Below are 47,460 nucleotides of genomic sequence, written 5' to 3'. Positions count from 1 at the left end.
GACGCCGGGCTGACCCGCGGCCCCCGGCACCGGGTCGGGCCGGCGCGCCGGCTGCGGCAGGCCGGGCAGGCTCTCGAACGCCGTCACGGGCTCATCGGCCAGCGTCGGCGTGCGCCGGCACAGCATCACCACCCGCGCGCCGGCGCCATAGTCGATGACCGTCCCCTCGTTGGGATCGAGCGAGGCGAGGCGCTGGGCGATGTCCAGCGGCACCGCCGACAACGGCATCGTCTGCTGCGAGATCACGTCGCCGGCATAGCGGTTCGCCTCGACGAAGACCTTGCCGCAGCTGTCGGCGCGGGCCAGCACCTGCGCCCCGTCCGCCGCCGAGGGCACCGCGAGCGTCACATATTCCACCGTCTGGTCGGTCGCCCCGGCGCGCAGCCGCCCGCGGGTGTCGCGCAGATAGAACAGCACCACCGCCCCTGGCACGGTCAGCGGCTGGCTGATCGAGTTCGGGCGCATCCCCTCGATGATCTGCCGCAGCCCCGGCGCGAGGTCAGCGAGCGGCGTCCACTCGAGCCGCCCGCCGCGCGGCGCGGTCGGCACCGCGGAATAGCGCCGCGCGGCGGCGGCAAAGGCGCCCTCGGTGGTGATCGTCTCGGAGAGCTGGCGCCCGCGCGCGAGCACCGCGGCCTCCTGCCCCGGGGGGGCGGGCATGACCAGCTCGGACAGCAGCACGGCGGTGGTGATCGGGGTCTCGATGTCGCGCTTCATCGCCTGCTCGACCTCGCGGTCGGTCACCTGCACCCGCGGCACGACCCGCTGGCGCACCACCTCGCGCCAGGCGACGCCGGCCTTGACGAAGTCGCGGTAGGCCTGCCGGTCCACCCCGTCGCGGGCCAGCGCCTCGGTGAACTGGCCCACGTCCATGTTGGCGCGGCCGGCAAAATCGGCGAGCCCCTGCTCGAGCCCCTGGTCGCTGACCGCGATCCCGATCTGGCGCGCGGCGTCGAGCTTGAGGCGGTCCTCGATCAGCGCCTTGAGCGCACTCTCGCGGTCCGCGCCGGGCGCGCGCAGCACCTGCATGAAGCGGATGCGCTGGTCGAGCTCGTACTGCGTGACCGCGGCGTTGTTGACATAGACGACCGGCGCGAAGGGTCCGGCCTCGGCGCCGCGCGGCAACAGCAGGGCGCTGCCGAGGCCGAGCGTGGCGGTGACCGCCGCCGCCCCCAGCGCGGTGCTGCCGAGGAAACCGGCCGTCAGGGTCGCGTGAAAGATCCGCCGCATCGTCGTCCTCATCTGCGTCATGGGCGCCACGCTACCTTACGCAGGCGCGCCGCGCCACCGTTCCCGGCAGCTCGTCCGGCCGCCGGCCGAAGCCGCCCAGCCGCACCGACAGCCCCAGATCGGTGTCCGGGCGCAGACTGTCCGATGCGGTGAAGCGGCGCGAGACGGAAAGATCGACGCTCACGCATTCGTTGCGGTAGGTCAGCCCCAGGTCGGCGCGCTGCGCCCGGTCGGCGGCAAAGTCGTAGCGGGTCTCGGCGCTGGCCCACCAGCCGGGGGCGAGCTGCCAACCGGTCGTGGCCGACAGTTCCGAGACGTCCGCCGAAAGCCCCTCGATGGTCTGCGAATCGATCCACAGATAGCCCGCCGAAAGCTGAAAGCCGGGGCGCAGCCAGCCCAGCCGCAACTCGTTGCGGTTGATGTCGAAATCGTCGTCGAAGAGCGCCCGGTTGGCGATGGCGAGCCCGCCCGCGTCGCTGTAGGTCGCGGCCAGCAGCCAGTCCGAGCGCTTGCCCGCCAGCACCCCGCCGCCGCGGGCGAAGGCCGGGTCCGGGCGGTCGCGCAGCACCCGCCCGGCCGTCACCCCGAGCGACCAGCCGGTGGGGTCGATCCGGGTCCAGCGCAGGCCGAGGTTGGCGCGCAGCCCGCCCTCGACCGAATCGCGCCCCGGCAGGCGATCAAGCATGTAGAGGTTGCCCTCGTCGAACTCGATCAGCCGCGAATCCTCGTTCGGCACCACGTCCTCGTCCTCGAGCCGCGGCGACCAGGCGATCTGGGCCACCGGCTCGAGCAGGTGGGTGGCGGCGCCCTGGCGGGCGACCAGCGGCCAGCGCAGCTCGACCGCGGCCGCGGGAATGGCGCGGGCGGCGGTGCGGTCGAAGCGGTCGTCGTCGCCGATCCGATAGACGTCCGCGTCCAGCCGCGTCTGTGCCGCCGCCACCACGCCCCCCGGCAGCAGCCAGTTGCGCTGCCAGTCGAGCCGCGCCGAGCCGCGGGCGATGTCGCGGCCAAGGATGTTGTCGTCCGAGCTGCGCCGGTGGGCATGGACCGAGAACTGCAACCCCGCCTCGCCGCCGAAGGCCGCGTAGCGCCGTTCCCACAGCGCGTCCGCGACGAGGCTGGGCGAGGTCGAGGCGCGCTCGCCCTCGCGCAGGGTCTGGTAGTGCCCGACCCGCCCGGTCACCATCCGGTCGCGGGCGATGCGGTCGAGGGTCACCCCGCTCCACAGCCGGTCGGCGTCGCTCACCCCGTAGTCGAGCAGATAGCCGCGGTCCGAGGCCGTCTGCACCTGCACCCCCAGCCGGTAGCCGCGCGGCAGCGCGAAGCGGGCGGCGCCGAACAGATAGCCGCGAGTGCCGTCCTCGATGTCGTCGCGGCTGATCGCGCCGGTCCACTCGGTCGCGCCGTTGGTGAAGGCCTGGCGGTAGCGCAGGCCCAGCGTGGTGGTGCGGCTGGCCGAAACATAGGGCGTCACGGTCAAATCGGCGCTGTCGCCGAGGGTGATGAAATAGGGCAGCATCACGCCGAACCCGAGCCCCGAGGTGGTGCGGAACCGCGGCTGCAGGAAGCCGGTCATCCGCTCGACGGTCGGATCGGGGGCGGACATCGCGGGCAGCGTGCCGACCGGCAGGCCGAAGGCGCGGAACTGCGGCCGCTCGAAGTGCAGCATCCGGGTTTCGGCGTCGTGGGTGATGCGGCGGGCGCGGATCTCCCACAAGGGCGTCGGGTCCGAGGCGCAGACCTGGCAGGACGAGGCGACCACGTGGGTCAGCGTCGTCATCCGGCCGTTGCCGGTCCGCTGCACCTCGGCGGCGGCAAGCTGCAGCTCGCGCGCCAGCACCAGCCGCGCGCCGCGCAGCAGCCCGTCGCGCAGCCCCTCGTCGAGCTGCGCCGAATCCGCGACCAGCACCGCCTCGTCCGGGGTGCCGGCGTTGCCCGGCTCGGTCAGGTGGATCGGCCCCTCGATGGTCATCGTGCCGGCGCGGCCGTCATAGATCACCCGCTCTGCCACCAGGCGCGCGCCCTCGAACCACACCACCACCCCGCCCGAGGCGGTGAGGATGCGGTCGCCCGACAGCTCGACGTGATCGGCGAGCAGGGTGGCTGCGCCGTCCGGTTCGGGCGAAATCCCCCCGGCGGGGTCGCGGGTGGGCGGGCGCGAGGGCGTCAGCACGACGCGGGGCACGTCGGTCGTGGTGGTCCCGTCGGCGCGGGTCTCGGCCGTGCCTGCGCCGGGGGCGAGCGCCGGGCGGGCGCGCTGGCCGTCGGTGAAGCCCGCCCAGGGCTTCCACCAGGGCTGCCCCGCGGCGGGCTGGGCGGCTGCGGGTTGGGCGGCCGCGGGTTGGGTGGCGGCCACCTGCGCCGCGACCGGGGCGGGCGGCAGGGCCAGCGGCAGCGCCAGCGCGACGAGGGTGGCGCTGACGGAAAGGGGCCGAGAGGGGGCGCTGCGATAGGTCATCCGTCCTCGAGCCTCAGCAGCGCGGCCAGCGCCAGAAGCGCCGCGATCAGCGGCGGGGCGAAGGCGGCGAATACCGGGGGGGCGTTGCCGGCCTCGCCCAGAACCTGCGCGAGATTGCGCAGGAAGAACAGCCCGACGCCCGCGGCAAAGGCGCCGAGCACCAGCACCCCGGCGCGGCGCCCGCGCATCGGCCGCATGGTGAAGACCGCGGCCAGCATCACCATCGCCGCCATCAGGAACGGCCGCGCCAGCTCGGTCGTGAACCAGACCCGGTGGCGCAGGGCCGAGAAGCCCGCCCGCTCGAGCCCGACGATGAAGGCCGGCAACTGCCAGACCGGCACCGAGTCGGGCGCGCCGAAGCCGTCGCGGATGCGCGCCGCGGTGAGGTCGGTGGGCAGCGTCAGCCCGGGCAGCACCTGCGCCCCGGCCTCGGGGTTGGCCGCGCCGAGCGGCCATTCCTTGACCCCCGCCAGCACCCACGCCCCCTGCGAGAGTCGCGCCGACTGGGCGGCGATGCGGCGCACCGGCCCGGTCTCGGCGTCGAAGACGAGGAAGGTCGCGTCATAAAGCGTCGTGGCGTCCGGGCTCGCGCGCCCGGCGCGGATGACGATCTGTCCCCCGCGCTCGCCCGCGCCCGCGGTCCGCGCCGGCACCCCCTGCCGAAGCCACACCGCCCCCTTGCCCAGCGACACGGTCTGGGTGGCCGCCCCCGCGACCCGGGCCGCGGCCTGATCGTAGCGCTTGGTCGTGCCCGCCACGATCGGGTTCAGCACCGCAACGAGCAGCGCGCCCAGAAGCAGCGCCGTCACCACCGGCGCGGCGACGATCCTGAGCCCCGAGCGCCCGGCGGCGCGGATCGCCACCAGCTCGGAGCTGCGCGAGAGGCCGAGAAACAGCGCGATGGCCGCCAGCAGGGTGATGAGCGGCAGGATCGCATAGACGCTCGCCACGATGTTCAGCCCGGCCAGCCCCGCAACCCGGCGCAGCCCGGCGCCGGCGGGGCTGAAGCGGCGGATCTCCTCGATCAGGTCGATGAGGAACAGGATCGCGACGAAGGCCCCGGCAACGACGAGGAACTGACGCAGGAAGCGGCGGGCGAGGTAGCGCTGCAGGATCATGGCGCGGCCCCCGGCTGGGCGAGGGGGGGCGGCGCCGGGGGCAGGGTGGGCGCCTTGATCCGGCGCGGGCGCCCCGCGCTCCACAGCGCGCCGGCGGCGACCAGCGCCCCGGCGAGCGGCGCGAGATAGAGCAGCGGCCAGTTGCCTGGCGCCTCGGCGGTGCGGCTGGCGGCCGCGGTCGCCAGCGCCTGCACGGCCAGCAGCGCGAGGACCGCCCAGAGCACCTGCCGCCAGACCCCGAAGCGCGAATACCCGCCGATGAGCAGCATCGAGAACCCGAGCATCGCCGCCACCGGCGCCATCAGCGGCTGCGCCAGCCGCTCGTGCCCCTCGGCGCGGGCGCGGGGGGCGGTGGCGCCGGTCGCCTCGAGCAGGGCGGCGTCGGGCATGAGCAGCCGCAGGGTGGAATAGGTCCGCAGGTCGCGGGCCTTGCGGGCATCGGCGGCGAAGAAGCTGCCCACGTCATAGGTCAGGTCCGCAAACCGCGTGGCCGACAGCCGCGGCGCGCCACCGTCCGCCTGCCGGAGCGTCTGGACCATGCCCCGCGACATCACCAGCCGCGGCCCGGCGTCGGTGCGGACCACCAGCGCCTCTTCGGCGGTATAGATCGAGTGCTGGGACGGATCGCTCGCATCCTCGAGGAACAGGCCGATCAGCCGCCCGTCGTCGGCGATATCGCCGATGAAGAGCGTGACCCCGTCGGCCGGATACTGGAACGCCCCGGGCTTGAGGAACCGCGCCGAGACGTTCTCGGCCACCTCGGCCTGCCGCTCGGCCAGCCGCGCCCGCGCCAGCGGCACCAGCGCGTGCGCGAGCACGGCGACCATCAGCCCGACGAGCAGCCCGAAGACCAGCACCGGCCGCGCCAGCCGCCAGGGCGAGAGCCCCGCCGCCTGCATCGCCGTCAGCTCGGATTCCGAGGCGAGCCGGTTGGTCCCGTAGGCCGTCGCCGCGAAGGCCGCGACCGGCAGCACCAGCGCAATGGCGAGCGGCAGGGTGAGGGCGGTGAACTCGAGCACCACCAGCGCCGTCTGGCCGTCCTGGATCAGCTGCTCGAAGAGCTGCACGGCCCGGTTGATCCAGTAGACCGACACCAGCACCAGCGCGAAGAACCCGAACTGCGTCAGGTATTGCGTGAGGATATAGCGGTCGATCCGGGGCATCCGGGCTCCGTGGGGGCGAGGGCTCGGTTGGGTGATACAGCCGCGCGCCGGGCCGGGAAAGCCGTTGGTGCGGGATGGGCGGATGGCGGCCGGGGGGAGGGCACCCGGCGGCTCTGGCAAACCGCCCGGCGCGGGGCTAGGCTCGCCCCCGCTCCCCAATCGAAGGCCTGTCCGTGATGACCCATCCCGTCGAAATCCGCTTCATGCCGGCCGCCGGGGCCGATCTCTCCACCCGCGGCGGACGGGTCGTCCTGCTCGTGGACGAGCGCGGCCAGCCGCCCAAGGGCCTCGCCCCGGCGCTGCGGCGCGGGATCGCCCGGGCGCTCGGGTCGAAGGCCTGGGCCGAGGTCAAGCCGGGCGCGGCGATGGACCTCGCCTTCCCGGCCGGGATGGAGGCCGAGGCGGTGCAGCTCGTGCACATGCCGCGCAAGGCCGATGCGGCGACGGCGCGCAAGGCGGGCGCCGCGATCGGCGCGCGGATGGGCAAGGGTGAGGTCACGGTGCTCGCCACGGGCCTCGCCTCCGGGCAGGACCGGATCGCCGACCTCGCGCTCGGGATCGCGCTCAGGGGCTATGATTTCTCGGTCTACAAGTCGCGTCCCGCGCGTGAGGACGACTCGGCGACCGACGCGCCGAAACCCGGCGCAAAGGCCGGGCGCAAGGGCGCGCCGGCGGCCGATGCCCCGGCCGAGATCCCGCAGTCGGTGACCCACGGCGCCGCGGACGACGCGCGCCTGGCCGACGGCGGCGCCGATGCGCCCGCGCCTGCGGCCCCCGCCGATGCGGCCCCGGCGCCCGAGCCGGACAAGGCCCGCGTCACCCTGCTCTGCGATGACCCCGAGGCCGCGGCCCGCGCCGCCGCCGATGGCGCGGCGCTGGCGGAAGGGGTGTTCTTCACCCGCGACCTCGTCAACGAACCGGCCAACGTCCTGACCACCAGCGACTTCGCCGACCGCCTGCTCGCCATGCGCGAACTCGGGCTCGAGGTCGAGGTGCTCGACGAGGACCAGCTCGCCGAACTCGGGATGCGGGCGCTGCTCGGGGTGGGGCAGGGGTCCGAAAGCCCCTCGAAGGTCGTGGTGATGCGCTGGCAGGGCGGCGGCGAGGCCGCGCCGCTGGCGCTGGTCGGCAAGGGCGTCGTCTTCGACACCGGCGGCATCTCGATCAAACCCGCTCAGGGGATGGAGGAGATGACGATGGACATGGGCGGCGCGGGCGTCGTCGCGGGGGTGATGCGCACCCTCGCGCTGCGCCGGGCCAAGGCCAATGTCGTGGGCCTCGTCGGGCTGGTCGAGAACATGCCCGATGGCCGCGCCCAGCGGCCGGGCGACATCGTGCGCTCGATGAAGGGCGACACGATCGAGGTCATCAACACCGACGCCGAGGGCCGGCTCGTGCTCGCCGACGTCCTCTGGTACGCGCAGGAGCGGTTCGCCCCCGCGGCGGTCGTGAACCTCGCCACCCTGACCGGCGCGGTCATCATCGCGCTGGGGCACGAGAACGCCGGGCTCTTCTCCAACGACGACGGGCTGGCCGCGGACCTGCTGTCCGCCGCCGGGGCCGAGGGCGAGGGGCTGTGGCGGCTGCCGCTGTCGCCGGCCTATGACGAGCTGATCAAGTCGCGGCTGGCCGACATCAAGAACACCGGCGGCCGCCCGGCGGGGTCGATCACCGCGGCCCAGTTCCTGCAGCGGTTCATCCGCAAGGGGATGCCGTGGGCGCATCTCGACATTGCCGGGGTGGCGCTGCCGCCGGGCGAGACTCCGCTGGCGCCCAAGGGCGCGACGGGGTGGGGGGTGATGACGCTCGACCGGCTGGTGCGGGACCGCTTCGAGGCGAAGTGACCGGGTGGGCAGCGCGCTCTTCTATCACCTGACCCGCTCGGCCGCCGAGCAGCTTCTGCCGGTGCTGATCGGCAAGTCGCGGGCGGCGGGCTGGCGGGTCGAGCTGCGCGGCACCGACGCGGGCCGCATGGCGCGGCTGGACGAGGCGCTGTGGCAGGGCGAGGGGTTCCTGCCGCACGGGCTCGCCGGTGGGCCCCATGACGCGCTGCAGCCGGTGCTGCTGACGGTGGCGGGCGGGGCGTCCGCGGGGGCGGCCTGCCTGATCGCGCTCGACGGGGCGGCGCTCGAGGCGGCGGAATGCGGCCCGGCCGAGCGGGTGTGCATCGTCTTCGACGGCAATGATCCGGCCGCGCTCGAGCAGGCGCGCAGCCAGTGGCGGGCGCTGACCGGGGCCGGGGTCGCGGCGGAATACTGGTCCGAGGAGGACGGCCGCTGGGCGCGCAAGCGCTGAGGCGTTGGGGGGTATTTGTGCAGGCGGGCCGGGCAGGGGACGGCGCGGCGGCGACGCCATCGGCAACTTGCTGGGGAGGGTGGACCGGGTCTGATGGTTGTGTGATATGTTATACTATCACTAAACGACAGACGCCATGCCGCCGCCCCGATCCAACCTCGGCCAGACCCCGTTCCGTGGTCGCCACCTCGCTGCCGATGCGATGCGCCATTATGATGCGCTGCCCGAGGCGCTGCGGCGCTGGCTCGCAGGGGCGGTGCTGCCGTGGTCGCCCGCCTCGTGCCTGCGCATCTGGCGCAAGGCCAAGGCGCGCGGCGAGGCGGAGCCGGTGATCCTCGCGCGGCTCGACGCCTGCGAACGCCGGATGCTCATCCAGATCCCCGCCGACCACGCCGTGAGCCGGTCCCACGGCCAAACCGGGGTCCAACCGCGCCGGCCCGCGCCGCGAGCGGCAACGCCGGCTCAGCGCTCGAGCACCAGCCTGTCGCCCTCGAACCCGACGCGAGCGAAGCGGCGCAGATAGTCCATGCCCATCAGCGAGCGGTCGATCTCGCCGCCGATGACCATCGCGGTGACGCCGTGATCCTCGATCTCGCCGATCCGCACACTCTCAAGCCGCACGGTCGCCGTGGGCACGATGCCGTTCGCCGTCTGCGCCTGCCCGGCAAAGGCCAGCCGGTCGGCGTCGATCCCCGCGCGCCCCGCGTCGCGCAGGCTCAGCGCCAGCGACGAGGCGCCGGTGTCCACGACGAAGCGCACCGGGGCGCCGTTGATCTCGGCGGTCAGGTGAAAATGCCCGTCGCTGCCGAGCGGCACCTCGATCCGCCCGCCGTCCAGCACCTCCTGCCGCGGCATCACGTCGCGGCTGATGTCGTCCCAGAGCCCGGCCGCGGCGATCAGGCCGACGAAGATCAGCCCCCAGGCGAGGATCCCGCGCGAGGTGCTGCCCGCATCGCGGCGAAATTCGACGAACAAAAAGCCGCCGACCGCGACGAGCAGCAGCGCGAGATAGGCGAAGCGGGCGAGGTCGGGGCTCATCGGGCAACTCGCGGCAGGAAGCGGGGCAAAAGGGCGCGGCGCGCCGTGCTGCCAATCTGGGGTCTGCGCCCCCGTTTTGCCAGCGTTCCGCGCCGCTTGCTGGGGCCAGACCGGTGGCGCCCGACCCCCTCCGCTCACCCAGCGTTGAGGCCCGCGGGGCGATTCAGACCTTTCGGACGCCGTCCCGTCCGCTTATATCCGCAAGAGCGGCCGCGCGCGCCGCAGCGGGCCCACGCCCGACTAAACCGGAGAGAGACGATGCACGCACCTTCCCCCATGGCGCTTCTGCTGATCGCCATCGTCGTCCTGGTCCTGTTCGGCCGGGGCAAGGTTTCCTCGCTGATGGGCGAGGTCGGCAAGGGCATCACCGCCTTCAAACGCGGGGTCCGTGACGGCGCCGACGAGGTCGAGCGCACCGTGGACACCGCCACCGACCGCTCCGCGATCCGCGCCGACCGCAGCGCCGACGATCTCGAGGCCGCCGCCGCCAAGGCCCGCGCCGAAGCCGACCGCATCCAGGCCGAGGCCGATGCCGCCCGCGCCCGCCGCGCTGCCGAGCTGCGCGACGTGACGCCGCGCGACGCCGACCGCCTGTAACTGCACGCAAACGCGGGTCGGCCGCGCCGACCGGGGCTGGGTTCGCATCATGTTGGACGTTGGCTGGACCGAACTGCTGCTGATCGGCGTCGTGGCGCTGATCGTGATCGGTCCCAAGGACCTGCCGGTGATGTTCCACTCGCTCGGGCGCATCACGGCCCGCGCCCGTGGCATGGCGCGCGAGTTCTCGTCGGCGATGGAGGACGCGGCCAAGGCCTCGGGCATCCACGAGGCGACCCGCGAGATCTCCGACCTCAAGAAGATGGCCTCGCCGCGCGGTCTGGGTCTGGACGCGCTGACCCGCGCCGCCGACAAGTTCGAAAAATGGGACCCGCTCGAGCCGGTCCGCGACGCCACCTCGGCGGTCCCTGACCCGGCCGCGCCCCCTCCTGCCGCGCCGGCTGCGACTTCGACCGCGGCGACCGCGGCGTCTGCGGCGACCTTGGCCAGCCCGGCGACGTCCGCCACGCCCGCCGCGACCCCCGCAGCCGGCTCCGTCCGCCCGGCCAGCCCCGCGCCCGGCAGCACCGTCTCGGGCCTCGGCCTCGGCCTGCCCGATCCCGCACCCGAAGCCCCACCGGCGCCGTCTGCCGTGGCGACCGCCTCGGCCGCCTCGGGCGCCCCCGAACCCGCACACCAGCCCGGCGCGCGCCGGCTTCACGCCGTGCGCCGCAGCGACCGGAGCTGACCTTTGGCCCAACGCCCCGACGAGATCGACGACAGCTCGGCCCCGCTGATCGAGCACCTGGCCGAACTGCGCACCCGCCTGATCTGGTCGGTCCTGGCCTTCGTCGTGGCGGCGATCCTGTGCTATTTCATCTGGCAGCCGGTCTTCAATTTCCTGACCCAGCCGATCTGCGGCGCGCTGGCCAAGCGCGGGCAGGAGTGCGGGCTGATCATGTTGAAGGTCCAGGAAGGCTTCTTCCTCGCCATGCAGATCGCCATGTTCGGCGGCTTCATCCTCGCCTTCCCGGTGATCGCCTACCAGCTGTGGCGGTTCATCGCACCGGGCCTCTATCGCTCCGAGAAACAGGCGTTCCTGCCGTTCCTCATCGCCTCGCCGATCATGTTCGTGCTGGGCGCGTCGTTTGCCTATTTCATCATCCTGCCCTGGGCCTTCGACTTCTTCCTCGGGTTCCAGAGCGGGCCGCTGCGCCTGCCCGACGACCCCAAGGTGCCGGTGCCGGCCGACCCCAAGATGGCCGGGATCGTGTTCCAGGGGTCGATCAGCGAATACCTGTCGCTGACGACGAAGTTCATCCTCGCCTTCGGGCTGTCGTTCCAGTTGCCCGTGGCGCTGACGCTGATGGGCAAGGCGGGGCTGGTCTCCGCGGCCGGGCTGGGCGCGATGCGGCGCTATGCGGTGGTGACGATCCTCGTCCTCGCCGCAATGGTGACGCCGCCCGACGTGGTCAGCCAGATCGTGCTCTTCACGGTGATCTACGGGCTTTACGAGGTCGCCATCCAGCTCGTGAAGCGGATCGAGACGAAGCGCGAGGCCGAGCTGCGCGCCGAAGGGTTGTGGGTCGAGGATGACGACTGATCCCGCGGCGCTCGAGCGGATCGCCGACGCGCTCGACCGCCTCGCCCCGCCGCCCGCCCCGCCGCCAAGCTTCGCCGAGGCCGACGCCTATGTCTGGCACACCGCCCCCGACCGGCTCGAGCCCGTCGCGCGGGTGAACCGGGTGCCGCTCGACCAGCTCGTGGCAATCGACCGGGCGCGGGACACGCTGCTCGCCAATACCTTGCAGTTCGCCCGCGGCCACGCCGCCAACAACGCCCTGCTTTGGGGCGCGCGGGGGATGGGGAAATCGAGCCTCGTCAAGGCAGTGCACGCCGAAGCCGTGGCGCAGGGCCTGCCGCTGGTGCTGGTCGAGATTGCCCGCGACGACCTCGATTCGGTCGGCCGGCTGCTCGGGATGCTGGGCGCGTCCGACCGCCGCTTCCTGCTCTTCGCGGACGATCTGTCGTTCTCGCACGACGACGCGCAGTACAAGTCGCTCAAGGCGGTGCTGGACGGGGGCCTCGCCGGGCGGCCGCCGAATGTGGTACTGTATGCCACCTCGAACCGCCGCCACCTGATGCCCCGCGACATGATCGACAACGAGCGCGCGAGCGCCATCCACCCCGGCGAGGCCGTCGAGGAAAAGGTGTCGCTCTCGGATCGCTTCGGGCTGTGGCTCGGGTTCCACCCCTGCGGGCAGGACGAGTTCCTGGCGATGATCGACGGCTATTGCGCCGCCTACGGGCTGGCCGTGGACCCCGAGGTGCTGCGCGCCGAGGCGATCGAGTGGCAGGCGACGCGCGGGGCCCGCTCGGGCCGGGTGGCGTGGCAGTTCTTCACCGACCTCGCCGGGCGGCACGGGCTGGCCATCTAGCCTCGGAGCTCGGGTCCGGGCCGCGGTAACCGCTTGGCAAGGTTTCCCTGCCAGTCTGACCGCGGAACCTCAGCGATTCGGGCAGGGCATGGCAGCGGCAGGGCAGAGTTTGACGGCGGGACAGCCCCCCGGCGGATCGGTGCTGCGGCGCGCCCTCGCCGCGCGCCGGGCCGTGCGGGGCAAGGGGGCGAGCGCGCCCGAGGCCGACCCGCCGCGGATCGTCGCGGGGCCGCGCCCGCCGGACCGCGCCGTGGCCGCTGCCATCGCTCGCGCCGCCGACCGCATCCACGGGCTGGCAGTGTTCTTCGACAAGGTGACGACCGGCCACGCCGAACTGGCCGAGATCCCCGAGCTGCTGCCCGAGCAGCCGCTGATCTCGGTGGTCGAGGGGCCGGGCGACCGCCTCGGCGCGGTGGCCATGGACAGCGGGCTGCTGACCTCGCTGATCGAGATGCAGGCGCTGGGACGCGTCTCGGCCCGCCCCGCCGTCCCCCGCCGCCCGACCCGCACCGACGGGGCGATCTGCGCCGATTTCGTCAGCGCCTGCCTTGCCGAGCTCGAGGCCGAACTGGCCGGCCAGCCGGGGTTCGAGGGCGTCTCGGGGTTCCGCTACGCCAGTTTCCTCGACGACCCCCGTCCCCTGGCGCTGATGCTGGAGGAAACATCGTATCGGCTCGTCTCGGTCACGCTGCGCGCCGGCGACGCGGGCGAGCGCGACGGGACGCTGCTGCTCATCCTGCCCCACGCCCCGCCGCGCGCCTCTGCACCCGCGCCCACCGCGGACGCGCCGGCGGCGAGCGCGCCGCCGGCCCCCGCCCGCGGCCCCCTGGCCGAGGCCGTACGGCAGGCCCCGATCGAGCTGACCGGCGTGCTCTGCCGCCGCCAGATCACGCTTGGCGAGCTGCACGCCCTCGGCCCCGGCGACCGCATCGCGCTGCCGCCGGGGGTGCTCGAGCAGGCAACGCTCGAGACCGCCGCGGGGCAAGTGGTCTTCCGCGGCCGCCTCGGTGCCCTCGGCGGCCACCACGCGTTGCGCCTGCGGCACGGCGACGCGCGGCCGGGTGCGGGTGGCGGTGGTGCGAGGGTCGGGGCCGGAGGTGGCGAGCCAGGCGAGGCCACCCGGGCGGGTGCCGGCCCGTCGGGCGGCCCTGCGGCTGCCTTCGGGGCGGAGCACGGGGTTGGGGCAGGGTGGTCCGCGGAAGGCGCCGGCGCGGGTGCTGCCGACGGATGGGTTGGCGGTGGCGGTGATGTTTTCAGCGCGACGCTTGGGCAACCCGCGGAACCGGGGTGGGCCGGACGAGGCGGGGGTTCTGAGGGGGCGGAGGGCGGACTTCCCGTGCTTACGGCCGAGTTGCCGATCCCGGACCTCGACGCGCCTGACCCGTTCCGTCCCGGCGCGGGCGCTTCGGACGGTTTGAGTTGGAGCGTTCAGGGAGAGACAGGCGACACGGACGCAACCGACACAACGTGGCCGAGTGCCGCGCCGCCGTCGGTCTCCATTGGGTGACAGCATTGCGAGGTGGGGCGGGGCAGTGTGCCGGTCCCGGTCCTCGTCGGGTCCGACGACGCTCGCCTCTGACCCGTGCGTTTCGCTGGTGTCCACGACTTCACGGCCCCGCGGTTGGCAGAGACGGTAAGTGCGCTGGGCAAAATAACCCTAACGACGGCACGGCGGAACTGCGCGCGGCGATCTCGGGCGGGCTCCGGTGCGGCCACTGCATCGACGTGGGGCTAAAGCCGATGACCGCGCAGAACGGCACCTGCTAGGGGTCGAGCCCGAGCGGCCGACGCTATCTCGGCAGGATGGGGTCTTAGGGCCTGCCAGACATCATTTTGAGGCGCTCCACGTGCTGCTGCAGAACGGTCTGATTGCGGCGCTTGGCGTCGCAGGCTTTGCCGGGCTGCCGGATGGAGCCAAGTTTCTGGCCGACGTCGCGGTCAAGTCGCTGCTGGCGGCAGTCCCGTCCTGCACGAAGCTGGGGATGGTGCGCGGGACATCCTGCGCCCCATCCTGACCAGTGTCATGTTTGGCGTGCTGTTTGCTCGCCCTCGAGGTTTTTGGCCCAATGCATGGAACTCAACGCTTTCGCCATGGTGCAGGCGGCCAGCTTCGGCTGTATCCGTCAGCTTTGGCATTATCGATGCCCTGCTTTCGCCCATGCTAGGGGCATAGCTACCAACGGTCTGCTCCAGAGCCCCACACCGTCACCCGGCTATCGCCCACGTCCACCGCCTATGCCGCACGCCTATCGCGGACCGTCCCGCGACCCGGCTTACCGGCCGGCCAGCTGTTTCTGGATCAACATGGGCGATCCAACGTCTGTGGAGCGCACCGATCCCGCTGAGCATCTACCGCTAGGCAAACCCAGCACCCCGACAACCCGGAGCGCGGCTCAGTCCAGCAGGGCCACCCGGCTGCCGGGCATACGCACCAGCCGACCGTCCAACTCGAGTTCGAGAAGGAGGGGGGCGAGCCGGGCCGCGGGGACGGATAGCAGGCGGATGAGGCTGTCCTCGTCGGTCGGCGATGGGCCGAGTAGGCTGATAAGTTGCTCTTTCAGCGTTGTTCCTGAGTCCTCGCCGATCTCGCGGGGACCGCAGCCGGCAGCGGAGGGGTGGGGGGGCTTGAGCGGCGGCGGGCTGCTCATCCGGTGTGACTGGGGCCCATTCGCCGTTGCGCCGGGTGCTGGCGCGTCTCTATCCACGGCGCTCGGCTCCCCATACGTGCCTCCCGATGCGTGACGGTCGCTCTTGGTCGTGTCGTCCTCTACTCTCGCACCTCGTGCGGTGGGTGGAAGCACTGCCGATGGCGGCGCCGCTCCGGCCGATTCGACGGGTCGGCCAGACAGACGGGACGAGCGGAACCGTGCCGCCGCAGCCCCGGTCTCGCGGGACCGTTCCTCCCCAGCGCCGCCATCACGGGACAGTCCGTCCCCAGCGCCGCCCTCTCGCGAACCTGCCCCCGCAGAACAACCCTCGCCTTCCCCAACCTCCACCCCCGCACCATCGCCAACCCCGCCCCCGACCGCGCCCGCCTCGAACCCCACCGCCGCCAGCACATCCGCCGCGCTGCGCACCAGCGTGGCGCCGTCGCGGATCAGGGCGTTGCAGCCGCCGGCGCGAGCGTCGAGGGGGTGGCCGGGGACGGCCATCACCTCGCGCCCCTGCTCGGCCGCGCAGCGCGCGGTGATGAGGGTACCGGAGCGGTGCGCGGCCTCGACCACCACGACGCCCGCGCAGAGGCCCGAGACGATCCGGTTGCGGGTCGGGAAATGCCGCGCCACCGGCTCAAGGCCCGGCGGCTGCTCTGAGATCAGGCAGCCGGTGGCGCGGATACGCTCGGCCAGGGCGCGGTTCTCGGCCGGGTAGATGCGGTCGATGCCGCCGGCCAGCACGGCGATGGTGCCGGCGGCGCAACTCGCCTCGTGCGCGGCGGTGTCGACGCCGCGCGCCAGACCGGCGGTGACGCCGATCCCGGCCTCGGCCAGCGCCAGCGCCAGCCCGCGCGCCATGCGCAGCCCCAGCGACGAGGCGTTGCGCGCCCCCACCACCGCGATCAGCGGGCGGGCGAGGACCGAAATCTCGCCCTGCACCCAGAGCGCGGGCGGGGCGTCGGGGATCTCGCGCAAGAGTGGGGGGTAGCGGGGGTCGGCGAGGGTGATCAGCGCGGCTCCGAGGCGGCGGCCGGCGGCCAGCTCGGCGGCGGCGACGCCCTCGGGGCAGGGGGCGTAGCCCTCGATCCCCGCGGCGGCGGCGATGTCGGGCAGCGCGGCAAGTGCTTCGGCCGCGCTGCCGTGATCGGCGATCAGCCGGTGATAGGTCGCCGGTCCGACCCGGCGCGAGCGGATGAGGCGAAGCACGGAGAGATCGTCTTCCCTCGTGGTGGGTGGGGTGTGGGGGGGAGCGAAGGAAACCGATCGCACAACCATCCCGAGCCTCGCCTCATCCTGCGAGGACTCATCGCACGGAAGGGTTAACGGATGGTTAGCGGCACAAGGCCCGGCGCGAAAAATCCGCCCGCGCGCGCCGCGTCAGGCCGCCGAGCCGCCCACGGTCAGCCCGCCGATCAGCAGCGTCGGCTGGCCCACGCCGACCGGCACCCACTGGCCCTGCTTGCCGCAGTTGCCCACCCCGGGGTCGAGCGCCAGGTCGTTGCCGATCGCGCGGACGTGCTTGAGCGCGGTCGCCCCGTCGCCGATCAGCGTGGCGCCGCGAATCGGTTCCTGCACCTCGCCGCCGCGGACGCGGTAGGCCTCGGTGCAGGAGAACACGAACTTGCCGTTGGTGATGTCGACCTGCCCGCCGCCGAAGCCCACCGCATAGATGCCGTCCGCGAGGCCCGACAGGATCGCCGCCGGGTCGTCGGTCCCCGGCTCCATCATGGTGTTGGTCATCCGCGGCATCGGCGCGTGGGCGTGGCTTTCGCGCCGGCCGTTGCCGGTGGGCGCGACCCCCATCAGCCGGGCGTTCTGCCGGTCCTGCAGGTAGCCGACGAGGATTCCATCCTCGATCAGCACGTTGCGCTGCGGGGGCGTGCCCTCGTCGTCGACGGAGATCGAGCCGCGGCGGTCGGGCAGGGTGCCGTCGTCGACCACGGTCACCCCGGGCGCGGCCACCCGCTGGCCCATGAGCCCGGCAAAGGCCGAGGCGCCCTTGCGGTTGAAATCCCCCTCGAGCCCGTGGCCCACCGCCTCGTGCAGCAGGATCCCCGGCCAGCCCGGCCCCAGCACCACGTCCATCACCCCGGCCGGGGCGGGGACCGAGCGCAGGTTGACCTCGGCAATCCGCAGCGCGTCGCGCACCAGCCCCTGCCAGTGCGCGGGCGCGAGCAGCAGGCCGAGCGCGTGCCGCCCGCCGCCGCCGGCGGTGCCGGTCTCGCGCCGGGTGTTCGATTCGAGGATCACCGAGACGTTCAGCCGCGCCATCGGCCGGATGTCGGTCACGATCCCGCCCTCGGGGCGCAGGATCGCCACCTCTTGCAGCGAGGACGCCATCGAGGCCGACACCTGCACCACCCGCGGGTCGAGGTCGCGGGCAAAGGCGTCGATCTCGCGCAAGAGCGCCACGCGGTCGGCGAAGGCGATTCCCTCGACCGGGTCGATCCCGGCGTAGAGCGCGGGGCCGGGGCCGGCGGGCGCCGGGCTCAGCACATGGCCGCCCGCGCCCACGGCGAGGCGCGCGGTCGCCGCGGCATCCTGCAGCGCGGCCAGCGAAATCTCGGTGGAATGGGCGAAGCCCGTGACCTCGCCCCGCACGGCGCGCAGGCCGAACCCCTGGCTCGCGTCGTAGCCCGCGTTGCGCAGCCGCCCATCGTCATAGACCAGCGCCTCGCCGCGCACCCGTTCGAGGAACAATTCGCCGTCGTCGGCGCCTGCCACCGCCTCGCGCAGGATGGCGAGCGCGCGGTCGGGATCGAGCAGGTCCTGGAAGGGGGCGAAGGGCGCGGTCATCGGGCGACGGAGGTAAGGGTTTTCTCGTCCCGAGTCGATAGCTAGGCTTGCCGGGTGCAAGCAGATATGGTTGTGACAGGACTGCCGATGCGCTGCGACCAGAGGCCGCAGACGCGGCGGGGGACGCGGCCGCGCGGGCGGCGAGGGACAGTGAACGGGAAACGAAGAATGGCAAACTGGGCAACGGGCCGGATCACGGCGGCGCTGACGGCCGCGGGTGCAGTCGCGGCGCAACTCGCGATGGCCGGCACGGCGGCGGCGCAGGACGTGCTGGGGGACCTGCCGGTGATCGGCAAGCCGCTGGCGGGCGGGATGAACTTCCAGCCGGCGTCGAGCCCGCTTGCGCACGACCAGCAGTGGCTGGACCACTTCGTGCTGATGATCATCACCGTGATCACGATCTTCGTCTGCGCCCTGCTCGTCTGGTGCATCGTGCGGTTCAACCGCCGCGCCAACCCGGTGCCCGCGCGCTTCACCCACAACACCCCGGTCGAGGTGCTGTGGACGCTCGTCCCGGTGCTGATCCTGCTGACCATCGGCATCTTCTCGCTGCCCGCGCTGTTCCGCTCGCAAGAGATGCCGGCCAACCCCGATCTCGTCATCAAGGCGATCGGGCACCAATGGTACTGGTCCTATGAATACCCCAATGACGCCATCGCCTTCGACGCGCTGATGCTGGCGCGTGAAGAGCTGGCCGACCACGGCTACGCCGAGGACGAATACCTGCTCGCCACCGACAACGCCGTGGTGGTGCCGGTCGGCAAGACCGTGCTGATGCAGGTGACGGCGACCGACGTGATCCACTCGTGGACGGTCCCCGCCTTCGCGGTCAAGCAGGACGCCGTGCCGGGCCGGATCGCCCAGCTGTGGTTCTCGGCCGACAAGGAAGGCATCTACTTCGGCCAGTGCTCGGAGCTCTGCGGGATCAACCACGCCTACATGCCGATCGTGGTGAAGGCCGTCAGCCAGGAGAAGTATGACGCCTGGATGGCCGAGGCCAAGACCACCATGGCCGCCGACGCCGGCGCCGCGCTGCCCCCGCAGCCGGTCCGCGTGGCGCAGGTCAACTGAGCCGGTGACCGACGTTCGGGCATACGAGGGCGCCGCGGCGCCCGCCACGGCCGCCACCGGCGCGCCCGAGGCCGAGTTCGGCGACTACGTTGCCCTGCTCAAGCCGCGGGTCATGTCGCTGGTGGTGTTCACCGCCTTCGTGGGGCTGTTCGTGGCCCCCGTCCACGTCGACCCGTTCATCGGCTTCTGCGCGGTGCTGTTCATCGCGCTGGGCGGCGGGGCGTCGGGCGCGCTCAACATGTGGTATGACGCCGACATCGACGCTGTGATGCACCGCACCCAGAAGCGGCCGATCCCGGCCGGGCGGGTCGGGCGCGACGAGGCGCTGGGTGTCGGGCTGTTCCTGTCGGGCCTCGCCGTGGTGATGCTAGGGCTCGCGGCCAACTGGTTCGCCGCGGCGTTCCTCGCCTTCACCATCTTCTTCTATGCCGTCGTCTACACGATGTGGCTCAAGCGCTCGACGCCGCAGAACATCGTCATCGGCGGTGCCGCGGGGGCGTTCCCGCCGATGATCGGCTGGGCCTGCGCGACCGGCGGCATCGGGATCGAATCGCTGCTGATGTTCGCGCTGGTGTTCTTCTGGACCCCGCCGCATTTCTGGGCGCTCGCGCTGTTCATGAAGGAAGATTATCACGCCGCGGGCGTGCCGATGCTGACCGTGACCCACGGCCGGCAGGCGACCCGGCGCCACATCTTCGGCTATACGCTGGTGCTGGCCGGGTTTGCGTTGGCGCTGGGGCTGACCTCGATCGGCGGGCCGATCTACCTCGCCACCGCGCTGGTGCTGAACGCGCTCTTCATCCGGGGCGGCTGGGTCATCCTGCGCCGCAGCGAAGCGCAGGCGACCGCGGACCACTATCGCGCCGAGAAGTCGTTCTTCCGCCTGTCGCTCATCTACCTGTTCGCGCATTTCGCGGCGCTCGCCGTGCAGGCGATCGTGGGGACATGGTGATGGCGCTGCATCCCGAACACGAGCTGCACCGCCGCCGCAGCGGCCGGAACGTCGGGCTCGCCCTCGTGCTGGTGGCGTTCGTGGCGCTGGTGTTCGGGCTGTCGATCGCCAAGATCAAGCAGGGCGACCTGATGCAGGCCTTCGACCACCGCCCGCGTGCCACCGCACTGCCGGCCGAGCCGGGGTTCACCGGCGGCGGCCCGGCCGCCAATCCCGTGGCCGCGCCGGGCACCCCGGCCGCCGCGCTGTCGAACGCCCGCGTGCCCGCCGCCCCCGCCGCAACGCCCGAGGTGAAGCCGTGACCGCGCCCGAATCCCCCCGCAAGCCCGACAACGCCCGGCTGGTCCGCCGGCTGGTGGCGGTCGTCGTGGTGATGGGCGCGCTGTCCTGGGCGGCGGTGCCGTTCTACTCCTGGTTCTGCCAGGTGACGGGCTTCGCCGGCACCACCCAGGTCGCCACCAAGGGCGCCGACCGGGTGCTCGACGACATGGTGACCGTCCGCTTCGATGCCAACGTGATGCCGAACCTCGGCTGGACCTTCCGGCCCATGCAGACCGAGATGAAGGTCCGCATCGGCGAAACCTCGATGGCCTTCTACGAGGCCGTGAACACCTCGGACGAGACCGTCACCGGCACGGCGAGCTACAACGTCAGCCCCGACGCCGCCGGCTATTTCTTCGAAAAGATCGCCTGCTTCTGCTTCACCGAGCAGACGCTGGCGCCCGGCGAGCGGATCGAGATGCCGCTGACCTTCTTCGTCAGCCCCGACATGGTCGACGACCGCGACGCGGGCCGCATCCGCGACATCACGCTCAGCTACACTTTCTTCCGCTCGGACGCGCAGAAATCGGCCAGGGCCGACGTCGCCGCGCCTCCGGCCACCGCCCAGAACTGAACCGCCCAGAACTGACCTGCCCAGAACTGACCCGCCTTCGCCTGAACCACGCCTGATCTGAACGACACCCCGGGGAGAGCCGACGACATGGCCCACGCCAAGAACCACGACTACCACATCCTGCCGCCCTCGGTCTGGCCGTTCTTCGGCGCCATCGGTGCCTTCGTCATGCTGTCGGGGGCGGTGTTCTGGATGAAGGGCATGACCCACCTGGGCCTGCCCGCCTGGACGCAGTTCGCCATCGGCCTGCTCATGGTGCTCTACACCATGTACGGCTGGTGGGCGGACGTGGCGCACGAGGGCAACACCGGCGACCACACCCCGGTGGTCCAGATCGGCCTGCGCTACGGCGTGATCCTGTTCATCATCTCGGAGGTGATGTTCTTCGCCGCCTGGTTCTGGGCGTTCTTCAAGAACGCGCTCTACCCGATGGGCGAGATGAGCCCGATCAAGGACGGCGTCTGGCCGCCCGAGGGCGTCGTGACCTTCGACCCGTGGCACCTGCCGCTGATCAACACCCTGATCCTGCTGCTCTCGGGCGTCGCCGTGACCTGGGCGCACCATGCCCTCGTGCACGAGAACGACCGCAAGACCGCGCTGCGCGGCACCGTCGTCGCGGTGATCCTGGGGATCTGCTTCACCCTGCTGCAGGCCTATGAGTACAGCCACGCGCAGTTCGGCCTCGCCGACAACGTCTATGGCGGCGTGTTCTTCATGGCGACCGGCTTCCACGGCTTCCACGTCATCATCGGGACGATCTTCCTCGCCGTCTGCGCGATCCGCTTTGCCCGCGGCGAGATGGACTCGGAAAACCACATCGGGTTCGAGGCCGCCGCCTGGTACTGGCACTTCGTTGACGTGGTCTGGCTGTTCCTGTTCGCCTCGATCTACGTCTGGGGCCGCTGAGCCCGCATCCGCAAGACCCCACGGCGCGCGGGCCCCAACCTCGCGCGCCGTTGCCTTTGCCGCCACCCGGACCCTGAGCCCATGCGCCGCTGGCTGCTGCCCCTGATCCTCGGTCTGATCGTGACCGGCGTGCTCGCCAGCCTCGGGGTCTGGCAGATGCAGCGCATGGCGTGGAAGAACGACCAGCTCGCCACCATCCAGCGGGGGATCGAGCAGACGCCGGTGCCGCTGCCGGCCGCCGTGGACCCGTCGATGAAATACCGCCCCGTCTATGTGGACGGCACCACTACGGGCGATGAAATCCTCGTGCTCTCGGGCACCCGCGACCTCGGCGGCGGCTACAACGTCGTCTCGGCGTTCCAGACCGCGGACGGGCGGCGGATCATGGTGGACCGCGGCTTCATCCCGCAGGACGACCGCCGAAAGCCCCGCCCGCCGGTGGCGCTGACGGTGGCGGGCAACCTGCACTGGCCGGACGAAAAGGGCTCGGCCACGCCCGAGCCGGACCTCAAGGCCGGGATCTGGTTCGCGCGCGAGGTGCCGCGCATGGCCGCGCATCTGGGGACCGAGCCGGTGCTGATCGTGGCCGCAGCCGTGCGCGGCGACGCGCAGGGGGTGATGCCCATGCCGCTCGACATCACCGAGATTCCGAACAACCACCTGAGCTACGCGATCCAGTGGTTTTCCTTTGCGGCGATCTGTCTCGGGATGACAATCGCGCTGGTCTGGCGTATCCGGCGCCCGATAACCCGAGGGGACTGATGCGCTATATCTCCACCCGCGGGCAGGCCCCCGCCTTGCCCTTTGCCGAGACGATGCTGACCGGGCTCGCCCGCGACGGCGGCCTCTATGTCCCCGAGACGGTGCCCCAGATGGACGCCGCCGCCATCGCCGCGCTCGAGGGGGTCAGCTACGAGGAGGCCGCCTTCCGCATCGTCCAGCCCTTCGTCGCGGAAAGCTTTTCCGAAACCGAACTGCGCGAGGCGATCCGCCGCGCCTATCAGGGCTTCGGCCACGCCGCCCGCGCGCCCTTGGTGCAACTCGCCCCCGGCCATCACCTGCTCGAGCTGTTCCACGGGCCGACGCTGGCCTTCAAGGACTTCGCCATGCAGCTGATCGGGCAGCTGTTCCAGATCGCGCTGGCGCGCGAGGGGCGGCGGATCACCATCGTCGGCGCGACGAGCGGAGACACCGGCTCGGCCGCGATCGAGGCGTTCCGCGGCCTGCCCAACGTGGACGTGTTCATCCTCTATCCGCATGGCCGCGTCAGCGCGGTGCAGCGGCGGCAGATGACCACGCCCGACGACGCCAACGTCCATGCGCTGGCCATCGACGGCACCTTCGACGACGCGCAGGCGCGGCTGAAGGACCTGTTCAACGACCACGACTTCCGCGACGGCGTGGGGCTCGCCGGCGTCAACTCGATCAACTGGGCGCGGGTGCTGGCGCAGGTCGTCTATTACTTCACCGCCGCGGTCAGCCTCGGCGCGCCGCACCGCAAGGTCAGCTTCACCGTGCCGACCGGCAACTTCGGCGACATCTACGCGGGCTCGATCGCCCGCGCGATGGGCCTGCCGGTCGAGCGGCTGGTGGTGGCCACGAACCAGAACGACATCCTGAACCGCGCGCTCACCTCGGGCGACTATCGCGTCGGCCGGGTCGAGCCGTCTATCTCGCCCTCGATGGACATCCAGGTCAGTTCCAACTTCGAGCGCGCGCTCTTCGGCGCCTATGACGGCGACGGGGCGGCGGTGGCGCAGCTCATGGCCGAGCTGTCCGGGCAGGGCGGCTTCGCCATCAGTCAGGGCGCGCGCGAGCATCTGGCCGAGATCTACGACTCGGGCCGGGTGTCCGAGCCCGAGACGCTCGCCACCATCGCCCGCGTCCGGGCCGAGACGGGCGAGATCGTCTGCCCCCACACCGCCGTAGGCATCAAGGTCGCCGACGATCACCGCGTGGACGGCACGCCCATGATCACGCTCGCCACCGCTCACCCGGCCAAGTTCCCCGACGCGGTCGAGCAGGCGATCGGCCTCAGGCCCCCGCTGCCGCCGCACATGGCGCGGCTGATGGACCTGCCCGAGCGGGTCACCCGGGTTGAAAACGACAACGCCGCACTTAAGTCGCTGATCCTTGAACGGAGAACGGCTTGAGCGACATTCGCATCACCACCCTGACCAACGGTCTTCGCATCGCCACCCGCCGGATGGAGGGGCTGCACTCGGCCTCGGTCGGCGTCTGGGTCACCGCCGGCGGGCGCGACGAGCGCGCCGAGCAGAACGGCATCGCCCATTTCCTCGAGCACATGGCCTTCAAGGGCACCGCCCGGCGGACGGCCCTGCAGATTGCCGAGGCGATCGAGGACGTGGGCGGCTACATCAACGCCTATACCTCGCGCGACACCACCGCCTATTACGCCCGCGTGCTGGCGGGCGACGTGCCGCTGGCTCTCGACGTGCTGGGCGACATCGTGCTGAACCCGGCCTTCGACGGGCGCGAGATCGAGGTCGAGCGCGGGGTGATCCTGCAAGAGATCGGCCAGAGCCTCGACACGCCCGACGACGTGATCTTCGACTGGCTGCAAGAGGCCGCCTATCCCGGGCAGGCGATGGGCCGCACCATCCTCGGCCCGGCCGAGCGGGTCTCGGGCTTCTCGCGCGACGACCTCGCGGGGTTCGTGCGCGAGCATTACGGCCCCGGCCAGATGATCGTGGCCGCCGCGGGCGCGGTCGATCACGACACGCTGGCCCGTCAGGCCGAGGAGATCTTCGGCCACCTCGCCCCCGTCACCGATCCGGGGCGCGAGCCGGCCCGCTGGCAGGGCACCGAGGCGCGGCGCGTCAAGCGGCTTGAGCAGGCGCATTTCGCGCTGGCGTTCGAGGGGCCGGGCTACCTCGCCCCCGACTTCTACGCGGCGCAGATCTGGACCTCGGCGCTGGGGGGCGGCATGTCCTCGCGCCTGTTCCAGCGCATCCGCGAGGAACGCGGGCTCTGCTACACGATCTTCGCCCAGTCCGGGTTCCACGACGACACCGGCATGGTGACCGTCTACGCCGGCACCTCGGGCGAGCAGTTGGCCGACCTCGCGCATCTGACCATCGACGAGATCCGCCGCTCGGCCGACGAGATGACCGAGGCCGAGGTCGCGCGCGCGAAAGCCCAGCTCAAGGCCGGGTTGCTGATGGGGCTCGAAAGCCCCTCGGGTCAGGCCGAGCGCATCGCCCGGGCGCTGGCGATCTGGGGCCGGGTGCCGGACGCCGAAGAGGTGGCGCAGCGCATCGACGCGGTGACCGCCGCCGAGGTCCGCGACCACGCCGCCGGGCTCATCGCCGCCGCCCGCCCGGCGCTGGCGCTCTACGGTCCCGTGCGCCGCGGCCCCTCGCGCGAGGCGCTGGCCGAGCGGCTCGCCGCCTGATGTTCCTGCGCCGCAGCCCCGCGCCGCGGCTCGAGACCGAACGGCTGGTGCTGCGCCTGCCCGCGCATGGCGATTTCCCGGCGTGGTCGCGGCTGCGGGCCGAAAGCCGCAGCTTCCTGACCCCGTGGGAGCCGGCGTGGCACGAGGGCCACCTGTCGCGCCGCGCCTTCGTCAACCGCGTCTACTGGGCCGCGCGCGCCAGCCGCGGCGGCACTGCGCTGCCGCTGTTCCTCGTCCGTCACGACGGGGTGCTCGTCGGCGCCGTGACGCTCGACAACATCCGCCGCGGCCCGGCACAGATGGGGACGCTCGGCTACTGGGTCGGCGCCCCCTTCGCGCGCCAGGGCTACATGCGCGAGGCGCTGGCGGCGGTGGTAGGCCACGCCTTCGGCACGCTGGACCTGAGCCGGATCGAGGCCGCCTGCCTGCCCGAGAACGCCGCGAGCCGCGGGCTGCTCGAGCACTCGGGCTTCAAGTACGAGGGCGTGGCGCAGTCCTATCTGCAGATCAACGGGCGCTGGCGGAATCACGTCCTCTACGCCAACCTGCGCGGCGACCGGCGCGGCCGGACCGAGGTCCGGTAGGGGCCGAGCGCGCCGCCCCGGACGCTGGCCGGGAGATTTGGGCAGGGAAGACATGACGCGAGAGCCCGCCGACGACCGCCTGGCCGCGACCCTGCCCCCCGGGGTGCTGCGCCCGGTCGAGGACCGCTATCTCGACGACCCGCGCGGGCGCTATCTCGGCCGCGGCGGGCTGGTCGCCGCCCCCCGCACGGTCGAGGAGGTCGCGGCCGTGGTGCGCGCCTGCGCCGCCGCCCGCGTGGGCATCGTGCCGCGCGGCGGCGGGACCGGGCTCGTCGGCGGCTCGGTCATGCCGGACGGGCCCGCGCCGCTGATCCTGTCGCTCGAGCGCATGGCCGCCGTCCGCGCCGTCTGGCCCGCCGAGGATGTGCTGGTGGCCGAGGCCGGCCTGACCCTCGCCGCGGTGCAGGAGGCCGCGCGCGCCGCCGGGCGGATGTTCCCGCTGGCGCTGGCGAGCCAGGGGACGGCACAGCTGGGCGGGGTGCTCGCCGCCAACGCCGGCGGCACGGCCGTCTTGCGCTGGGGCAACGCCCGCGCGCTGTGTCTGGGGATCGAGGCGGTGCTGCCGGACGGGTCGATCCTGCACGACCTCAAGCGGCTGAGGAAGGACAACACCGGCTACGCCCTGCGCGACCTGCTGATCGGGGCCGAGGGCACGCTGGGGATCATCACCGCCGCGAGCCTGCGGCTGGCACCGGTGCCCGCGGGCGTCGCGACCGCCATGCTCGCCGTGCCCGGCCCGGCCGAGGCGCTGCAGTTGCTGGCGCTGGCGCAGGGGCGGCTCAGCGGCTGCGTCACCGCGTTCGAGCTGATCGCGGGACAGGGGCTCGCCTTCTTGGCCGAGGTGCTGCCCGCCATCCGCCAGCCGCTGCCCGGCGCCCCGTGGTCGGTGCTGCTGGAACTGTCGCTGCCGCAGGGCCTCGACCCCGACGCGGCGCTCGAGGGGCTGCTCGCGGACGCGATGGAGGCCGGGCTCGTCATCGACGGCGCGCTCGCCCAGACCGGCGCGCAGGCGGCCGAGTTCTGGTCCCTGCGCGAGCATCTGCCCGAGGCCAACCGGCGGATCGGTTCGATCTCGTCGCACGACATCAGCCTGCCGCTGTCCGAGATCCCGCGGTTCCTCGACGATGCCGGCGCCATGCTGGCCGCGATGGGCGAAATGCGGATCAACGCTTTCGGCCATCTCGGCGACGGCAACCTGCATTACAACGTCTTTCCCGCCCCCGGCCGCCGGCGCGAGGACTACGACGCGCTGCGCCCCCGCATTCAGGAGGCCGTCCACGCGATGGTCGTCGCGCGCGAGGGCTCGTTCTCGGCCGAGCACGGGGTCGGCCGCCTCAAGACCGCCGATCTGGCGCGCTGGGGCGATCCGGCCCGGCTGGCGGCGATGCGGGCGATCAAGGCCGCGCTCGACCCGCTGGGGATCATGAACCCCGGCGCGGTGCTGGGTTGAACCGGGGCGCGCGGGCCGGTATCCGGGCCGCGACAGGACGACCTGTTGCCCGCACCGGGCCGCGATTGCCGGGACGACCCGCCTGACAGACGGAGCCCCTGCCGTGACCAGCCTCGAGTCCCCCGTGACCCCCGCCACCGCCACCGCGCCCGTCATGCGCACCACCCCCGACCGCATCCGCCACGCGGTGCTGTTCGAGATCGTGGGGCTGGTGTTCCTGATCGGCGGCGGCTGGCTGATCACCGGGTTCGACCTCGGCGCGCTCGGCGTGGTGGGGGTCGTCTCGTCGGTCGTGGCGACGATCTGGAACTATCTCTACAACCTCGGCTTCGACCATGCGCTCAAGCGCCTGCGCGGCAGCGTGGTCAAGACGCACCCGATCCGCGCGCTGCACGCGGTGCTGTTCGAGGCGGGGCTTCTGGTGATCCTGCTGCCCTTCGTGGCTTGGGTGCTCGGCATCAGCCTGTGGCACGCCTTCCTCTTCGACCTCGGGGTGGCGGGCTTCTACGTGGTCTACGGCTACCTGTTCAACTGGGCCTACGACCGCATCTTCCCGCTGCCCGGGATGCCCGGCCACGCCGCCGCGGGCTAGTGGCCGTCGAACTCGGTCAGGGCGTGAACCTCGACCCCCGCCGCCTCGACCACCGCGCGACCGCCGAGCTCGGGCAGGTCGATCACGAAGGCCGCGCCCACCACCTCGGCCCCGAGCCGGCGGCAGAGGTCGATCGCCGCCTGCGCCGTGCCGCCGGTCGCCAGCAGGTCGTCGACGATCAGCACCCGCTCGCCGGGCTTGAGCGCGTCGTCGTGGATCTCCATCACCGCCTCGCCGTATTCGAGCTGATAGGCCTGGCTGATCACCGTGCCGGGCAGCTTGCCCTTCTTGCGGATCGGCACGAAGCCGGTGGTGAGCTGATGCGCCACCGCGCCGCCGAGGATGAAGCCCCGCGCCTCGAGCCCCACGACCTTGTCGATCGGCACCCCCGCATAGGGCGAGAGCAGCTGGTCCACCGCCATGCGGAACCCGCGCGCGTCGGCAAAGAGCGTGGTCACGTCGCGGAACACGATCCCCTCGACCGGGAAATCGACGATGCTGCGGATGTAGTCCTTGACGGTCTTTTGCGGGCGCAGAGAGGTCATGCGGGGCGGTCCATCGAGAAGGTGTCGGTGACCACGCAATAATCGTTGTGGCCCAGCCGCGCGAGCCACCCCGTCGCCGGCCGGAAGATCCCGTCCTGAAGGCAGTCGGGGCGGATGTGGACCCCGGTCACCACCCCCAGCACGACGTGGTTGGCCTCGCCGGCCTGGCGGATGATCCGCGTCGCGCGGCACTCGATCGAGGCCGCCGCCTCGGCCACCCGCGCGCAGTCGATCGTCTCGCACGGCAGCGCCGTGACCCCGGCGAGGTCGAACTCGCTGACCCCCGCGGGCTGCGCCGAGGTCGAGGCGTTCATCGCCTGCGCCAGCGCCCCGTCGGCGATGTTGATGCAGAAGACCCGCGATTCCGCGACCTGCGCCACGGTGTCCTTGGTCCCCGGCCGGTCGGGCTTCGCCCCGGTCGAGGCGAACATCACCTGCGGCGGCACATAGGCGGTGGCGTTGAAGAAGGAATAGGGCGCGAGGTTGTCGCCTAGCCGCCCGCGGGTCGAGATCCAGCCGATCGGGCGCGGGGCGACGATGGCGTTCCACGGGTTGTGGGGCAGGCCGTGGCCGGCCTCGGGGCGGTAGAACATCGGCAGGGCCTCCTCGGTTCGGGTGGTGGGGCGGGGTCGGCGGCAGGGCGGTGGGCAACGGCAGAGGGGGCAGGGCGTTCCGCACCAGCGGCCACCCGCCCTCAGCACGGCCCTTGGGTCAGCCCGGCCGGCGGCATCCTGCCCGGCCCGCCCCCGCGCCGCAAGCCGGAGTGCGTTGAAGCCCGCAGCCCTCCCCCATGTCGCAACCCGTCCCGCGCCCCCGACTGCCGCCCAAACCGCTGCGCCCCGGATCGCGGGGCGCCGCAACCCGTCAGGTGTCGCACTCCGCCAAGCGCCGCAAACCGCCGTGCTTCAGCCCGCCATGCGCCGCGCCACGCCCCTGCGCCCAACCCCCAGAGCACGCTGGCCCTCAGCGCCTGCCAACCCGCCGGGCGTCCAGCCGACAGCGCGCCCCGGACTCCACCGCCCCAGCCCGCCGCACCCCCCCTCATCCCGCACACGCAGTTTTGCCGTTCAAAGCCGCGGCTGCGGATGTTAACCCGCGGCGGTGCGGCGCCTGCCGTCCCCTCCTCCCTGCCGAGGGCCGTTGCCGATGTATGACCTCTGCCCCGAAACCGATGCCGACGCGACCGAGGTCGAGGCGCTGCTCGACCTGTGTTTCGCGCCGGGGCGCACGGCGCTCTCCTCCTATCGCCTGCGCGACGGGGTGCCGCCGGTGCCCGAACTCTGCCTGACCCTGCGCAGCGACGACACGCTGGTGGCGGCGATCCGCTATTGGCCGGTGCGGGTCGGCGGGCGCTCGGTCCTGCTGCTCGGCCCGGTGGCGGTGCACCCGACCGCGCAGGGCGAGGGGCTGGGCGGGCTTCTGATGCGCGAGAGCCTCGCCCGCGCCCGCGCGATGGGCTGGGGCCGGGTGATGCTCGTGGGCGACGCGCCCTATTACCAGCGGTTCGGCTTTGCCAAGCTCGAGGGGGTCGAGATGCCGCCGCCCACCAATCCCGACCGGGTGCTGGGTCTGGAACTTCGCCCCGGCGCCTGGGTTGGGGTCGCGGGCGCGGTGACGCGCGAAACCCGGCCCGACGTGCTGGCCGGGCTGGCCGAGATCGAGGACACACCCGAGATGCGTTCGTCCTGTGTCGAGGTCGAGGCCCCCGAGGCCGCCCACGCCACCCCGGCGGGGGCAGCGCGCTCTGCCCGCTCAGCCTGACCGCCACCGCCAGACCCGACCGCCCGAGGAGAGAGACACAATGCCCGCAAGCTCCGTATCCCGCCGCCAGGCCGTCCTGCCGCCGATCGACGACCCCTCGGTCCACGTCCAGATCGACAAGCTGGCGCGGCGCTACGTCGATGCCGGCGGGATGGGCATGGACATCCTCGCCCGCATCGGCGGCAGCGCCCAGGGGCTGATCGAGCGGCTGCCGGGCTTCGTGCGCGGGCGGCTGGACGACATTGCGCTTGGCGCGCTGAACGGTGCCTTCGGGGCGGCCAGCCGGTCGCGCAACTACGTCCGCGACCGCGGCGACTGGTTCAACCGCCTCGCCTCGACCGTCTCCGGCGCCGCGGGCGGGGTCGCGGGGTTGCCGGGGGCGATGGTCGAGCTGCCGGTGACGGTGACGATGCTGCTGCGCGCCATCCTCGACATCGCCGAAGAGCACGGCTTCGATACCTCCAGCGAAGAGGTCCGGTCCGAGGCGCTGCGCGTCTTTGCCGCCGCGGGACCGATGTCGGACGACGACGGCACCGACCTCGGGCTGCTCGCCGCGCGGCTGTCGGTCACCGGCCAGACGGTGCAGACCCTGATCGCCCGCATCGCGCCGCGCTTTGCCGCGGTCCTGGGCCAGAAGCTCGCGGCGCAGGCGACCCCGGTGTTCGGGGCGCTCGCCGGGGCGTCGATCAACTATACCTTCACGCGGTATTATCAGGAGATCGCCCGGGTCCATTTCGGCGTGCTGCGGCTGGCGCGCGAGACCGGCCTGCCGCGCGAAGCGCTGACCGAGGCGCTGCGGCTGCGGATCGAGCAGTTGCAGGACGCCGACATCGTCCGGCACGCCCGCCGCGCCTCGGGGCGCTGACGCAGGGGGCGCTGAGGCTGGGGGCGCTGCCCCCCGCGCCGTTGGCGCGTCCCCCGGGATATTTGGGCAAGAAAGAACTCAGTCCGCCTCGGCCTCGGCTTCGAGCGACAGCGGTGCCGTCTCGGCGGCGAGGTCGTCCACCGACAGCCCCGTCTGCGGCCGTGCGAGCCGCGCCCGCGTCACCCAGTAGAGCCGCTCCTGCGCGCGGGTGATCGCCACATAGGCGAGGCGTTTCCACAAGGGCAGCCCGGCCTCGGTCCGGTTCGACCAGGCGGCGGCCGAGATGTCGGGGGCGAAGACCTGCACATCGGGCCACTGCGAGCCCTGCGCCTTGTGGATCGTCACCGCCGCCCCGTGCAGGAACGCCGCGCCCATCCGGGCGGCGAAGGGGATGAAGGGTTCCTCGACGTCCGGCGTCTCGATCTTGACGATGCTGGCCGCCGACAGCCGCGGCTCGGGCGCACCGATCACGTGCAGCCGCGAGAAGCCGGGCTTGCGGCCGGGGCCGAGATAGACCACCTGCGCGCCCTTGATGAGCCCCCGCGCCTCGAGGTCGATGCGCTTCTTGCGGTGCTTCAGCGGCAGCTCGATCCCGTCGCAGATGAAGGGCTCACCCGGCAACAGCGCGTCCCCCGGCGCCCCGTGGGCGGCGCGGAAGGCCGAGATCAGCCGCACCCGCGTGGCGTTGCGCCAGACCAGCACCGGGCTGCGCGCCATCAGGTCGCTTTCCACCCGCTCGGCCCAGATCACCCTCGGGTCGCCGGCGGCGGCCTCGCGCACCAGCCGCTCGAAGGCGGGAAAATCCACCTCGGGGTCGCCGAGCGCATGGGCGAGGTCGAGGATCGGGCTGTCGTCGGCCTGCCGGTGGATGCAGTGCAGGATCAGCTTCTGCGGCGCGGCGAGGCGGTCGAAGACCATCTCGCCCGACTGCCCGACGGGGGCGAGCTGCGCGGGGTCGCCGAACAGCACCAGCACCGGAAAGATCTCGCGCAGGTCGTCGAACTGGCGCTCGTCGAGCATCGAGGATTCGTCGATCAGCCCGATGTCGAGCGCATCCTCGCGCCGCTTCCACCCCTGGATGAAGTCCGACCCCCGCAGCCCCGCCGCCGCCAGCGCCCCGGGGATCGAGCCGTGCTGCTGGTAGAACGCCAGCGCCCGGTCGAGCGCCGGCTCGCTCAGCCCCTCGATCACCGGGCGCTCGCCGGTCCCCGCCAGCCAGTCGGCGAGGCGTTCGTACTGCGGGTCGTAGACGGGGGTATAGAGAATGCGGTGGATGGTGGTCGCGGGCACACCGCGGGTGCGCAGCACGAAGGCTGCCTTGTTGGTCGGGGCCAGCACCGCGACGGTGCGCGCGTCCTTGCGCCGGCGCCCCTCATAGTCGCCGCTGACCACCTGCACGCCGGCCGCCGCCAGCGCCCGCGTCAGTTCGGCCAGCAGCAGCGTCTTGCCCGAGCCGGCCTTGCCCAGCACCGCCATCACCCGGCCCTTGCCCTCGGCCGCGGGCCGGACCTCTTCGGCCACGAGGTCCACGCCCGCCGCGGCCAGCGTCTCGGCCAGCGCGTCCCAGGCGTCCGCCTGATCGGGTGAGAGGGTGGGCGCAACCGGCAGCGTGGCGGCCGGGGCGGGGTCCGGGTCGGGGGGCGGGGTCATGTCCCCTTCTAGCCCGCCCGGCCGCCGCGGCAACCCGGCAGCGGACCGCGGGGGGAACGGCGGGGGCAGGGGGGCGTTGGGCCACGAACCCGGAACAGGAGACCGCCATGAAGATCGCCCAAGCCCTCGCCGTGTCGCTGCTGACCCTGACGCCTGCGTTCGCGCAGGATGCCGGCACCGTGGCGAAGACCGAGATCGACCCCGAGGCCTATGTCGGCACGTGGTACGAGATCGCCCGCACCCCGGCGAAGTTCCAGGAGATGTGCACCGGCGGCGTGACCGCCACCTATGCGCTGGCGGGCGAGAAGGTGACGGTGACGAACCGCTGCGACGGCCCCGGCGGCGCGGTGGCGACGATCGAGGGCACAGCCACGGTCGTGGGCGGCAACTTCAACACCCTCGACGTGCAGTTCCCGGTCGGGGACACGAGCCAGGGGGTGAACTACACCGTCGCCGCGGCGAGCGACGTGGTGGACGGCAAGTACCAGTGGGCGGCGGTCCGCTCGCCCGAGGAGAACATCGGCTGGATCCTGGCCCGCACGCCCGAGCTGGACGCCGCGACCCGCGCCGAGGCGGTCAAGGCGCTCGAGACGGCGGGGGTGGACGTGAGCCAACTCAAGGACACCGCGCAGCCGCCGCAGAGCTACAAGGTGGCGGAGTGAGCGGGCCGGCGGGTAAACGCGTGGTTTGGCCGTAGGTGATGGGCTGGCCGAGAGGCTGACCCAGCCCTCCGCCTCGGTGAATCGCGCGGGTTCACGGGGCTAGTTTTGCCCTGCGACTACCGCAGATTGCCGTCATGAATTGTGCCCCCCCCGTCTCGGCGCGCCCGCCATCTGTCGGTCGTACTGCTCGGTCCCGTGCAGCCCGCAGGAAGCCTCTGCCACGGCGTCACCTGTGTTCGGACTACGCGCGACCCGGCCAGCCTCATTAGGGGGCAAAGGATGACCGGTTTCCAGGCCCCCGCGCCTGTGCAGCGGCGCCGCCAGGGGCAGGGGTCGCCATGGCGTGCGGCGGCGCGGAGGCCCGGCGCGCGCTCGATTCTTACGGCTGTCGCCCGGCCTGCGTCCCTTCCTCGTGGGCAGGTTGGCGCCGTGCTGGCGCCCCGCCGGAGGAATCGCCCTCATCACGCCGTGCACTCAATGCCCGGGAGGCGAACAGCGCCGCCCGTCCAGCAGTTCACGCCGCTAGTCACCACGGTCGGCTTTCCGCCGGCGAGCCCCCCTTCGGCGAGACCCCCTAAGGCGAGACCCCTTCAACTGCAGCCCCGGGCCGCGCGCGAGGCGGTGCGGCGGGAGGGTGGCTGGCGCCGCGCCACACCTCGCAGGCCCGCCCGCGAGGCTCATCGCTGCCGCCCGGCGCCCGTCCTGCGCGCAGGCACGCACCGCGCCGCGCGCGCAGCCGGCTGCGCGCGGCGGCCACTCAAACCGCTTGCCGTGCAGGGCTCTCCTGACCGGCGCGCCACCCCGGCCCGGCCCCCATGCCAAAGCAAAAGGCCGGCAAACTGCCGGCCTCTCCCAAACTCACCTAAACCAGCCGCTCAGCCCTTCGTCGGCCCAGCCTCGAGCACGTCCTCGACGGTCCTGAGCCCGGTCACCGGCGCCTGCACCAGCACCGCCATGTTGCCGGGCTTGTGCTGGTTGCGCAGCATCTTGGTGTGCGCGTCGGGGATCTCGGCCCAGGGGAAGACCTCGCTCATGCAGGGGTCGATCCGGCGCTCGAGCATCAGCTTGTTGGCCGCGCTCGCCTGCTTGAGATGCGCGAAGTGCGAGCCCTGCAGGCGCTTCTGGTGCATCCACATATAGCGCACGTCGAAGGTGCAGTTGAAGCCGGTGGTGCCGGCGCAGATCACCACCATGCCGCCCTTCTTGCAGACGAAGGTCGAGACCGGGAAGGTCGCCTCGCCCGGGTGCTCGAACACGATGTCGACGTTGTTGCCCTTGCCGGTGATATCCCAGATCGCCTTGCCGAACTTGCGGACCTCGTTGAACCACTGCTTGTACTCCTCGCTGCCGACCTTGGGCAGCGCGCCCCAGCAGTTGAAGTCCTTGCGGTTGATGACGCCCTTGGCGCCAAGGCCCATGACGAACTCGCGCTTGTCCTCTTCCGAGATCACGCCGATGGCGTTGGCGCCGGCCGCGTTGATCAGCTGGATCGCGAACGACCCGAGCCCGCCCGAGGCGCCCCACACCAGCACGTTCATGCCCGGCTTCAGCTCATGCGGCTCGTGCCCGAAGAGCATCCGGTAGGCGGTGGCGAGCGTCAGCGTGTAGCAGGCGCTCTCCTCCCACGTCAGGTGGCGCGGGCGCGGCATGAGCTGCTGGGCCTGCACCCGGGTGAACTGCGCGAACGAGCCGTCGGGCGTCTCGTAGCCCCAGATCCGCTGGGTCGGCGAATACATCGGGTCGCCGCCGTTGCACTCCTCGTCGTCGCCGTCGTCCTGGTTGCAGTGGATCACGACCTCGTCGCCCACCTTCCAGTTGCGGACCTTGTCGCCCACCGCCCAGATCACCCCCGAGGCGTCCGAGCCGGCGATGTGATAGGGCTGCTTGTGGCCGTCGAAGGGGCTGATCGGCTGGCCGAGACCGGCCCAGATGCCGTTGTAGTTGACGCCCGCCGCCATCACGAGGACGAGCACCTCGTGGCTGTCGATCGCGGGCGTGTCCACGACCTCGACCTGGAAGGACTTGTCGGGCTCGCCGTGACGCTCGCGGCGGATGGCCCAGGCGTACATCTGCTTCGGAACATGGCCGAGCGGCGGCATCTCGCCGATCTCGTAGAGATCCTTTTGCGGCGCATCATAGGGCGCGATCGGGCTGGGGGCGTCCAGAGCCATGGGCATCTCCTCATGTCGTGCCGCAGTGCAGAATCGCCGCGGTCTTGGCGCCCAGCGGTATTCGCCGCCGCGCAACATTGCAATAGGACCGCCGTAGGGTCACGCAACAATATGTCCGATCCGCCGTGCCGTCACCGCGCCGATTCGCCGTCCCATGCCTCTCTACCCCAGCACAGATTAAGGACAGGTTGACGCCGCTGCGTTTCGCCGCGCTGCGGCGAATTGACGGCGCAGCAATCTGACCGTTATCTGGCCCCAACCGAAAGAATCTTGCGAAGGGCGCCCGTCATGGCCACCAAGGACAAACCCTGGCTGTTCCGCACCTATGCCGGCCATTCGACGGCGGAAAAGTCGAACGCGCTCTACCGCACGAACCTCGCCAAGGGGCAGACGGGTCTCTCGGTCGCCTTCGACCTGCCGACCCAGACCGGCTATGACAGCGACCACGTGCTGGCCCGCGGCGAGGTCGGCAAGGTCGGCGTGCCGATCTGTCACCTCGGCGACATGCGGGCGCTGTTCGACGCCATCCCGCTCGAGCAGATGAACACCTCGATGACGATCAACGCCACCGCGCCGTGGCTGCTGGCGCTCTACATCGCGGTGGCCGAAGAGCAGGGGGCCGAGATCGCGGCGCTGCAGGGCACGGTGCAGAACGATCTGGTCAAGGAGTACCTGTCGCGCGGCACCTATATCTGCCCGCCGAAGCCGAGCCTGGCCATGATCACGGATGTCGCCGCCTATACGCAGGCGCATCTGCCGAAATGGAACCCGATGAACGTGTGTTCCTATCACCTGCAGGAGGCCGGCGCGACGCCCGAGCAGGAGCTTGCCTATGCGCTCGCCACCGGGATCGCGGTGCTCGACGACCTCAAGGGCAAGGTCGCGCCCGAGGATTTCCCGGCGATGGTCGGGCGGATCAGCTTCTTCGTGAACGCCGGCATCCGCTTCGTCACCGAGCTCTGCAAGATGCGCGCCTTCACCGAGCTCTGGGACGAGATCACCCGCGACCGCTACGGCATCGAGGACGAGAAATATCGCCGCTTCCGCTACGGGGTGCAGGTCAACAGCCTCGGCCTGACCGAGCAGCAGCCGGAAAACAACGTCTACCGCATCCTGATCGAGATGCTGGCGGTGACGCTGAGCAAGAACGCCCGCGCCCGCGCCGTGCAGTTGCCGGCGTGGAACGAGGCGCTGGGCCTGCCGCGGCCGTGGGACCAGCAGTGGTCGCTTCGGATGCAGCAGATCATGGCCTATGAAACCGACCTCTTGGAATTCGGCGACCTCTTCGACGGCAACCCGGCGGTGGCCGAGAAGGTCGAGGCGCTCAAGGACGGCGCGCGGGCCGAGCTGAAGCTGCTGGACGAGATGGGCGGCGCGATCGCGGCCATCGACTACATGAAGGCGCGGCTGGTCGAATCGAACGCCGCCCGGCTGAACCGGGTCGAGGCGGGCGAGACGGTCGTGGTCGGCGTCAACCGCTGGCAGCAGGGCGAGCCCTCGCCGCTGACCGCGGGCGACAGCGGGATCATGGTCGTCGACCCGGCGGTCGAGGCCGACCAGATCGCCCGGCTGAACGACTGGCGCGCCTCCCGCGACACCGCCGCGGTCGAGGCCGCGCTGGCGCAGCTGCGCGCCGACGCCGCGGCCGGGCGCAACGTGATGCCCGCCTCGATCGCCGCGGCCCGCGCCGGCGCCACCACTGGCGAATGGGCGGGGGTGATGCGGCAGGTGCACGGCGAATACCGCGGGCCCACGGGCGTCTCGCCCTCGCCCAGCAACCGCACCGAGGGGCTCGAGCCGATCCGCGAGGCCGTCGACGCGGTCAGCGCCCGGCTGGGCCGCCGGCTCAAGTTCGTGGTCGGCAAGCCGGGGCTCGACGGGCATTCCAACGGCGCCGAGCAGATCGCCTTCCGCGCGCGCGATTGCGGCATCGACATCACCTATGACGGCATCCGCCTGACCCCGGCCGAGATCGTCGCCGCCGCGCAGGAGCAGGAGGCCCACGTCGTCGGCCTCTCGATTCTCTCGGGCAGCCACCTGCCGCTGGTCGAGGACGTGCTGGCGCGGATGCGCGCCGCGGGGCTGGGGCACATCCCGGTGACGGTCGGCGGGATCATCCCCGACGAGGACGCCAAGCGCCTGACCGCGATGGGCGTGGCGCGGGTCTATACCCCCAAGGATTTCGAGCTGAACCGGATCATGATGGATCTGGTGGCGCTGGTGGACCGGCCCGACAAGGCCTCATGACATGATGCGAAAAGGCCGCCCCGAGATGGGGCGGCCCGCTTGCATATCGCGTGTGCCCGCGGTCACATCTTAGGAACCAGAACCCAGTCGATAACGTGCACCACCCCGTTGCCCGCCGCCAGGTCGGCAGCGGTTACGGTGGCGTTGGTGGTCGAATCCATCCCGCCGACCTTCACCTTTTGGCCGTCCATGGTTAGTTGCAGCTTGCAGCCGCCCACCGTCTCGACCTCGGCCTTACCGGAGCCGTCGGTGATCAGCTTTGCCACGTCGGCTGCCATCGCCTTGCTGGCCACCACATGGCAGCCCAGCAGCTTGGTCAGCTTGTCCTTGCCTTCCGGCTTCATCAGCTCGTCGACCTGACCGGCCGGCAGGGCCTCGAACGCGGCGTTGGTCGGGGCAAAGACGGTGAACGGGCCGTCACCCTTCAGCGTGTCGACCAGCCCGGCCGTGGTCGCGGCCTTGGCGAGCGTGGTGTGATCGGCCGAGGCCACGATCACGTCGACCACGGTTGCCGTCGTGGCGCCGGCCATGGTGTCGGTGGCGGCGTTGGCGGCGACCCCGCAGAACGCGAATGCCGAGGCCAACAAGGCGTGACGCATCATCATCAGACTTCCTCCATGTTGCTCTTCTTGGATTGCAACAACTGTCCGAAGATATGGTTCGATCACGAATTCGTGCGCGTCGTGCGGCCCAGCATGTAGAACTCTTCGTTCGGCGGGATCTCGGCCATGTTCACCAGCCGGTTGGACATCCCGAAGAACGCCGCGATTGCGCCGATGTCCCAGATCTCGTCGGCCGAGAACCCCGCCTCGGCCATGTCCAGATGGTCGTCCTCGGTGATCGAATCGGCGTCCATCGCCACCAGCTCGGCGAATTGCAGCATCGCCCAGTGCCGGTCCGACAGGTTCGCCTTGCGCCAGTTGATCGCCAGCTGGTCGGCGATCAGCGGGTCACGCGCCCGGATCCGCAGGATCGCCCCGTGCGCCACGACGCAGTACTGGCAGCGGTTCAGCCCGCTCGTGGCCACCACGATCATCTCGCGCTCGGCCTTCGTGAGCCCCTCGTCCTTCTCCATCAGCGCGTCGTGATAGGCGAAGAAGGCGCGGAACTCGGCCGGGCGATGGGCGAGGGCCAGGAAGATGTTGGGGACGAACCCCGACTTCTCCTGCACGGCGCGGATCATCTCCTGAATGTCGGGGGGCAGGGCGCGCAGGTTCGGGACGGTGAAGCGGCTGACGGGCGGGGCGGGGTTCAGGCCGGGGTTCTGGCTCATGGGGCGGTCTCCTTTGCGCGCTTGACTCTCGCCGCCCGGGATGGAATGTCCACCCGGATTCCCGGAAGGACGTCCTTCCGGTCCCCGCCGGTCGGGGATCGCCCCCCGTCAGCGCGGTTGCGCCCACGGGGGTCCTGTCGTTTTGCTGCGGAGGCCCGCGATGTTCGAGAACCTGTCCGACCGCCTTGGCGGGGTCTTCGACCGCCTGACCAAGCAGGGCGCGCTGACCGAGGATGACGTCACCGCCGCCATGCGCGAGGTGCGCCAGGCGCTGCTCGACGCCGACGTCTCGCTGCCCGTGGTGCGCAGCTTCGTGCGCGCCGTCACCGCCAAGGCCACCGGCTCGGCCGTCACCAAGTCGATCACCCCCGGCCAGCAGGTCGTCAAGATCGTCCACGACGAGCTGATCGCCATGCTCTCGGGCGAGGGCGAGGCCGACGCGCTCAGGATCGACAACCCCCCGGCGCCGATCCTGATGGTCGGCCTGCAGGGCTCGGGCAAGACCACCACCACCGCGAAGCTCGCCCGCCGCCTTAAGGAGCGCGAGAAGAAGCGCGTGCTGATGGCCTCGCTCGACACCAACCGCCCGGCGGCGATGGAGCAGCTCGCGATCCTCGGCACCCAGATCGGCGTCGACACCCTGCCCATCGTCAAGGGTGAGAGCGCGGTCCAGATCGCCCGGCGCGCGAAGCAGCAGGCCTCGCTTGGCGGCTATGACGTCTACATGCTCGACACCGCCGGCCGGCTGCACATCGATCAGGCGCTGATGGACGAGGTCCAGCAGGTCCGCGACGTGACCTCCCCGCGCGAGACGCTGCTGGTCGTCGACGGCCTGACCGGCCAGGACGCCGTCAACGTGGCGACCGAGTTCGACGCCAAGGTCGGCGTCTCGGGCGTGGTGCTGACCCGGATGGACGGGGACGGGCGGGGCGGTGCGGCGCTTTCCATGCGCGCGGTCACCGGCAAGCCGATCCGCTTCGTGGGTCTGGGCGAAAAGATGGACGCGCTCGAGGCGTTCGACGCCGAGCGCGTGGCCGGCCGCATCCTCGGCATGGGCGACATCGTGGCGCTGGTCGAAAAGGCCCAGGCGACGCTCGAGATCGAGCAGGCCGAGCGGATGATGAAGCGCTTCGCCAAGGGTCTGTTCAACATGAACGACCTGCGCGGGCAGCTTGAGCAGATGCAGAAGATGGGCGGGATGCAGTCGATCATGGGCATGATGCCCGGCATGGGCAAGATGGCCAAGCAGGCCGAGGCCGCGGGCATCGACGACACCATGATCCGCCGCCAGATCGCGCTGATCAACTCGATGACCAAGAAGGAACGCGCCAACCCCGACCTGCTGCAGGCGTCCCGCAAGAAGCGGATCGCCGCGGGCGCCGGGATGGACGTGGCCGAGCTGAACAAGCTGCTGAAGATGCAGCGCCAGATGGCTGACACGATGAAGAAGGTCAGCAAGATGGGCAAGGGCGCGATGCTGAAGCAGGCGATGCGCGCCATGTCCGGCAAGGGCGGCGGGCTGCCCGATCTGGCCGATGTCGATCCGGCGAAGATGGCCGAGGCGACGAAGATGCTGCAGGACCAGAAGGGTCTGGGCGGCCAGCTGGGCGGTCTGAACCTGCCCGGCGGGCTCTCGGGGCTGTTCGGGAAGAAGTGATGCCGGTGCTGTCCGTCGAGATTCCGGTGATCGAGACCGAGCGGCTGGTCCTGCGCGAGCCGCGCATGGCCGACCTGCCGGCCTTCGCCGCCTTCGCGGCCTCGGACCGGGCGCGGTTCGTCGGCGGGGCGAACCCGGCGCCGTATGCGGCGTGGGACGGCTTGCGCGGGATGCTCGGCCACTGGCTGCTGCGCGGCTTCGGCTGGTGGACGGCCGAGGACCGCACGACCGGCGCGACCGCCGGTCGCCTCGGCATCGGCCACCACATCGACTGGCCCGAGCCGGAACTCGGCTGGCACCTCTTCGACGGGTTCGAGGGTCGCGGGCTGGCGCATGAGGCGGCCCTCGCCGTCCGCCGCTGGTGGCGCGGGCGGGGGCATCCGGCGCCGATCTCGCTGATCGACCCCGGCAACACCCGCTCGATCCGTCTGGCCGAGCGGCTGGGCGCGGTGCCTGAGCGCGAGATCACCCTGCGCGGCGCCCCCTGCACCATCTGGCGCCACCCCGCGGAGGGCACGGCATGACCGTTACCCTGACCGGCACCCCCGTGATCCATACCAAGCGCCTGATCCTGCGCGCGCCCGAGCCGTGGGACGCGGCGCCGTTCTGCGCCTTCCTCGGCTCGGACCGGGCCCGCTTCGTCGGCGGCACGACCGAGCCGGGGCGCGCGTGGCGGGCCTTCGGCACCATCCTCGGGCACTGGGTGCTGCGCGGCTTCGGCCCCTTCACCATCGTCCGGGGCGACAGCCGCACCGGCGCCGAGCGCGCCATCGGCATGGCCGGCCCGTGGTTCCCCGACACCTGGCCCGAGCACGAGATCGGCTGGATGCTGTGGGACGACGCCCACGAGGGGCAGGGGCTCGCGGCCGAGGCCGCGGCGGCGGTCCGCGACCACGCCCGCACCCACCTCGGCTGGGCGACCGCGGTCAGCTACATCGACCTCGAGAACGCCCGCTCGATCGCGCTGGCCGAGCGGCTGGGCGCGGTTCGCGACCCGGACGCCGCGGTGCCCCCCGCCCACCCCGACGGCGGCGCGCTGGGGGTCTGGCGGCATCCGATGGGGGCGGTCCCTGCGGCGGCCTCGGTGGCGGACTCGTATGAACGGCATTCGCATGAACGGTGCACGAACGATGCATGAATCTCAGACGAACATCGCCCCCGATGCAGACGCCACCTCGGCCGATCCGGCGGTGCGGGCGGCGGCGATCCTCGCCGAGCACCGCGCCTCGATCGACCGGCTCGACGCGGTGCTCGTCTTCACCCTCGCCGAGCGGTTCAAGCACACCCAGGGCGTGGGCCGGCTCAAGGCCGAACACGCGCTGCCGCCCTCGGACCCGGCGCGCGAGGCGGCCCAGATCGAGCGGCTCGAACGGCTCGCGCGCGAGGCCGACCTCGACCCGGCCTTCGCGCGCAAGTTCCTGAACTTCGTGATCTCGGAAGTCATCCGGCATCACGAGCAACTGCAAAAATAACCAAGCCATACCAAGGAGATACCTCATGGCCATGAAGATCCGGCTCGCCCGCGGCGGGTCCAAGAAACGCCCCCACTACTCGATCGTCGCCTCGGACAGCCGGATGCCGCGCGACGGCCGCTTCCTCGAGAAGCTGGGCACCTACAACCCGCTGCTGCCCAAGGACAGCGAGGACCGAATCAAGATGGACATGGAGCGTGTGCAGCACTGGCTGTCGCAGGGCGCCCAGCCCACCGACCGCGTGGCCCGCTTCCTCGAAGCCGCTGGCGTGAAAGAGAAATCCGACCGCGCCAACCCGAAGAAGGGTGAGCCCGGCAAGGCCGCGCAAGAGCGCGCGAAGAAGCGCGCCGACCGCGAGGAAGCCGCCCGCGCCGCCGCGGAAGAGGCCAAGAACGCCCCCGCCGCCGCCGCCGAGGAGGCCTCGGTCGAGGTTGCCGACGAGGCTGCCGCCGACGCCGCCAAGGCCGACGAGTGATCCGTCCGGCCCGCGCCGGGGGACCACCCCGGGGCGCGGGCCGCACAGCACCGGCGCGGGGCGCGCACAGGCCCGCCCCGCGCCGCTGCGGTCCAACCGGCCGCAACGACTTGCTTTTACAGAGCTTTCCCTGAGCACGAGGGGCGTTCGCCATGACCGACAAGACCTGCGTGGGCGCCATCGCCGGGGCCTTCGGCGTCCGCGGCGAGGTGCGGCTCAAGAGCTTCTGCACGACCGCCGAGGACATCGCCACCTACGGGACGCTGACCACCGAGGACGGCACCCGGCGCTTTGCCGTGACGCTGACCCGGCCTGTGAACGGCGGGCTCGGGGCGCGGCTCTCGGGCGTCGAGACCAAGGAACAGGCCGACGCGCTGAAGGGCGTGACCCTGTGGGCCGACCGCGCGGCGCTGCCGGCGCTGGGCGATGACGAGTTCTACCACGCCGACCTGATCGGGCTCGAGGTGGTCGATCCCGGCGGCGCGAGCCTCGGCCGGGTGCGGGCGATCCACGACCACGGCGCGGGCGACATCCTTGAGATTCATGGACAATCCGGCACGCTGCTGGTGCCCTTCACCCGCGCGGCGGTGCCGACCGTGGACCTGAGCGCCGGCCGCATCGTCGCCGACCCGCCCGAGAGCGACGAATGAGCGACCCGCTCGCCCCCCTCGCCACCCGCCTGCGGCTGCTGATGCTGGCGGGCTTCGTGGTGCTGGCGACGCCCTTCCTCGCCGGGCTGGGCGGGGCCGGGGGCTACAGCGTGGGCCTCTTCGCGGCGATCTTTGCGGCGCGCTACATGCTGACCACCGACCCGGCGCGCTGGTCCCACCCGGCGATCCCGGCGATGGGCGTGGCGGTCAACGCGGCGGTCGCGGGCGCGCTCTGGGGCCTCGGGCTCTGGGTCTCCCGCGCGACCGGCTGGACCCCGCGCTGGGGCGCGCTGCCGCCGGTGCTGCTGGCGCTGGCGGGGACGGGGCTCTCGGTGCAGCTCTGGTCCGCGCGCCGCGACGCGGCGGTGAACGGGATGCTCGACGACGCCGGTCGCCTGACCCGCGACGACGACGAGGGGCCGCGGCCGTGACCGCCGAGGCGCCCGCCACCCCCCGCTCGCACGGCCGCGTGGCCATCCGCGCCAGCGTCCGCCCGCGCGACCTGATGGAACCGCCCGAGGTCGCCGGCGCCTGGACTGCCCATGTCGTGACGCTGTTCCCCGAGGCGTTCCCCGGCGTCCTAGGCCTCTCGCTGACCGGCAAGGCGCTGTCCGAGGGGCTGTGGCGTCTTGAGACCGTCGCCCTGCGCGAGCACGGCATCGGCCGGCACCGCAACGTGGACGACACGCCGGCGGGGGGCGGCGCGGGCATGGTGATCCGCGCCGACGTGCTGGCCGCGGCGCTCGACCGGACCCCGCCGGGGCTGCCGGTGGTCTATCTCTCGCCGCGCGGGGCGCCGCTGACGCAGGCGCGGGCGCGGGCGCTGGCCCAGGGCCCCGGCGTCACGCTGATCTGCGGGCGCTTCGAGGGGGTGGACCAGCGCATCCTCGATGCCCGCGGGATCGAGGAGATCAGCATCGGCGACTATGTCCTGACCGGCGGAGAGCTGGCCGCGCAGGTCTTGATCGATGCGACCGTCCGCCTTATACCGCGCGTGCTGGGGAATCAGGCGTCCCTGGCCGAGGAATCCTTTTCCTCCGGCCTGCTTGAACATCCGCAGTACACGAAGCCCGCCGAATGGGAAGGCCGCAGGATACCGGAGGTTCTGCTCTCCGGCCATCACGCGGCCATTTCGCAATGGCGGGCGGACGAGGCCGCAAGGCTGACCAAGGAACGTCGCCCCGATCTGTGGCGGGCCCATCTCGACGGTGGGGACTCGGCTAAGGACCGGCAGCTCTCGGGCGCATCACACCAATCGCGGGACCGCCGCGAGCAACGAAAGGACCAGGGCGATGAACCTGATCGCTGAAATCGAGGCCGAACAGATCGCGGCCCTCGGCAAGACCATCCCGGATTTCAAGGCCGGCGACACCGTGCGCGTCGGCTTCAAGGTGACCGAGGGCACCCGGAGCCGCGTCCAGAACTACGAGGGCGTGTGCATCAGCCGCAAGGGCGGCGAGACGCTGGGCGCCTCGTTCACCGTGCGCAAGATCTCGTTCGGCGAGGGCGTCGAGCGCGTCTTCCCGCTCTACTCGACCAACATCGAGTCGATCGAGGTCGTCCGCCGCGGCCGCGTGCGCCGCGCCAAGCTGTACTACCTGCGCGATCGCCGCGGCAAATCGGCCCGGATCGCCGAAGTGCAGAACTACAAGCCGAAGGCCCCCAAAGCCGACGCCAACCCGAACGCCTGAGGTGCCGCGATGAAAGCCGAAACCCATCCCGAATACCACATGATCACCGTCAAGATGACGGATGGCACCACCTATCAGACCCGCTCGACCTGGGGCAAAGAGGGCGACACCATGTCGCTCGACATCGACCCCACGTCGCACCCGGCCTGGACCGGCGGCTCGGCGAAGCTGATGGACACCGGGGGGCGCGTGTCGCGCTTCAAGAACAAATACGCGGGCCTGGGCTTCTGAGCCCTTCGCCCTCGCGCCGACTGCGAACGCCGCCCCGAGGGGCGGCGTTCTGCGTTTTCGGCCTCAGCCCTTGGGGCGGTCGAAGTAGTTGGCGGGGATCTTGAAATACGACCGCCCGTCGTCCTCGGCCGGGGGCAGGCGGCCGCCGCGCAGGTTCACCTGCAGCGCGTGCAGGATCTGGACCGGCAGCGACAGGGTCCGGTCGCGGGCCTCGCGCAGGGCGATGAACTCGGCCGCCTGCACCCCGTCCTTGACGTGCTGGTTGGTCAGCCGGTGCTCGGCCACCGTCGCCATGTAGCGCGGCGCGTCCCCGCCCTCGGGGTAGTCGTGGCCTATGAAGAGCCGCGTCTCGGCCGGCAGGTCGAGGATCGCCCGGATCGAGCGCCACAGCACCTCGGCGCTGCCGCCCGGGAAATCGGCGCGGCTGCTGCCCGAGGGGGGCATCATCAGCGTGTCGTGCACGAAGGCCGCGTCGCCCGCGACATAGGTGACCGAGGCGAGCGTGTGGCCGGGCGACAGCATCACCCGCACCGGGATCGACCCGACCATGAACTCGTCGCCGTCCTCGAACACCCGGTCCCACGGGCTCGCGTCCTGCGGCAGGCTGTCGTCGTTGTAGATCTCGCGCCACAGCGCCTGGATCTCGGTCACCTTGGCGCCGATGCCGCGCGGCACCCCGCCGAGCTGCTCGGAGAGATAGACGGCCGCCGACAGGTGATCCGCATGGGGGTGGGTGTCGAGCACCCAATCGACAGTAATCCCCATCTCGCGGACATAGGCGAGGATCCGGTCGGCGTCCGCGGTCCAGGTCCGGGCGGCGCGGGGGCAGAAGTTCCAGACCGGATCGACGATCGCGCCGTGCATCGTCTCGGGGTCGTGGAAGACGTACTGCAGACTGCCCGTGGGGCGGTCGAAGAACGGCTTCACGATGGGCGCGCGGGGGGCAGAGGGGGGCATGGTTGCCTCCTGTTCATATTCTTCGCGGGGAATATGTGTCGGGCCGCGAGGTTGGTCAACGGGCTCTTTGTCCACAACTGATTGCCGGGCGCGGCCTGACACCGCCGGACGGCGCGGTTAGCCTGCGGCCGAGAGGCATCAGGGGCGATTCGTGGCGCATATCATCGTCGTGGGCAACGAAAAGGGCGGCTCGGGCAAGTCCACGACCTCGATGCACGTCGCCACCGCGCTGGCGCGGATGGGGCACCGGGTCGGCGCACTCGACCTCGACGTGCGGCAGCGCAGCTTCGGGCGGTATCTCGAGAACCGCGCCGCGTTCATGGCGCGCGAGGGGCTTGCGCTGCCGACGCCGGCGCTGGCCGAGCTGCCCCGCGACAGCGCCGATCCTCTGTCCGATGTGCTGGGCGAGATGGACGCGCGGCAGGATTTCATCGTCATCGACTGCCCCGGCTCGCACACCAAGCTGAGCCAGATGGCTCACACGCTGGCCGACACGCTGGTGACGCCGCTCAATGACAGCTTCATCGACTTCGACCTGCTGGCCCGGATGTCGCCCGAGGGCGAGGTGCTGGGTCCCTCGATCTATGCCGAGATGGTCTGGTCGGCGCGGCAGCTGCGCGGCCAGGCGGGGGCGGGGCCGATCGACTGGATCGTGCTCAGGAACCGGCTTGGCACGACCGAGATGCACAACAAGCGCAAGGTCGGCGAGGCGCTGGACCGGCTGTCGCGGCGGATCGGGTTCCGGGTTGCCGCGGGGTTCGCCGAGCGGGTGGTGTTCCGGGAGCTCTTCCCGCGCGGGCTGACGCTGCTCGACCTGCGCGACGTGGGTACGCAGGCGCTGTCGCTCTCAAACGTCGCGGCCCGGCAGGAGCTGCGCGACCTGCTGGGCGAGTTGCGCCTGCCGGGGGTGACGAGCATCCGGCTTTAAGCGCCCGCGCACGGGCTGGTGCATTGTTGTCGAGGCCAAGGAAAGCTATGTGAGAGGCCTGATCCGGCCCCGCCGCGGGGCCGGCAGGGCCGTCGTGACGGTCCGACCCCGGGGCATGGGCCATCCGGGCAGAAGACCGGGGATGCCGTCCGATGCGCCTGCCGCCGATCCTGACCGCGCTGATGGTGGCCGCCGCCGCGATGGCGGGGGCCGTTCCCGCGCGGGCTGCTGACGCCCCCACCGCCCCGCAGGGGGCCGCCACGGCCCCGACGGTCACCGCCGCGATGGCCGAGATGGCCGATGTCGAGGCGCGGGTGCCGCTCAGCGGGACGCTCGTCGCGCGGCAGATCGTGCAGGTCTATCCGCAGGTCTCGGGGTTCGAGATCGTGGCGCTGGGGGCCGAGGCCGGCGACCGGGTCGAGAAGGGGCAGGAACTCGCGCGGCTGGCCGATGCCACGCTCTCGGCGCAGCTCGCACAGGCGCAGGCCGAGCTGCAGCGCGCCGTGGCGGGCGTCAGCCAGGCGCAGAGCCAGATCGCCAGCACCGAGGCCGCGCAGCGCCAGGCCGTGGCCGCGGGCGACCGCGCGCGGTCGCTGCGCCGCTCGGGCTCGGGCACGCAGGCGGCGCTGGACC

At 71.8% G+C, this 47,460-nt stretch carries 47 protein-coding genes and 4 pseudogenes; 36 read left to right on the top strand and 15 right to left on the bottom strand.

What is annotated here, in order from left to right:
* The 4 genes from ACFHYO_RS14475 to lptF form a co-directional block, all read right to left on the bottom strand.
* Positions 1-1,230: peptidylprolyl isomerase (locus tag ACFHYO_RS14475; RefSeq protein ID WP_394321297.1), on the bottom strand; the 1,230-nt coding region annotated here is incomplete at its 3' end.
* A gap of 31 nt (positions 1,231-1,261) precedes the next feature.
* Positions 1,262-3,688 carry an LPS-assembly protein LptD gene (locus ACFHYO_RS14470; RefSeq protein ID WP_394321295.1) on the bottom strand — a complete coding sequence of 809 codons (2,427 nt, stop codon included), beginning with the start codon at positions 3,686-3,688 and terminating at the stop codon, positions 1,262-1,264.
* Entirely contained in the window at positions 3,685-4,806 is a 1,122-nt protein-coding gene (gene lptG, locus ACFHYO_RS14465; RefSeq protein WP_394321294.1) for an LPS export ABC transporter permease LptG, read from the bottom strand. The genes ACFHYO_RS14470 and lptG overlap by 4 nt, the downstream gene beginning before the upstream one ends.
* Positions 4,803-5,969: an LPS export ABC transporter permease LptF gene (lptF, locus tag ACFHYO_RS14460; protein ID WP_394321292.1), complete on the bottom strand. Its 1,167-nt coding sequence runs from the start codon at positions 5,967-5,969 to the stop codon at positions 4,803-4,805. The genes lptG and lptF overlap by 4 nt, the downstream gene beginning before the upstream one ends.
* Before the next feature lie 176 nt (positions 5,970-6,145).
* Between lptF and ACFHYO_RS14455 the strand changes: the two genes are divergently transcribed.
* The 3 genes from ACFHYO_RS14455 to ACFHYO_RS14445 all read left to right on the top strand — a co-directional run bounded on the left by ACFHYO_RS14455 (position 6,146) and on the right by ACFHYO_RS14445 (position 8,787).
* Positions 6,146-7,813, top strand: a complete 1,668-nt coding sequence (locus ACFHYO_RS14455; RefSeq protein WP_394321290.1) for a leucyl aminopeptidase — start codon at positions 6,146-6,148, stop codon at positions 7,811-7,813.
* Positions 7,814-7,817: 4 nt separating this feature from the next.
* Entirely contained in the window at positions 7,818-8,264 is a 447-nt protein-coding gene (locus ACFHYO_RS14450) for a DNA polymerase III subunit chi (protein WP_036710201.1), read from the top strand.
* A gap of 136 nt (positions 8,265-8,400) precedes the next feature.
* Positions 8,401-8,787, top strand: a complete 387-nt coding sequence (locus tag ACFHYO_RS14445) for a DUF6525 family protein (RefSeq protein WP_036710204.1) — start codon at positions 8,401-8,403, stop codon at positions 8,785-8,787.
* Here the strand turns inward: ACFHYO_RS14445 and ACFHYO_RS14440 are convergent.
* A complete protein-coding gene (locus ACFHYO_RS14440; protein ID WP_036710207.1) occupies positions 8,727-9,302 on the bottom strand; it encodes a retropepsin-like aspartic protease family protein in 576 nt (191 codons plus the stop codon). The two genes, ACFHYO_RS14445 and ACFHYO_RS14440, sit on opposite strands and share 61 nt — an antisense overlap.
* Before the next feature lie 258 nt (positions 9,303-9,560).
* Between ACFHYO_RS14440 and ACFHYO_RS14435 the strand changes: the two are divergent.
* The 6 genes and pseudogenes from ACFHYO_RS14435 to ACFHYO_RS14410 form a co-directional block, all read left to right on the top strand.
* Positions 9,561-9,722: pseudogene (locus ACFHYO_RS14435) on the top strand (twin-arginine translocase TatA/TatE family subunit); the annotation flags it as partial.
* A 226-nt stretch (positions 9,723-9,948) separates the two neighbouring features.
* Positions 9,949-10,587 carry a Sec-independent protein translocase protein TatB gene (gene tatB, locus ACFHYO_RS14430; RefSeq protein WP_394321289.1) on the top strand — a complete coding sequence of 213 codons (639 nt, stop codon included), beginning with the start codon at positions 9,949-9,951 and terminating at the stop codon, positions 10,585-10,587.
* A 3-nt stretch (positions 10,588-10,590) separates the two neighbouring features.
* Positions 10,591-11,442, top strand: coding sequence for a twin-arginine translocase subunit TatC (tatC, locus tag ACFHYO_RS14425; protein WP_394321287.1), 852 nt, complete (start codon positions 10,591-10,593; stop codon positions 11,440-11,442).
* Complete coding sequence (locus ACFHYO_RS14420; protein WP_036710213.1) at positions 11,432-12,277, top strand: ATP-binding protein; 846 nt, start codon at positions 11,432-11,434, stop codon at positions 12,275-12,277. Before tatC ends, ACFHYO_RS14420 begins: the two co-directional genes overlap by 11 nt.
* A 139-nt stretch (positions 12,278-12,416) precedes the next feature.
* Positions 12,417-13,784 (top strand): FliM/FliN family flagellar motor switch protein, encoded by a 1,368-nt coding sequence (locus ACFHYO_RS14415; RefSeq protein ID WP_394321285.1) that lies wholly within the window; start codon positions 12,417-12,419, stop codon positions 13,782-13,784.
* Positions 13,785-14,124: 340 nt separating this feature from the next.
* Positions 14,125-14,292: a hypothetical protein gene (locus ACFHYO_RS14410; RefSeq protein ID WP_394321283.1), complete on the top strand. Its 168-nt coding sequence runs from the start codon at positions 14,125-14,127 to the stop codon at positions 14,290-14,292.
* A 378-nt stretch (positions 14,293-14,670) separates the two neighbouring features.
* Here the strand turns inward: ACFHYO_RS14410 and ACFHYO_RS14405 are convergent, their stop codons facing one another.
* From ACFHYO_RS14405 to tldD, 3 genes and pseudogenes are all read right to left on the bottom strand, one after another.
* The gene (locus ACFHYO_RS14405; RefSeq protein WP_394321303.1) at positions 14,671-14,925 is read right to left on the bottom strand and encodes a DprA-like winged helix domain-containing protein; all 255 of its coding nucleotides are present in this window, start codon (positions 14,923-14,925) and stop codon (positions 14,671-14,673) included.
* Between the two features lie 393 nt (positions 14,926-15,318).
* A pseudogene (dprA, locus tag ACFHYO_RS14400) lies at positions 15,319-16,206 on the bottom strand (DNA-processing protein DprA); the annotation flags it as partial.
* A 102-nt stretch (positions 16,207-16,308) separates the two neighbouring features.
* A complete protein-coding gene (tldD, locus tag ACFHYO_RS14395; RefSeq protein ID WP_394321281.1) occupies positions 16,309-17,727 on the bottom strand; it encodes a metalloprotease TldD in 1,419 nt (472 codons plus the stop codon).
* Positions 17,728-17,967: 240 nt separating this feature from the next.
* Between tldD and coxB the strand changes: the two genes are divergently transcribed.
* From coxB to ACFHYO_RS14340, 11 genes are all read left to right on the top strand, one after another.
* On the top strand, positions 17,968-18,798 hold the full coding sequence (coxB, locus tag ACFHYO_RS14390) for a cytochrome c oxidase subunit II (RefSeq protein WP_394321301.1): 831 nt from the start codon (positions 17,968-17,970) through the stop codon (positions 18,796-18,798).
* Positions 18,799-18,802: 4 nt separating this feature from the next.
* Positions 18,803-19,750 carry a heme o synthase gene (gene cyoE, locus ACFHYO_RS14385; RefSeq protein WP_394321279.1) on the top strand — a complete coding sequence of 316 codons (948 nt, stop codon included), beginning with the start codon at positions 18,803-18,805 and terminating at the stop codon, positions 19,748-19,750.
* Positions 19,750-20,052 (top strand): cytochrome c oxidase system small membrane protein, encoded by a 303-nt coding sequence (locus ACFHYO_RS14380; RefSeq protein WP_052176552.1) that lies wholly within the window; start codon positions 19,750-19,752, stop codon positions 20,050-20,052. Before cyoE ends, ACFHYO_RS14380 begins: the two co-directional genes overlap by 1 nt.
* On the top strand, positions 20,049-20,645 hold the full coding sequence (locus tag ACFHYO_RS14375; RefSeq protein WP_052176550.1) for a cytochrome c oxidase assembly protein: 597 nt from the start codon (positions 20,049-20,051) through the stop codon (positions 20,643-20,645). The genes ACFHYO_RS14380 and ACFHYO_RS14375 overlap by 4 nt, the downstream gene beginning before the upstream one ends.
* An 87-nt stretch (positions 20,646-20,732) precedes the next feature.
* On the top strand, positions 20,733-21,551 hold the full coding sequence (locus tag ACFHYO_RS14370; RefSeq protein ID WP_036712090.1) for a cytochrome c oxidase subunit 3: 819 nt from the start codon (positions 20,733-20,735) through the stop codon (positions 21,549-21,551).
* A gap of 81 nt (positions 21,552-21,632) precedes the next feature.
* Positions 21,633-22,313: an SURF1 family protein gene (locus ACFHYO_RS14365; RefSeq protein ID WP_036735480.1), complete on the top strand. Its 681-nt coding sequence runs from the start codon at positions 21,633-21,635 to the stop codon at positions 22,311-22,313.
* A complete protein-coding gene (gene thrC, locus ACFHYO_RS14360; protein ID WP_394321277.1) occupies positions 22,313-23,704 on the top strand; it encodes a threonine synthase in 1,392 nt (463 codons plus the stop codon). The genes ACFHYO_RS14365 and thrC overlap by 1 nt, the downstream gene beginning before the upstream one ends.
* Positions 23,701-24,966: a M16 family metallopeptidase gene (locus tag ACFHYO_RS14355; RefSeq protein ID WP_036712083.1), complete on the top strand. Its 1,266-nt coding sequence runs from the start codon at positions 23,701-23,703 to the stop codon at positions 24,964-24,966. The genes thrC and ACFHYO_RS14355 overlap by 4 nt, the downstream gene beginning before the upstream one ends.
* Positions 24,966-25,550 (top strand): GNAT family N-acetyltransferase, encoded by a 585-nt coding sequence (locus tag ACFHYO_RS14350; RefSeq protein WP_036703866.1) that lies wholly within the window; start codon positions 24,966-24,968, stop codon positions 25,548-25,550. Before ACFHYO_RS14355 ends, ACFHYO_RS14350 begins: the two co-directional genes overlap by 1 nt.
* Before the next feature lie 52 nt (positions 25,551-25,602).
* The gene (locus ACFHYO_RS14345) at positions 25,603-27,000 is read left to right on the top strand and encodes an FAD-binding oxidoreductase (RefSeq protein ID WP_394321275.1); all 1,398 of its coding nucleotides are present in this window, start codon (positions 25,603-25,605) and stop codon (positions 26,998-27,000) included.
* Between the two features lie 103 nt (positions 27,001-27,103).
* Complete coding sequence (locus ACFHYO_RS14340; RefSeq protein ID WP_394321273.1) at positions 27,104-27,592, top strand: PACE efflux transporter; 489 nt, start codon at positions 27,104-27,106, stop codon at positions 27,590-27,592.
* Here the strand turns inward: ACFHYO_RS14340 and ACFHYO_RS14335 are convergent.
* Entirely contained in the window at positions 27,589-28,137 is a 549-nt protein-coding gene (locus tag ACFHYO_RS14335; protein ID WP_036703864.1) for an adenine phosphoribosyltransferase, read from the bottom strand. The genes ACFHYO_RS14340 and ACFHYO_RS14335 overlap by 4 nt on opposite strands.
* Positions 28,134-28,730 carry a flavin reductase family protein gene (locus tag ACFHYO_RS14330; protein ID WP_043132765.1) on the bottom strand — a complete coding sequence of 199 codons (597 nt, stop codon included), beginning with the start codon at positions 28,728-28,730 and terminating at the stop codon, positions 28,134-28,136. The genes ACFHYO_RS14335 and ACFHYO_RS14330 overlap by 4 nt, the downstream gene beginning before the upstream one ends.
* Before the next feature lie 553 nt (positions 28,731-29,283).
* On the opposite strand from ACFHYO_RS14330, the pseudogene ACFHYO_RS14325 reads away from it, so the two are divergent.
* Together ACFHYO_RS14325 and ACFHYO_RS14320 are read left to right on the top strand one after the other, a co-directional pair.
* A pseudogene (locus ACFHYO_RS14325) lies at positions 29,284-29,760 on the top strand (GNAT family N-acetyltransferase); the annotation flags it as partial.
* Between the two features lie 178 nt (positions 29,761-29,938).
* Entirely contained in the window at positions 29,939-30,763 is an 825-nt protein-coding gene (locus tag ACFHYO_RS14320) for an EcsC family protein (RefSeq protein ID WP_052175252.1), read from the top strand.
* Positions 30,764-30,841: 78 nt separating this feature from the next.
* Here the strand turns inward: ACFHYO_RS14320 and ACFHYO_RS14315 are convergent, their stop codons facing one another.
* Positions 30,842-32,413 carry an ATP-dependent DNA helicase gene (locus ACFHYO_RS14315; protein WP_394321271.1) on the bottom strand — a complete coding sequence of 524 codons (1,572 nt, stop codon included), beginning with the start codon at positions 32,411-32,413 and terminating at the stop codon, positions 30,842-30,844.
* 107 nt (positions 32,414-32,520) lie between these two features.
* On the opposite strand from ACFHYO_RS14315, the gene ACFHYO_RS14310 reads away from it, so the two are divergent.
* A complete protein-coding gene (locus tag ACFHYO_RS14310) occupies positions 32,521-33,075 on the top strand; it encodes a lipocalin family protein (RefSeq protein ID WP_394321269.1) in 555 nt (184 codons plus the stop codon).
* 875 nt (positions 33,076-33,950) lie between these two features.
* Here the strand turns inward: ACFHYO_RS14310 and ccrA are convergent.
* Positions 33,951-35,246, bottom strand: a complete 1,296-nt coding sequence (ccrA, locus tag ACFHYO_RS14305) for a crotonyl-CoA carboxylase/reductase (RefSeq protein WP_036702800.1) — start codon at positions 35,244-35,246, stop codon at positions 33,951-33,953.
* 288 nt (positions 35,247-35,534) lie between these two features.
* On the opposite strand from ccrA, the gene ACFHYO_RS14300 reads away from it, so the two are divergent.
* The gene (locus ACFHYO_RS14300; RefSeq protein WP_394321267.1) at positions 35,535-37,493 is read left to right on the top strand and encodes a methylmalonyl-CoA mutase family protein; all 1,959 of its coding nucleotides are present in this window, start codon (positions 35,535-35,537) and stop codon (positions 37,491-37,493) included.
* Positions 37,494-37,555: 62 nt separating this feature from the next.
* Here the strand turns inward: ACFHYO_RS14300 and ACFHYO_RS14295 are convergent, their stop codons facing one another.
* Positions 37,556-38,098 carry a fasciclin domain-containing protein gene (locus tag ACFHYO_RS14295; protein ID WP_394321265.1) on the bottom strand — a complete coding sequence of 181 codons (543 nt, stop codon included), beginning with the start codon at positions 38,096-38,098 and terminating at the stop codon, positions 37,556-37,558.
* A 59-nt stretch (positions 38,099-38,157) separates the two neighbouring features.
* Positions 38,158-38,766: a peroxidase-related enzyme gene (locus tag ACFHYO_RS14290; RefSeq protein WP_394321263.1), complete on the bottom strand. Its 609-nt coding sequence runs from the start codon at positions 38,764-38,766 to the stop codon at positions 38,158-38,160.
* Between the two features lie 160 nt (positions 38,767-38,926).
* Between ACFHYO_RS14290 and ffh the strand changes: the two genes are divergently transcribed.
* The 10 genes from ffh to rpmE all read left to right on the top strand — a co-directional run bounded on the left by ffh (position 38,927) and on the right by rpmE (position 44,942).
* Positions 38,927-40,423, top strand: coding sequence for a signal recognition particle protein (ffh, locus tag ACFHYO_RS14285; protein WP_036702793.1), 1,497 nt, complete (start codon positions 38,927-38,929; stop codon positions 40,421-40,423).
* On the top strand, positions 40,423-40,947 hold the full coding sequence (locus ACFHYO_RS14280) for a GNAT family N-acetyltransferase (RefSeq protein WP_394321261.1): 525 nt from the start codon (positions 40,423-40,425) through the stop codon (positions 40,945-40,947). Before ffh ends, ACFHYO_RS14280 begins: the two co-directional genes overlap by 1 nt.
* Complete coding sequence (locus tag ACFHYO_RS14275) at positions 40,944-41,561, top strand: GNAT family N-acetyltransferase (protein ID WP_394321259.1); 618 nt, start codon at positions 40,944-40,946, stop codon at positions 41,559-41,561. The genes ACFHYO_RS14280 and ACFHYO_RS14275 overlap by 4 nt, the downstream gene beginning before the upstream one ends.
* Positions 41,554-41,895 (top strand): chorismate mutase, encoded by a 342-nt coding sequence (locus ACFHYO_RS14270; RefSeq protein ID WP_394321257.1) that lies wholly within the window; start codon positions 41,554-41,556, stop codon positions 41,893-41,895. Before ACFHYO_RS14275 ends, ACFHYO_RS14270 begins: the two co-directional genes overlap by 8 nt.
* Before the next feature lie 25 nt (positions 41,896-41,920).
* Complete coding sequence (gene rpsP / locus ACFHYO_RS14265; protein WP_052174744.1) at positions 41,921-42,370, top strand: 30S ribosomal protein S16; 450 nt, start codon at positions 41,921-41,923, stop codon at positions 42,368-42,370.
* Between the two features lie 152 nt (positions 42,371-42,522).
* On the top strand, positions 42,523-43,020 hold the full coding sequence (rimM, locus tag ACFHYO_RS14260; protein WP_394321255.1) for a ribosome maturation factor RimM: 498 nt from the start codon (positions 42,523-42,525) through the stop codon (positions 43,018-43,020).
* Positions 43,017-43,451 (top strand): hypothetical protein, encoded by a 435-nt coding sequence (locus tag ACFHYO_RS14255; protein ID WP_394321253.1) that lies wholly within the window; start codon positions 43,017-43,019, stop codon positions 43,449-43,451. Before rimM ends, ACFHYO_RS14255 begins: the two co-directional genes overlap by 4 nt.
* A gap of 74 nt (positions 43,452-43,525) precedes the next feature.
* A complete protein-coding gene (gene trmD / locus ACFHYO_RS14250; RefSeq protein ID WP_394321299.1) occupies positions 43,526-44,329 on the top strand; it encodes a tRNA (guanosine(37)-N1)-methyltransferase TrmD in 804 nt (267 codons plus the stop codon).
* Positions 44,313-44,711, top strand: a complete 399-nt coding sequence (gene rplS, locus ACFHYO_RS14245; protein ID WP_036702785.1) for a 50S ribosomal protein L19 — start codon at positions 44,313-44,315, stop codon at positions 44,709-44,711. The genes trmD and rplS overlap by 17 nt, the downstream gene beginning before the upstream one ends.
* A 9-nt stretch (positions 44,712-44,720) precedes the next feature.
* Positions 44,721-44,942: a 50S ribosomal protein L31 gene (gene rpmE, locus ACFHYO_RS14240; protein WP_036702784.1), complete on the top strand. Its 222-nt coding sequence runs from the start codon at positions 44,721-44,723 to the stop codon at positions 44,940-44,942.
* Between the two features lie 63 nt (positions 44,943-45,005).
* Here rpmE and ACFHYO_RS14235 read toward each other — a convergent pair whose 3' ends face one another.
* Positions 45,006-45,899 carry an MBL fold metallo-hydrolase gene (locus tag ACFHYO_RS14235; RefSeq protein ID WP_168783351.1) on the bottom strand — a complete coding sequence of 298 codons (894 nt, stop codon included), beginning with the start codon at positions 45,897-45,899 and terminating at the stop codon, positions 45,006-45,008.
* 151 nt (positions 45,900-46,050) lie between these two features.
* Here ACFHYO_RS14235 and ACFHYO_RS14230 point away from each other — a divergent pair, with 151 nt between their 5' ends.
* Positions 46,051-46,827: a division plane positioning ATPase MipZ gene (locus tag ACFHYO_RS14230; protein WP_394321251.1), complete on the top strand. Its 777-nt coding sequence runs from the start codon at positions 46,051-46,053 to the stop codon at positions 46,825-46,827.
* 152 nt (positions 46,828-46,979) lie between these two features.
* Positions 46,980-47,460 (top strand): annotated as a pseudogene (locus ACFHYO_RS14225) (efflux RND transporter periplasmic adaptor subunit); the annotation flags it as partial.

The organism is Paracoccus panacisoli (genome assembly GCF_042435015.1).
GTDB lineage: Bacteria > Pseudomonadota > Alphaproteobacteria > Rhodobacterales > Rhodobacteraceae > Paracoccus > Paracoccus panacisoli.
Note: the sequence above shows the minus strand (reverse complement) of the source record. Positions and strands in the feature narration are given on the sequence as shown.

Bases quoted from the DNA above. Each gene is read 5' to 3' on its own strand.
- ACFHYO_RS14295 (WP_394321265.1), bottom strand. From the start codon at position 38,098: ATGATGATGCGTCACGCCTTGTTGGCCTCGGCATTCGCGTTCTGCGGG.
- ACFHYO_RS14445 (WP_036710204.1), top strand. From the start codon at position 8,401: ATGCCGCCGCCCCGATCCAACCTCGGCCAGACCCCGTTCCGTGGTCGC.
- ACFHYO_RS14420 (WP_036710213.1), top strand. From the start codon at position 11,432: ATGACGACTGATCCCGCGGCGCTCGAGCGGATCGCCGACGCGCTCGAC.
- ACFHYO_RS14405 (WP_394321303.1), bottom strand. From the start codon at position 14,925: ATGAGCAGCCCGCCGCCGCTCAAGCCCCCCCACCCCTCCGCTGCCGGC.
- ACFHYO_RS14315 (WP_394321271.1), bottom strand. From the start codon at position 32,413: ATGACCCCGCCCCCCGACCCGGACCCCGCCCCGGCCGCCACGCTGCCG.
- ACFHYO_RS14380 (WP_052176552.1), top strand. From the start codon at position 19,750: ATGGCGCTGCATCCCGAACACGAGCTGCACCGCCGCCGCAGCGGCCGG.
- ACFHYO_RS14470 (WP_394321295.1), bottom strand. From the start codon at position 3,688: ATGACCTATCGCAGCGCCCCCTCTCGGCCCCTTTCCGTCAGCGCCACC.
- ACFHYO_RS14270 (WP_394321257.1), top strand. From the start codon at position 41,554: ATGCATGAATCTCAGACGAACATCGCCCCCGATGCAGACGCCACCTCG.
- ACFHYO_RS14455 (WP_394321290.1), top strand. From the start codon at position 6,146: ATGACCCATCCCGTCGAAATCCGCTTCATGCCGGCCGCCGGGGCCGAT.
- coxB (WP_394321301.1), top strand. From the start codon at position 17,968: ATGGCCGGCACGGCGGCGGCGCAGGACGTGCTGGGGGACCTGCCGGTG.
- ffh (WP_036702793.1), top strand. From the start codon at position 38,927: ATGTTCGAGAACCTGTCCGACCGCCTTGGCGGGGTCTTCGACCGCCTG.
- ACFHYO_RS14275 (WP_394321259.1), top strand. From the start codon at position 40,944: ATGACCGTTACCCTGACCGGCACCCCCGTGATCCATACCAAGCGCCTG.
- ACFHYO_RS14335 (WP_036703864.1), bottom strand. From the start codon at position 28,137: ATGACCTCTCTGCGCCCGCAAAAGACCGTCAAGGACTACATCCGCAGC.
- lptF (WP_394321292.1), bottom strand. From the start codon at position 5,969: ATGCCCCGGATCGACCGCTATATCCTCACGCAATACCTGACGCAGTTC.
- rpmE (WP_036702784.1), top strand. From the start codon at position 44,721: ATGAAAGCCGAAACCCATCCCGAATACCACATGATCACCGTCAAGATG.
- rpsP (WP_052174744.1), top strand. From the start codon at position 41,921: ATGGCCATGAAGATCCGGCTCGCCCGCGGCGGGTCCAAGAAACGCCCC.
- ccrA (WP_036702800.1), bottom strand. From the start codon at position 35,246: ATGGCTCTGGACGCCCCCAGCCCGATCGCGCCCTATGATGCGCCGCAA.
- lptG (WP_394321294.1), bottom strand. From the start codon at position 4,806: ATGATCCTGCAGCGCTACCTCGCCCGCCGCTTCCTGCGTCAGTTCCTC.
- thrC (WP_394321277.1), top strand. From the start codon at position 22,313: ATGCGCTATATCTCCACCCGCGGGCAGGCCCCCGCCTTGCCCTTTGCC.
- ACFHYO_RS14290 (WP_394321263.1), bottom strand. From the start codon at position 38,766: ATGAGCCAGAACCCCGGCCTGAACCCCGCCCCGCCCGTCAGCCGCTTC.
- rplS (WP_036702785.1), top strand. From the start codon at position 44,313: ATGAACCTGATCGCTGAAATCGAGGCCGAACAGATCGCGGCCCTCGGC.
- tldD (WP_394321281.1), bottom strand. From the start codon at position 17,727: ATGACCGCGCCCTTCGCCCCCTTCCAGGACCTGCTCGATCCCGACCGC.
- trmD (WP_394321299.1), top strand. From the start codon at position 43,526: ATGGAACCGCCCGAGGTCGCCGGCGCCTGGACTGCCCATGTCGTGACG.
- rimM (WP_394321255.1), top strand. From the start codon at position 42,523: ATGACCGACAAGACCTGCGTGGGCGCCATCGCCGGGGCCTTCGGCGTC.
- ACFHYO_RS14310 (WP_394321269.1), top strand. From the start codon at position 32,521: ATGAAGATCGCCCAAGCCCTCGCCGTGTCGCTGCTGACCCTGACGCCT.
- ACFHYO_RS14320 (WP_052175252.1), top strand. From the start codon at position 29,939: ATGCCCGCAAGCTCCGTATCCCGCCGCCAGGCCGTCCTGCCGCCGATC.
- tatB (WP_394321289.1), top strand. From the start codon at position 9,949: ATGTTGGACGTTGGCTGGACCGAACTGCTGCTGATCGGCGTCGTGGCG.
- ACFHYO_RS14255 (WP_394321253.1), top strand. From the start codon at position 43,017: ATGAGCGACCCGCTCGCCCCCCTCGCCACCCGCCTGCGGCTGCTGATG.
- ACFHYO_RS14330 (WP_043132765.1), bottom strand. From the start codon at position 28,730: ATGTTCTACCGCCCCGAGGCCGGCCACGGCCTGCCCCACAACCCGTGG.
- ACFHYO_RS14440 (WP_036710207.1), bottom strand. From the start codon at position 9,302: ATGAGCCCCGACCTCGCCCGCTTCGCCTATCTCGCGCTGCTGCTCGTC.
- ACFHYO_RS14370 (WP_036712090.1), top strand. From the start codon at position 20,733: ATGGCCCACGCCAAGAACCACGACTACCACATCCTGCCGCCCTCGGTC.
- ACFHYO_RS14280 (WP_394321261.1), top strand. From the start codon at position 40,423: ATGCCGGTGCTGTCCGTCGAGATTCCGGTGATCGAGACCGAGCGGCTG.
- ACFHYO_RS14235 (WP_168783351.1), bottom strand. From the start codon at position 45,899: ATGCCCCCCTCTGCCCCCCGCGCGCCCATCGTGAAGCCGTTCTTCGAC.
- ACFHYO_RS14300 (WP_394321267.1), top strand. From the start codon at position 35,535: ATGGCCACCAAGGACAAACCCTGGCTGTTCCGCACCTATGCCGGCCAT.
- ACFHYO_RS14350 (WP_036703866.1), top strand. From the start codon at position 24,966: ATGTTCCTGCGCCGCAGCCCCGCGCCGCGGCTCGAGACCGAACGGCTG.
- ACFHYO_RS14365 (WP_036735480.1), top strand. From the start codon at position 21,633: ATGCGCCGCTGGCTGCTGCCCCTGATCCTCGGTCTGATCGTGACCGGC.
- ACFHYO_RS14345 (WP_394321275.1), top strand. From the start codon at position 25,603: ATGACGCGAGAGCCCGCCGACGACCGCCTGGCCGCGACCCTGCCCCCC.